Source organism: Kitasatospora sp. NPDC023118, assembly GCF_055560875.1.
Genome location: NZ_JBVHHW010000004.1, coordinates 67,657 through 125,327, shown reverse-complemented (window position 1 = coordinate 125,327; position 57,671 = coordinate 67,657). Strand labels below are relative to the sequence as shown.

Below are 57,671 nucleotides of genomic sequence, written 5' to 3'. Positions count from 1 at the left end.
GCTGCCCGCCCGGCTGGCCAACTACTGGTACCAGGCGCACGACCCGGCCCGAGCCCTGCCGACCGCCCTGGACGCCGCCCGCGCGGCCCGCCGCCGCAACGCCTTCGCCGAGCAGCTCGGCCTGCTGGAACGCGCCCTGGAACTGTGGGACATGGTCTCCGAGGAGGTGCTGGCGCACACCCTGCGCCCGTACGACTGGGCCGAGACCTACCCGCCCGGCTCCTGCGACCACAGCTCCGCCGACGCGGACTGCGACCGGATCCAGCTGGTCGACGTGCTGGCCGAGGCGGTGGTCGCGGCCCGGCGCTGCGGCGACCGCGAGCGCGGCCTGAGCCTGGCCAAGCGCGGGATCCGGCTGGTCGACGAGAACGAGCACCCGGTGCGCGCGGCCTGGTTCCGGATCAACCGGGCCCGGATGCTGGGCAACCTGCGCCGCTCCGGGGACGACGAGGAGATCGCCCGCGCGTACGCGCTGGTCGACCACCTGTCGCCGTCCGCCGTGCAGGCCGAGGTGTTCGCGCTGGCCGCCGGGACGGCGATGCTCAAGAAGGCCGGCCCCGAGCACATCGAGCTGGCCGAGCGGGCGATCCGGATCGCCCAGCAGGTCGGCGCGCACTCGGTCGAGGTGCACGCCCGGATGACCCTCGGCGGCCTGCGCCACGACGTGCAGGGCGACGCCGACGGCGGGCTGGCCGAGCTGGTCGGGGCGGTCGACGCGGCCCGCCGGCTGGGCGTGCCGGACCTGCTGCTGCGCGGCATCAACAACCTGGCCAGCGTGCAGCGCGGGCTGGGCCGGGCGGAGGAGGCCGTCCGGCTGGCCCGGGAGGGCCTGGACTTCGCGGACGGCAACGGCCTGCTGCGCAACATCGGCACCATCCTGACCGGCAACCTGGTCGAGGCGCTGCTCGACCTCGGGCGGGTGCAGGAGGCCGACGAGGTGCTCTCCGCCTGCGAGCTGAGCAGCCTGAGCGGCACCCACGCCGAGTTCCTGGACCGGATGCGCGGCGAACTCGCCCTGCTGGCGGGGGACCTGCCCACCGCGGCGACCATGCTGGCCCAGGCCCGGGCGGCCAACCGGGTCGGCCAGGTCCAGCACAGCGTGCCGATCAGCCGGTTGGCGGTGCGGGTCGCCGCGTACGGCGGGCGGCCGCTGGAGGCCCGGGCCGAACTGCTGGCCGCGCTCGCCGAGGGCGGGCGGATCGGCCACGAGTCCGACGTCTACCCGCTGCTGGTGGAGGCCGCCGGGGTGGAGGCGGACAGCCGCGGCCTGCCCGAGGCCGAGGCGGGCCGGGCCGAGGCGCTGGCCGCGATCGCCGCGGCCGCCGCCGAACTGCGCCCCCGGGCACCGCTGCACCAGGGCTGGGCCCGGCTGCTGGAGGCCGAACTGGACCGGGCCCGGGGGGCGGACACCCCCGGGCAGTGGGCCGAGGCGGTCACCGCGCTGCGGGCGGCCGCACTGCCGTACCCGCTGGCGCTCGCCCTGTTGCGCGGCGGCGAGGCCGAGGTGCAGGCCGGGCGGCGCGAGGCGGCGGCCGAACTGCTGCGCGAGGCGGCCGAACTGGCGGTCGCCCGGGGCGACCGGCTGCTGGGCTCGCAGATCACCGCGCTGGCCGAGCGGGCCGGACTGAACCTGGCCCCGGCCGGTCGCCCGGCCGCCGAGGCCGCGCCGACCGGCTCCCCGGGAGACTCCTTCGGCCTCACCCCCCGTGAGCGGGACGTGCTCCGGTTGCTCGCGCGCGGCTGGACCAACCGGCAGATCGCCGAGGAGCTGTACATCTCTCCGAAGACCGCGAGCGTGCACGTGTCCAACATCCTGGGCAAGCTCGGGGTCGGCGGTCGCGGCGAGGCGGCCGCGCTGGCCCACCGACTGCGCCTGTTCCCCGACGACCTGGCCCCCGCGGGCCGCTGAGGCCGCAGGAAGCCGACCGTGCCCGGACGGTCGGCGCGCGGCCCGGGCAGGGCGGGTGGGCGCCGCCGCGTGCTCCCGTGCGCGGCCGCGTGAGCCCCTGTCCGCGCGCCGCCGCCAACCGGGCCGATCCGTCGGAATCGGGTGCATCCACCCACCCCGCCACCATTACTCTAAGTTGAGTGTGCGTGTCATTGAGTGACGGAATTGGTGTAGGGTCCCGATCGGGAGCATCGGTGCGGTGCGGTGGCCGGAAGGCCGCCCACCCCCTGGGCCGCCGTCCTGACGGGGCGCCAGGTCACCGCGTACGGCCGAGAGGTGCGCGGCCGGTGGTCCGTGGCCGGGGCGCCAGGCCCCGGGCCGGAGGGGGAGAGGCCGAGTGAGCTCCACCGACACGGTGCTGCCCGGAGCCGGACGGCCGGGCGTACCGCCCACCGACACGTCCGCCGTCGACCTGCCGGCACCCACCCGACGCGGCCCGCTGCGCCGGCTCCTGGGGAGCCGCACGCTGGCCGGCCTCGCCCTCGGCGGGCTCTGCCTGGCCTACGCGCTGGGCGCGGCCGCTGGCTGGGGATCGTGCCAACTCTCCATCTTCATGGGCGACTTCGGCCTGGCCGCAGCGGCCCTCGCGGCCGCCCTGTCCTGCCTCGTGTACGGCTGCACGGTCGGCGGGCACGCCCGCCCGGCCTGGCTGCTGTTCGGCCTCTCCTCGCTCATGGTCGCCTTCGGCAACGGCACCTGGGGCTGGTACGAGCTGGTCGTGCGCACCCCGCTGCCGCAGGACTCGCTCGCCGAGTACGCCTTCCTGCTGTTCGCCCCGCTCGCCATCATCGGTGTCCTGGTGCTCGCCCAGCGCCCGCGCTCGGCGGCCGGCTGGCTCTGCCTGCTGCTCGACGGCTGGCTGATCGCCGGCTCGCTGTTCACCCTGAGCTGGAGCCTGGCGCTCGGCCGGATCGCGGCCGGCGAGGACGGCTCCCCGCTGCGCATCGCCCTCAGCCTGGCCTACCCGGTGCTGGACATCCTGCTGGTCAGCCTGGTGGTGGGCCTGCGCTTCAGCAGCCGGGACGGCAACCGGGCGGCCGTGCACACCGCGATGCTCGCGCTCGCCCTCACCGTGCTGTGCGACGCCCTGTTCACCTCCCCGGAGCTGCGCAGCAACTACCACTCCGGCGAACTGCTGGACGCCGGCTGGTTCTCCGGCAGTCTGCTGCTCGCCTGGGCGCCGTGGTCCCCGCGCTGGCGCCGTCCGCTGCGCGAGCACCCCTCGGCCGGCGGCCTGCCGCGCCGCCGGGTGGCCACCACCTTCAGCGCGCTCACCCCGTACGCGGCGGCCGCCGTGTGCATCGCCGGAATCCTCTACAACGCCCTCGGTGGGCGCCAGTTGGACCGGGTGGTGGCCGCGGCCGCCTGCACCGTCGGGCTGGCGCTGATCCTCAGGCAGGGCGTGATGCTGCTCGACAACCTGTCGCTGGCCCAGGAACTGGGCCACAAGGAGGCGCACTTCCGTTCCCTGGTGCAGGGGTCCAGCGACGTCATCATGATCGCCGGGGCCAACGGCGTGCTCTCGTACGTCTCCCCGGCCGCGCTCGGCGTCTACGGGCGGGACCCGGAGGAGCTGGTCGGCGGCAACCTGCTGGACCTGGTCCACCCCGAGGACGTGGACCGGGTGCTCTCCGAGGTCCGTCGCTACCTCGCGCGGGTGCGGCTCGCCGCCCACCGAACCCCGGGCACCGCCGAGCTTTCGGCCCGGGTGGAGTGCCGGATCAGCTCCGGCGCCGGCGAGTGGCTGCACGTCGAGTCGACGGTCAGCCGGCACCGCGACGGCCTGCTGCTCAACAGCCGGGACGTCACCGAACGCGTCATGCTCCAGGCCCAGTTGCAGCACAACGCCTTCCACGACCCGCTCACCGACCTGCCCAACCGGGCGCTGTTCACCCAGCGGCTGCGCGGCGCCCTCGGCGCCCGCGGCCAGCAGGGCGGGACGGGTGCCGGGATCGCGGTGCTCTTCCTCGACCTGGACGGCTTCAAGGCCGTCAACGACTCCGCCGGCCACCAGGTCGGCGACGAACTGCTGGTGCAGGCCGCCCGCCGGCTGCAGGCCGCGGTGCGCTGCGGGGACACCGTCGCCCGGTTCGGCGGCGACGAGTTCGCCGCGCTGGTCTGCGGCCCGCTCGGCCGGATGCAGGTCCAGGAGCTGGCCGAACGGCTGCGGGTCGCGCTCTCCGCGCCGTACTGGATCGGCGGCGCCGAACTCGGCGTCGCCGCCAGCATCGGCATCGCCTTCGGCACCCCCGAGCGGGGCTCGGCCGCCGACCCCAGAGCCGCGGCCGACGAGCTGATGCGCAACGCCGACCTCGCGATGTACCGGGCCAAGTCCGAGGGCAAGGGCCGGGTGGTGCTCTACGCCCCGGCGATGCGGGCCGACCTGGAGCGCCGCAGCGAGCTGGAGGAGCGGCTGCGGGTGGCCGTCCGGGAGGGCGGCCTCACCTTGCTCCACCAGCCCCTGGTCGACCTCGGCAGCGGCGCGGTGACCGGCGTCGAGGCGCAGGCCCGCTGGCGCTCGGCGGGCGGCCTGCTGCTCACCCCGGCCGAGTTCCTGCGCTCGGCCGAGCATGGCGACGCGGGCACCCGGTTCTCCCGCTGGCTGGTGCACGAGGCGGTCGCGGCCGCCGCCGACCGGCGCGCCCTGTCCGGCCGCGGCGACCCGGCGCCCGTCCCGGTGGCGGTGCGGCTCTCCGCCCAGCGGCTCTGCTCGCCCGGCCTGTACGAGACGGTGGCCGCGGCGCTGCGCGACAGCGGACTGCCGGCCGGCGAACTGGTGATCGAGGTGGCCCGGATGGGTCCGGACTCGCTCGCCGACGAACTCGGCCGGCGGCTGGCCGCGCTGCGCCGGCTCGGCGTCTCCACCTGGCTGGCCGGCTACGGCGCCGGAAGCGGCTCGCTGGGGGCGCTCGCCCGGCTGCCCTTCGACGGGCTCAAGCTGGACCGCACGCTGGTCCAGGGCCTCGGCGAGTCCGCGCTCAGCAGAACCCTGGCCGGGCACGCCCTGCGGCTCGGCCGCGACCTCGGGATGAGCACCGGTGCCGAGGGGGTGGACCTGCCCCGTCAGGTCGCCGCGCTGCAGGAGCTGGGCTGCCGCCAGGCCCAGGGTTCGGCCTTCGCCCCGCCGCTGGACGAGACCCGGCTGCGCCGGGCCCTGGCCCGCCGCGGCTACCCGCTGCCCAAGCCGCTCGGCTCGCTCTCCTCCCGTCGCGGGTGCCTTGCCGCGGACACCCGGACGGGTGGCTGTACGGACGCCCCGGCAGGTCGTGTCGTAGATCACCAAGCAGCTCCCCAGTCCGACCACGGGGCCTCCGACCTGCCCGAACGCCGTGCCGTCGCCGGTCCAGGGGTGGGTCCGCATGGCGAGACGGTGATCCCACCTGCTTGACACGCCACCCCGGTCAGGAGGAAGGTCGTTGCCATGCGCACCCGAATTCTCGTACTTGGCGGGCGCGTCGGCTGAGTGGGCTCGCACGCCCCGCTCGTGACAGACCGACGCGCCACCCCTCGCATGCCCTTGGGCACGAGGGGTTTTTTGTTGCACTGACGCTGTTCCACTCCCGCAAGACCCCTGGCCCGATCGCCCCGAGAAGTCCGATTCGTCGGATTTGAGCGGGACGATGGAGGCAGAGCCGGCGTTCGGCCCGGACCGGGACCCCACCCTCGCAGCACCGGGGCCCGCAGCACCGGACCGGCAAAACCCGAGAAGAGACAGGCAGATGACTGAGCACGCCGCATCCCCCCGCCGCGGGGACAACCCGGCCGCCCACGCTCCCGCTCCCCAGCACGTCGCCGAGACCATGACCGGAGCCCAGTCGCTCATCCGCTCGCTGGAGGCCGTAGGCGCGGACACCGTCTTCGGCATTCCGGGCGGGGCCATCCTTCCCGCGTACGACCCGCTGATGGACTCCATCAAGGTGCGCCACATCCTGGTCCGGCACGAGCAGGGCGCCGGCCACGCCGCCACCGGCTACGCCCAGGCCACCGGCAAGGTCGGGGTCTGCATGGCCACCTCCGGCCCCGGCGCGACCAACCTGGTCACCCCGATCGCCGACGCGTACATGGACTCCGTGCCGATCGTCGCGATCACCGGCCAGGTCGCCTCCAAGGCGATCGGCACCGACGCCTTCCAGGAGGCGGACATCTGCGGCATCACGATGCCGATCACCAAGCACAACTACCTGGTCACCGACCCGGCCGAGATCCCCCGGGTGATCGCCGAGGCCTTCCACATCGCCGCGACCGGCCGCCCCGGCCCGGTCCTGGTCGACATCGCCAAGGACGCCCTGCAGGCCACCACCACCTTCCGGTGGCCGGTCGAGACCGCGCTGCCGGGCTACCGCCCGGTCACCAAGCCGCACGCCAAGCAGATCCGCGAGGCCGCGAAGATGCTGGTCAGCGCCAAGCGCCCGGTGCTCTACGTCGGCGGCGGCGTGATCAAGGCCCAGGCCACCGCCGAGCTGCGGATCCTCGCCGAGCTGACCGGCGCCCCGGTCGTCACCACCCTGATGGCGCTCGGCGCCTTCCCGGACAGCCACCCGCAGCACCTGGGCATGCCCGGCATGCACGGCTCCGTCCCGGCGGTCACCGCGCTGCAGAAGTCCGACCTGCTGTTCACCCTCGGCGCCCGGTTCGACGACCGGGTCACCGGCAAGCTGGACGGCTTCGCCCCGTACGCCAAGGTCGTGCACGCCGACATCGACCCGGCCGAGATCGGCAAGAACCGCCCGGCGGACGTGCCGATCGTCGGCGACGCCCGCGAGGTGCTCGCCGACCTGATCGTCGCCGTCCAGGCCGAGTTCGACGCCGGCCACAAGGGCGACTACGCGGACTGGTGGGAGAAGCTCAACGAGTGGAAGAAGACCTACCCGCTGGGCTACGAGCCGGCCCCGAGCGGCCAGCTCTCCCCGCAGCAGGTCATCGAGCGGATCGGCCAACTCGTCGGCTCGGACGCCATCTACGCCGCGGGCGTGGGCCAGCACCAGATGTGGAGCTCGCAGTACATCCGCTTCGAGCGGCCCGGCACCTGGCTCAACTCCGGCGGCGCCGGCACCATGGGCTACGCCGTCCCGGCGGCGATGGGCGCCAAGGCCGGCCGCCCGGACAGCGCGGTCTGGGCCATCGACGGCGACGGCTGCTTCCAGATGACCAACCAGGAGCTGGTCACCTGCGCCCTGAACGGCATCCCGATCAAGGTCGCGGTCATCAACAACGGCTCGCTGGGCATGGTCCGGCAGTGGCAGACGCTGTTCTACAACCAGCGCTACTCCAACACCGTGCTGCACTCCGGCCCCGACCACGACGGCATCGAGCCGCCGGCCCAGGGCACCCGGATCCCCGACTTCGTCCTGCTGTCCGAGGCGATGGGCTGCGTCGGCCTGCGCTGCGAGCGCCCCGAGGACCTGGACGCGGTCATCAAGCAGGCGATGGAGATCAACGACCGCCCGGTCGTCATCGACTTCATCGTCCACCAGGACGCCATGGTCTGGCCGATGGTCGCGGCCGGCACCAGCAACGACGAGATCCAGTTCGCCAAGGGCGTCCGCCCCGACTTCGGCGACGATCTCGACTGACCGCCCCCTATCCAGAACGACTGAGGAACTTCATGTCCAAGCACACCCTCTCCGTCCTGGTCGAGAACAAGCCCGGCGTGCTCGCCCGCATCGCCGCGCTGTTCTCCCGTCGGGGCTTCAACATCGACTCCCTCGCCGTCGGCCCGACCGAGCACCCGGACGTGTCCCGGATGACGATCGTGGTCAACGTCGAGGACCTCCCGCTGGAACAGGTCACCAAGCAGCTCAACAAGCTCGTGAACGTGATAAAGATCGTCGAACTCGACCAGGCCGCTGCGATCCAGCGGGAACTGGTCCTGGTGAAGGTCCGCGCCGACAACGAGACCCGGTCGCAGATCGTCGAGATCGTCCAGCTGTTCCGGGCCAAGACGGTCGACGTGTCACCCGAAGCGGTGACCATCGAGGCCACTGGCAGCTCGGACAAGCTGGAGGCCATGCTCCGGATGCTGGAGCCTTACGGCATCAAGGAGTTGGTCCAGTCCGGCCTGGTCGCCATCGGCCGCGGCGCCCGTTCCATCACGGACCGGTCGCTGCGCGCCCTCGACCGCAGCGCCTGAGCGAGCGCCCTCCCGGGCGCGAGCGTCTCAGGCAAGGGCCGTCTCGCCCACCCGTCGCCCGCCACCACCCGCCCAACGGCGCGCCGGCGCGCGGCACCTTTCAGCAACGACCCCACACCCCCGCCGACTGTGCATACGGTAGGACCCGCGCACCCGGCACCAACACGCAAGGAGATGTGCCCCCGTGGCCGAGCTGTTCTACGAAGACGACGCCGACCTGTCCATCATCCAGGGCCGCAAGGTCGCGGTCATCGGCTACGGCAGCCAGGGCCACGCCCACGCGCTGTCCCTGCGCGACTCCGGCGCCGACGTCCGCGTGGGCCTGAAGCCGGAGTCCAAGTCGCGTGCCAAGGCCGAGGAGGCCGGCCTGCGCGTCGTCACCCCGGCCGAGGCGGCGGCCGAGGCCGACGTCATCATGATCCTGGTGCCGGACCCGATCCAGGCCGACGTCTACGAGGCCGACATCGCCCCGCACCTGAAGGCCGGCGACGCCCTGTTCTTCGGCCACGGCCTGAACATCCGCTTCGGCTTCATCAAGCCCCCGGCGGACGTCGACGTCTGCATGGTCGCCCCGAAGGGCCCGGGCCACCTGGTCCGCCGCCAGTACGAGGAGGGCCGCGGCGTCCCGGCGATCGTCGCCGTCGAGCAGAACGCCTCCGGCAAGGCCTTCGAGCTGGCCCTGTCGTACGCCAAGGGCCTGGGCGCCACCAAGGCCGGCGTCATCAAGACCACCTTCACCGAGGAGACCGAGACCGACCTGTTCGGTGAGCAGGCCGTCCTCTGCGGTGGCACCGCCGCCCTGGTGAAGGCCGGGTTCGAGACCCTGGTCGAGGCCGGCTACCAGCCGGAGATCGCCTACTTCGAGTGCCTGCACGAGCTGAAGCTCATCGTCGACCTGATGTACGAGGGCGGCCTGGAGAAGATGCGCTGGTCGGTCTCCGAGACCGCCGAGTGGGGCGACTACGTCACCGGCCCGCGCATCATCACCGACGCCACCAAGGCCGAGATGAAGAAGGTCCTCGCCGAGATCCAGGACGGCACCTTCGCCAACACCTGGATCGCCGAGTACAAGGCGGGTCTGCCCAAGTACAACGAGTACAAGACGGCCGACGAGAACCACCTGCTGGAGACCACCGGCAAGAAGCTGCGCTCGCTGATGAGCTGGGTCAACGAGAAGGCCTGAGCCTCTCGGGGCCGCTGATTTTGTAGCGCCCTTGTACAAGTAGGCTGCTCCCGTCCGGGTGATTTCGCCGGACGGGAGCAGCCTGGTACCAAGCCCGTCGATACACTTCCGAGTGCGCGTCAGGCCCACAGCGTCGTGCGTCTACCTACGCGGCATGCCACCTTCCCCCGCCCTCCACGCCACCCACGTGCGCCGGGGAACCGGACAGTTAAGGACACACTGTCGTGAGCACTGCGACCACTGTGAAATCTGGCGTCGTCCTGATCGCCGAAGAGCTTTCGCCCGCCACCGTCGACGCCCTCGGCCCGGACTTCGAGATCCGCCACTGCAACGGCGCCGACCGCACCGAGCTGCTCACCGCGATCGCCGACGTGGACGCGATCCTGATCCGCTCCGCCACCAAGGTCGACGCCGAGGCGCTGGCCGCCGCCCGCAAGCTCAAGGTCGTCGCCCGGGCCGGCGTCGGCCTGGACAACGTCGACGTCGCCGCCGCCACCAAGGCCGGCGTGATGGTCGTCAACGCGCCGACCTCCAACATCGTCACCGCCGCCGAGCTCGCCTGCGGCCTGCTGATCTCGGTCGCCCGCAACATCTCCCCGGCCAACGCCGCGCTCAAGGGCGGCGAGTGGAAGCGCAACAAGTACACCGGCGTCGAGCTGAGCGAGAAGACCCTCGGCGTGGTCGGCCTCGGCCGGATCGGCGTCCTGGTCGCCCAGCGGATGTCCGCCTTCGGGATGAAGATCGTCGCGTACGACCCCTACATCCAGGCCGCCCGCGCCGCGCAGATGGGCGTCAAGCTGGTCTCGCTGGAGGAGCTGCTGGAGATCTCGGACTTCATCACCGTCCACCTCCCCAAGACCCCGGAGACGATCGGCCTGATCGGCGACGAGGCGCTGCACAAGGTCAAGCCGACCGTGCGCATCGTCAACGCCGCCCGCGGCGGCATCGTGGACGAGGAGGCGCTCGCCGGCGCCCTGCGCGAGGGCCGGGTGGCCGGCGCGGGCCTGGACGTGTACGCCAAGGAGCCGTGCACCGACTCCCCGCTGTTCGCCTTCGACAACGTGGTCGCCACCCCGCACCTGGGCGCCTCCACCGACGAGGCGCAGGAGAAGGCCGGTATCGCGGTCGCCAGGTCGGTCCGCCTCGCGCTGGCCGGCGAGCTGGTACCGGACGCCGTCAACGTCCAGGGCGGCGTGATCGCCGAGGACGTGCGCCCCGGTCTGCCGCTGGCCGAGAAGCTCGGCCGGATCTTCACCGCGCTGGCCGGCGAGGTGGCCGTCCGCCTGGACGTCGAGGTCCGCGGCGAGATCACCCAGCACGACGTGAAGGTGCTCGAACTGTCCGCGCTGAAGGGCGTGTTCGAGGACGTGGTGGCGGAGACGGTGTCCTACGTCAACGCCCCGCTGTTCGCCCAGGAGCGCGGCGTCGAGGTCCGTCTGACCACCTCCAGCGAGAGCCCTGAGCACCGCAACGTGATCACCGTGCGCGGCACCCTCGCGAACGGCGAGGAGATCGCGATCTCCGGCACGCTGTCCGGCCCGAAGCAGATCCAGAAGATCGTCGGCGTGGACGCCTTCGACGTGGACGTGGCGCTCACCGACCACATGGCCTTCTTCAAGTACGAGGACCGCCCCGGCGTGGTCGGCGTGCTCGGCCGCCACCTGGGCGACGCGGGCGTCAACATCGCGGGCATGCAGGTCGCCCGGGACGGCGGCAGCGCCCTCGCCTCCATCACCGTGGACAGCGAGATCCCCCAGGACGTGCTGACGGCGATCGCCGCCGAGATCGGCGCCCGCTTCGCGCGCTCGGTCGACCTGGGCTGATCCTCCCGGCCTGAACAGGGCCCGGACCGCCGTTCGGACGGTGGTCCGGGCCCTGCTGCGTGCTCCCGGGTGGTTCCCGTCTCAGATACTAGGAAATCCAAGTATTCGTGCAGACACGGCCGGGGCGGGGGCCTTACCGTGGAAGAGCCATACGGTGTGCCGCCCCTGTAGCCAGGGTGCGCGGCCCGTGTGCGCGTGCGCCATCACGGGCAGGCGATCCCTGCTCCCGCGCGTACCGTCCCTCCCGTCGCCCGCCGCCACCCTTCTCGGGGCGCGCTGCGCGCGGCACCTTCCTCCTCGTGCTGCTTGTCCGCAGCGCCGCTTCCAAGGAGCCCGGTATGCCCTCCGCCGCTGACCGTCACGTCACCACCGCCCCCGCCGCCACCCCCGTCCGCGCCCCGCGCCGTCGCCGGGCCGCCGAGCGGAACCCCTTCGCGGCCGCCGCCCTGCAGCGCTCGCTCGACCGCCGTGACAACGGCGGCGTGACCGGCCACAACTGAGCGGTGCCGCCGGTGGCGTTCATCGGCCTACTAGGCCGGTCGGGCTGACGGAGGGTCACTCCGTAGGGTGCAACTCTGGTCCATCCGAGGGAAGTTGCTCGCCCTTCCCGGCGCGATCATCCTAATTTGGGGCCCCCGGAAGGGTGATCGACGTCCGCGCGGGCGGGCGTCAGCGACACGCTGTGCGGATCAGTCCCCCGGCCGGGGGAGAGGGCCCAGTGCGTCTGCCACCCGTTCGCCGACCGATCGCCCGGATCGGTCTCACTCTGGTCCTGCTGGCAGCTGTGTTCATTCCAAGCAGCGCCGCGCTCGCCGCCACCCCGGCGGCCGGCGGCCCGTCCAGCGCGGGACCCCCGGGCCGGGGCCGCACCGCTTCCGTCCTGCTGGAACTCACCACCGAGGCGGTCGGCCCCGCCTGGTGGCGGGCCGCCGAGACGGCCCGACGGGCCCAGCGCTCGCCGGATGCCGTCCGCCGGGAGGCCGCCCAGGCCGGAGCCGCCCAGCGCGGCCGGGCCGGGGACGCGCTCGACCGGCTCGCCGACGCCGTCCACCGGGCGGCGCCCGCCACCCGCGAGCTCTACCGCACCCGCACCCTGTTCACCGGCCTCGCGGTCAGCGCGCCCGCCGACCGGCTGCCCGCGCTGCGGGCGCTGCCCGGCGTCCAGGCCGTCCACCCGATCGTCAACAAGCGGCGCGACAACGCCTACTCCGTCCCGCTGACCGGCGCCCCGAAGGTCTGGGAGGGCGACTCGGCCCTCGCCGGGAACACCGGCCGGGGCATGCGGATCGGGATCATCGACAGCGGCATCGACTACACCCACGCCGACTTCGGCGGCCCCGGCACCGAGGACGCCTTCCGCTCGGTCGCGCGAGGCAAGCCAGCGCCGACCGCGCTGTTCCCCAACGCCAAGGTGGTCGGCGGCAAGGACCTGGTCGGCGACGACTACAACCCCGACCCGTCCTCCCCGCAGTACCAGCCCGTCCCGCACCCCAGCGACAACCCGATCGACTGCGTGCGCAACGGGCACGGCACCCACGTCGCCGGAACGGCGGCCGGGTACGGCGTCACCACCGACGGCCGTCCGTACACCGGCCCGTACCGGCCCGGGCTCGACCCGGCCTCGTTCAAGATCGGCCCTGGCGCCGCCCCCGGCGCGCAGCTCTACGGGATCCGGGTGTTCGGCTGCGACGGCGCCACCGACCGGCTCGCCCAGGCGCTCGACCTGGCCGCCGACCCGAACGGTGACGGCGACCTCGGCGACCGGCTCGACGTGGTCAACCTCTCGCTCGGCAGCCGCTTCGGCAGCCCCGACGACGCCGACTCCCTGGCCGTCGACCGGCTCGCCGCGCTCGGCACCGTGGTGATCGCGGCCGCCGGCAACGAGGGCGACGTGTACGGCATCGGCGGCAGCCCCGGCACCGCCGCCCGGGCCATCACCGTCGCCGCCTCCGTACACGGGCACGCCGACGTGGACGGCATCACCGTGCTCGACCCCGCCCCGCTGGCCGGGGTCGTCCCCGGGCACTGGAGCGAGCGCTACCAGGGCTGGTCCACCGCCGAGGTGAGCGGCGCGCTCGCCGTGCCCGTCGACCAGGCGGACGGCTGCACCGCCTTCAGCGAGGCCGACAAGCAGCGGCTCAAGGGCAGGATCGCGCTGCTCACCTGGCGCACCGGCGACGCCGACCGGGCCTGCAACTCCGGCCCGCGCGCCGACCACGCGGCCGACGCCGGGGCGATCGGCGCACTCTACGCCGCCGACAGCGACCACCTGGCCGAGATCTCGGGCGACGACCGGATCCCGGCCGTGCTGCTCGCCCACGCCGACGGCGAGCGGCTGCTGAAGGCCGCGGCCGCCGGGGACGTCCGGGTCCGGCTCGCCGCGCCCGGCAACCCGCTGCACGGCTCGGTCCCCCAGAACCAGCCGTCCAGGGTCGACACCCTCACCGACTTCACCTCCCGGGGCATCGGCGTGCCCGGTGTGGTCAAGCCCGACCTCGCGGCCCCCGGCGAGACCATCTGGTCGGCCCTGGTCGGCAGCGGCAGCGGCGGCCAGCGCGAGAACGGCACCTCGATGGCCGCCCCGCACGTCGCCGGGCTGGCCGCGCTGCTCCGCGCCGCGCACCCGGACTGGCCGGTCGAGCAGGTCAAGGCCGCACTGATGAACACCAGCACGGACACCTGGCTCGGCGACGACCACGGCGGGCCGGTCTACGGGCCCGAGCGCACCGGGGCCGGACGGGCCCGGGTCGACCAGGCAGTCCGCACGCCGGTGGTCGCCTACGCGGCGGGGGAGGGCGCCGAGGCGGGCAGCGTTGGGGTCTCCTTCGGTCCGGTCGCGATCGGCGGGCCGACGGCGCTCGGACGGGAGATCGAGCTGCGCAACTACGCGGGTTCGCCGCTGACCTACCGCACCGGCTATGCCGCCGCGACCGAACTCCCGGGCGCCTCCTACCAGGTGACGCCCGCCACGGTGGAGGTGCCGGCCGGCGGTAGCGCGCGGGTGAAGGTGACGCTGTCCGTACCGGGGGAGTTGGGGCGCACGCCGGACCCGACCATCGACACCCTGCAGGGCGGCAAGGCCCGCAGCTACCGGGGCGAGCTCTCCGGGCGGGTGCTGCTCAGCCCGGTCGACGGAGCGCTGCCGCAGCTGCGGGTGCCGGTGTTCGCCGCCCCGCGCCCGGCGAGCGACCTGACCGCGACGGCCTCCGCCCGGACCGCCCGGGACGGCACCCTGGTCACGCTCGGCGGCAGCGCGGCGCCCGGCGAGCGGCCCGGGCTGGTCAGCGCCCTCGCGCTCGGCGGCGAGGCCGCCCGCTGGCCCGACTGCCCGCCGGGCGGCGGCAAGGCCGTCGGCCCCGGCTCGGGCATCCGGCCCGCGGACGCGGCCGAGCCGGCCGGCCAGCCTCAGGACGTCTGCGTCGAGCACCCCGGCGACCGGGCCGCCAACCTGCGGGCGGCGGGGGCGGCGGCCGACGCCGACCAGCTGTACGTGGGCGTGTGGCTGTGGGCCCCGGCGGCGACGCCGGTCGGGCTGTACGGGGTGCGGGTGTCGCTGGACACCGACGGGGACGGCGTCACCGACGTGATCCTCAAGGCCGACCGGCTGCACGGCGGCGACGTCCTGGTCTCCCGCGCCGTGGACGCGCGCACCGGCGCCGAGCTCGACGTCCAGCCGCTCAACGCCCGCTGGGGCGACACCGACACCGAACTGCTGGACAGCGACGTCCTGGTCCTCCCGGTCCGGCTGAGCGCCCTGCCGGGCGTCAAGCCCGGCCACAGCACCGTCCGCTACGGCGTCTGGACCAGCGTCGCGAGCGCCGGCCGGCCCGATCCGGCCGACGCCTACTCCGCCATCGGGCTGCGCGACACCGGCCCGACCATCCCGCTGGACGTCCTGCACCCGGCTCTCGCCGTCCAGGCCGGCCTCACCGGCCCCGCCGCCGTGGTGGCCCCGGCCGGCCCGGGCACCGTCCTCGACGTGCACCGGACGGCGGGCGACAGCTCCCGGCTCCTGCTGCTGTACCACCTCAACCCGGCGGAGCGGCGGGCCCAGGTACTCACCCTGCCGTGACCACCGCGTAGCGGGGCGGCCCGCCGGGACTCCGGCGGGCCGCCCCTCGTCACGTCCCGTCGGGGCCCTGGGCGGCCAGGCGGCGGTCGCGGCGCGGGATCCGGGTCGGGCGGCGGGAGAGGCGGGCGAAGACGGCGACCAGGGCGAGGACCGCCGCGGTGGCGGAGGTGACGGTGAGGCCCTCGGTGAGGCCGGGCGGGCGGAAGGCGCAGGTGAGGCGGGAGGCACCGCCGCCCAGGGGGACGCCGATCATGCCGAGGACGGGAATGGGGGCGGCGGCAGGGCGGCCGTCGACGGCGCAGGTCCAGCCCTCGGTGGCGGGGACCGAGAGCAGCGCGGTGCCGGTCGAGCCCGCCGGGAGGGTCGCCGCGACGGTATGCCCGCCGGCCTCGACGCGGGTGGCGCCGGTGGCGGCGAGACGGGCGACGGCGGCCTCCAGGGCGCCGGCCCGCAGGCAACCGATCGGGCGGGCGGGGACCTGACTGACGACGTCCGAGCGCAGGGTCACCCGGACCACCCCGTCCGCCGGGACGGTCCCCAGCCGGTGGATCGCCACCGCCGTGGTGGGTTGCTCGCCGTCGCTGCGGTAGCTGGTGCCCAGGCCGCTGACCGTGCCGCGGTACCAGACCCCGTGGAAGTAGGCCGTCCCGCCGGGGGTGCAGCCGGCGGTGAACACCGTGCCCTCGCCGCCGCCCGGCACCGACCAGCCGCTGGTGCCGTGCAGGGCGGGCGCCGGGCCGCCGGCCGGGACGGGCAGCGGGGCGTCGTAGACCTGGCTGCCGAGCAGCGACTCCTGCCGGGACCAGACCGAGGAGGTGTCCGGCCGGGCCCCCGGCGGCAGCACGGTGACCAGCGGCGGCGCGGCCGCCCGTACGGGGGTGAAGCCGTCCGGGGGCGGTCCGTCGTCCAGGTGGGCGCGGACCGCGAACAGGGCCTGCCCGACCGGGTCGGTGACGCTGGCGGTCTGCCGCCCGCCGGCCGTCCAGCCCGCGCCGAGGTCGTGCAGCAGCAGGGCGGTGACGGTGGGCAGGTAGGCGCTGAAGTAGCCGCCGCCCTGGCCGTTCAGCAGCAGCGGGTCGTTGGTGCCGAAGGCGTGCGGGCCGGGGTCGCTGCGGCCGTCCGGCCAGTCGGCGGCCTCCCGCACGGCCGCGTACCCGGCCCGCACGGCGGCCGGGGAGGTGCTGTCGGCCGGGGCCGCGCCGAGCGCCGCGTACCCGGACCAGACGGCGTTGCCGAGCACCGCGCCGCCGAGCACCCAGGTGGCGAGGACGTTCGCCCGGCGGTCGGTGTGCCGGCGGTCCAGCACCAGGAGCGCGGCCAGCAGCACGACGCCGCCGACGCCCAGCAGCACCCAGGTGGAGGCGGGGACCGCGTGCCGGCTCGCCGCCAGCCCGGCGACCACCGCGGTGACGGCCGCGCCGCCCAGCAGGGTGAGCCAGTCCGGCCGGTGGGCCAGCGACACCCAGGCGGCCAGCACCAGCAACCCGCTGAGCACGAAGGCGGCCCGGTACGGCCCGCCGGCCGGGATCGCCAGGCCGTGCCAGACCAGCACGGTCGGGGTCCAGACGAAGCTGAGCACCACCAGCACCAGCGCCGCGCACCAGACCGCCCGCTCGCGGATCCGCACCCGGCGGTTGAACGCCAGCCCGCACACCAGCAGCAGCCCGAGCACCCCGATCGCCACGTCCGGCAGCGGCTGCCCGCCCTGGGCGGTGGGCAGCAGCCGGGCGAGGTGGCCGCCGAGCCCGCCCGGGCCGACCGGCTGCACCGGGGACTCGGGCTGAGCGCCGCGCGCGGCGCGGACGGCGACGAACAGGACGGGGGAGGCGAGCAGCACCCCGGCGGCGGTCACGGTGACGGCCCGCCCGGTGACCCGGACCCGGTGCCGGAACGGCCGCGGGGTGGCGAACAGGCGGACGGCGAACAGGAGTCCGGCGATCAGGGTGGCCAGCGCGGCGGTGTAGAGGTTGCCCGCCCAGGCGAGGGCCACGCACAGCGAGCCGGCCACCCAGCGCCGCTCGCGCAGGCACCAGTCCCCGACCAGGCCGAGCAGCGGCAGCGACACCAGGCCCCAGAGCCACATCGGTGCCGCCCCGCCCACGTCCAGCACCCAGGCGCAGAGCCCGTACCCGACGGCGGTGAGCGCCCGCAGCCAGCGGGGGCCGGGGTGCAGGCGGCCGAGCAGATGGGCCATCAGGGCGGTGGCGAGGCCGACGGTCGCCAGGGCGACCAGGAAGACGGCGAGTGGCCCCTGGTCGCGCGGGAGCAGCGCGGCCGGCCAGGAGAAGGGGTTCATCAGGTAGGCGAAGAAGTCCGGCAGGAAGGGGGCGCCGTAGCCGCTGTTCCAGTTGAACAGCAGGTCCCCGGCGGCCCGTCCGTGCAGCAGGTCCCACAGGTGGGCGTGGTACGGCACGGCGACGTCGCCCGCCCCGGTCGGCCACCGCCCGCGCAGCCCGGCGGCCAGCGCGTACCCGCCCGCCGCCAGCCCGGCCGCACCCGCGCAGGCCAGCACCTCCCGCCGCCGCTCGGTCCTCACGCACGCGCCCCGTTTCTGCCAGGAACCCGGACCACGCCACCCTAAGCGCGCCCCCGGCACAACACTGATCACCCGCGCTCCCTCGAAGGAGTGATGGCATCGCGTCAGTGCGGTTCGGCCTGAGATGGTGCTTCTGTGGGAGGAGACATCGAGCTTGTGATGCCGGAGTGGCTGAGGCCCCCGGCTGCCGGCTACACCGCCGAAGACCTGGACCGGCTTCCGGACCTCCCGCCTCACACGGAACTGCTGTTCGGGAGCCTGGTCTTCTCCGCTCGCCAGACGCTCTTCCACTCCCGAACGATCAGCAGGCTGGATCGGCAGCTGGTCGATCAGGTGCCGGACGACTGGGAGGTCTGGTGTCGGATGGGGCTGGTGCTCGATGCTCGCAATAGGCCGGAGCCCGACCTCATAGTGGTCGATTCCCGCGCAGACACCGGGCCGGATCAGACGTTCTGGGTCCCTGAGGACGTCGCGTTGGTGGTCGAGGTGGTCGAGGCGGGAGAGGCGGAGTGGGATCGTGAGGTCAAGCCACGAAAGTACGCCGCTGCCGGTATCCGCTACTTCTGGTGCATCGAGTTCGAGCAGGGGCGGCCGGTCGCCCACACCTTCGAGCTGGACGCCGCACTGGGCGCGTATGTACCGAGCGGAACCTTCCGAGAGCGCTTGACAGTTCGATACCCGTTTCCACTCACGGTCACCCTCGTACGTCCAGATGCTGGACGCAAGGTGTCAGTCCCTGGGACACCGGAGTAGGGTCCGAGCATGTCTCGCACCATTCGTCTCGCAGTTGTCCCGGGTGACGGCATCGGCCAGGAAGTGGTGGCCGAAGGTCTGAAGGTCCTGGAGGCCGTGCTTCCCTCCGACGTGAAGCTGGAGACCACCGAGTACGACCTCGGGGCCCGGCGCTACCACCGGACCGGCGAGACGCTGCCGGACAGCGTGCTGGCCGAGCTGAAGGCCTTCGACGCGATCCTGCTGGGCGCCATCGGCGACCCGAGCGTGCCGTCCGGAGTGCTGGAGCGGGGGCTGCTGCTCAAGCTGCGGTTCGCCTTCGACCACCACATCAACCTGCGGCCGGGCCGGCTCTTCCCCGGCGTGCAGTCCGCGCTGGCCGGACAGCCGCAGATCGACTTCGTGGTCGTCCGCGAGGGCACCGAGGGCCCGTACGTCGGCAACGGCGGTTCGCTGCGCACCGGCACGCCGCACGAGGTGGCCACCGAGGTCAGCCTGAACACCGCGTACGGCATCGAGCGCGTGGTGCGCGACGCCTTCCGCCGGGCCCAGGCGCGGCCGCGCAAGAAGCTCACCCTGGTGCACAAAAACAACGTGCTGGTGCACGCCGGGCACCTGTGGTCGCGGATCTTCGCGGAGGTCGGCCGGGAGTTCCCGGAGGTCACCACCGAGTACCTGCACGTCGACGCGGCCACCATCCACCTGGTCACCCAGCCGGAGCGCTTCGACGTCATCGTCACCGACAACCTGTTCGGCGACATCCTGACCGACCTGGCCGCCGCCGTGACCGGTGGCATCGGCCTCGCCGCGAGCGGCAACATCAACCCGAGCGGCGAGTACCCGGCCATGTTCGAGCCGGTGCACGGCTCGGCGCCGGACATCGCCGGCCAGGGCAAGGCCGACCCGACCGCCACCGTGCTGTCAGTCGCCATGCTGCTGGAGCACCTCGGCTTCGCCGCCGAGGCGGCCCAGGTGGAGGCCGCCGTCGCGGCGGACCTCGCCGAGCGCTCCGGCGTCCGCTCCACCTCCCAGGTCGGCGACGCGCTCGCCGCCCGAGTATCCGGCTAGCGGGCCGGATCCGAAGTGCGGGGTTCCGGCTAGCGGGCCGGATCCGAAGTGCGGGGTTCCGGCTAGCGGGCCGGATCCGAAGTGGGTTCCGGCTAGCGGCCGGATCGCGACAAGGTCCGGCCAGGTGGGTCGGACCGCATAACCGCAGCTTGCAGCTTCCCAAGAAGAGGGAAGCTGTTCGGCACGGCCCTCTGGATGCGAGTATCGACAGTGGGCCGTGCCGTTGTGCGTCCGTTCCGGCGTTGGATCGCCGTGACGTTCCTTCGGCGGGGCGGCCCGAACCAACCCCACGGTGAAGGAAACAGCCATGAGCACGCCCACCCAGGCGCCCATCACGTTCGACCTCAAGCCCTCCGCCCATCCGCTGTCCGCAGGGGAGCGCGAGGCCCGGCTGGCCAACCCCGGCTTCGGCCGTGTCTTCACCGACCACATGGTCACCATCCGCTGGACCGAGGGCCGCGGCTGGCACGACGCCCAGCTGGTCCCGTACGCGCCGGTGGAGATGGACCCGGCGAACATGACGCTGCACTACGGCCAGGCGATCTTCGAGGGCCTAAAGGCCTACCGCCAGACCGACGGGTCCATCGCGACCTTCCGCCCGGAGGCCAACGCCCTGCGCTTCCAGGCCTCGGCCCGCCGCCTGGCGATGCCGGAGCTGCCGGTCGAGACCTTCGTCGAGGCCGTCGAGCTGCTGGTCCGGCAGGAGCGGGAGTGGGTCCCGAACGAGCCGGAGCAGAGCCTCTACCTGCGTCCGTTCATGTTCGCCACCGAGGTCGGCCTGGGCGTCCGCCCGGCGAACTCCTACCTCTTCATGATCATCGCTTCCCCCGCCGGCGCCTACTTCCAGGGCGGCATCAAGCCGGTCTCGGTCTGGCTGTCCAAGGAGTACGTCCGGGCGGCGCCCGGCGGCACCGGCGCCGCCAAGTGCGCGGGCAACTACGCGGCCTCGCTGGTCGCCCAGGCCCAGGCCGCCGAGAAGGGCTGCGACCAGGTGGTCTGGCTCGACGCCGCCGAGCACCGGTGGGTCGAGGAGATGGGCGGCATGAACCTGTACTTCGTCTTCGGCGAGGGCAAGGACGCCAAGATCGTCACCCCCGAGCTGTCCGGCGCCCTGCTGCCCGGCATCACCCGTGACTCGCTGCTGCGCCTGGCCTCGGACCTCGGCTACGCGGTCGAGGAGCGGAAGATCTCCACCGACGAGTGGCAGCAGGCCAATGCCGACGGCACCCTCACCGAGGTCTTCGCCTGCGGCACCGCCGCCGTCATCACCCCGGTCGGCTCGGTCAAGTCCGCCGCCGCCGACTGGACCGTCGGCACCGGCGAGCCCGGGCCGATCACCATGGAGCTGCGTCGGGCCCTGCTGGCCATCCAGGGCGGCCAGTCGCCCGACACCCACGGCTGGCTGCACAAGATCGTCTGATGACGGTCTCCGGGCGCCCCGCGACACCGGGGCGCCCGGGTCGTAACCTCGAAGCGTTCCGCTCGCTGCCTCACGGGGACCGGAAGGAGGAGGGGCTGTGGCCGCGCTGATGCATGAGTCGGCTCCCACGGCGGACATCCCTCTGTACCTGCTGATTGACCGGGACGCGAACCGGGTGGTCCTGCACAGTGATCCGCGTGGTGACGACTACCACGAGAGCAGCTGGGTCACCATCGGCGACCCGCTCGACCTGCCCGAGCCGTTCGGCTTCACCCTCGACACCGCCGAGCTCGTCGAGTAGCCGTCCCGCATCGCGAGACGGGCGGGCCGGATCGCGGAACCTGTGTCAGACTGCGAGCGTGTCCTCGCTGTCGCTGATTATTAGCAGCAGGCGCGCCGGTCCGCAGTGACCGCTTCCGCAGGACCCGATGCGGAGCGACCACGAGCGTCCAGACCCGCGCGCAGACCTCTCGCACCCGCGAGGGGTTTTTTTGTTTCCCCGGACCGGCCGACGGCCCCCACGAGGGGCTCGGGGACACCGGGGCCGCCCGCGGGATCCTGGACAGTGGAGCCGGGACGAAGATCCGGCAGAGCAGTACGAACCTCCCCGAACGGAGAACCAGGGGCCATGACCGAGGCCAACCGTACCGACGACAGTTTCCACGTGTTCGACACCACCCTGCGCGACGGCGCGCAGCGGGAGGGCATCAACCTGACGGTGGCCGACAAGCTGGCCATCGCCCGGCACCTGGACGAGTTCGGCGTCGGCTTCATCGAGGGCGGCTGGCCCGGGGCCAATCCGCGGGACACCGAGTTCTTCGCCCGCGCCGCCGCCGAGCTGGAGCTGCGCAACGCCCGGCTGGTCGCCTTCGGCGCCACCCGCCGGGCCGGCGGCAAGGCGGCCGACGACCCGCAGCTGGCCGCGCTGGTCGCCTCCGGCGCGCCCGTGGTGACCCTGGTCGCCAAGGCGCACGACCGGCACGTGGAGCTGGCGCTGCGCACCACGCTGGACGAGAACCTGGAGATGATCCGGGACAGCGTCGAGTTCCTGCGCGCCCAGGGGCGGCGGGTGTTCATCGACTGCGAGCACTTCTTCGACGGCTACCGGGCCAACCGTGCCTACGCCCTCGCGGTGGTCCGCGCCGCGCACCAGGCCGGGGCGGACGTGGTGGTGCTGTGCGACACCAACGGCGGGATGCTGCCGGCGGGCGTGCGGGAGACGGTCGCCGACGTCCTCGCCGACTGCAACTCCTACAAGCCCGGCGCCCGGCTCGGCATCCACGCCCAGGACGACACCGGCTGCGCGGTGGCCAACACCCTGGCCGCGGTGGACGCCGGCGCGACCCACGTGCAGTGCACCGCCAACGGCTACGGCGAGCGGGTCGGCAACGCCAACCTGTTCCCGGTGGTCGGCGCACTGGAGCTCAAGTACGACCGGCGGGTGCTGCCCGCGGGCCGGCTGGCCGAGATGACCCGGATCTCGCACGCGATCGCCGAGTTGGTCAACCTGACCCCGTCCACCCACCAGCCGTACGTCGGCTTCTCGGCCTTCGCCCACAAGGCGGGCCTGCACGCCTCCGCGATCAAGGTCGACCCGGACCTGTACCAGCACATCGCCCCCGAGCTGGTCGGCAACACCATGCGGATGCTGGTCTCCGACATGGCCGGCCGGGCCTCGGTCGAGCTCAAGGGCAAGGAGCTCGGCTACGACCTCTCCGCCGACCGGGACCTGGCCGGCCGGGTGGTGGCCCGGGTGAAGGAGCAGGAGAACCTCGGCTACACCTACGAGTCCGCGGACGCCTCCTTCGAGTTGCTGCTGCGCGACGAGGTGCGCGGCAGCCGGGACCGCTTCTACACCCTGGAGTCCTGGCGGACCATCAGCGAGCAGGGCCCGAATGGGGTTTCCGGCAACGAGGCGACGGTCAAGCTGTGGGCCAAGGGCGAACGCCGGATCGCCATCGGCGAGGGCAACGGCCCGGTGAACGCGCTGGACCAGGCGCTGCGGACCGCCCTGGAGGGCATCTACCCGCCGCTGGCCACCTTCGAGTTGGTGGACTACAAGGTCCGCATCCTGGAGGGCCAGCACGGCACCGGCTCCAAGACCCGGGTCCTGATCGAGTCCACCGACGGAACCGCGGCCTGGTCCACGGTCGGTGTGGCCGACAACGTGATCGCCGCCTCCTGGCTGGCACTCGAGGACGCGTACACCTACGGCCTGATCCGGGCCGGGCTGGAGCCGACCGAGTAGCCGCCCCGAACATGCCTGTGGCCCACGGGACTTCACCGAGTTCCGTGGGCCACCACGGTTGCTCGCGCGCTTGCCTCCGGGGCGCTCCGGATCCGGCGCGCCCCTTCGGCTCGGCGCGGGCGTCACCGAAGTCGGGCGAGCAGGGCGTGTTCGACGAGGGTGATGAGGGCGCTCTTGGCGCTGTCGCGGCGACGGGCGTCGAGCGTGATGACGGGGGTGTTCTCGCCGAGTTGGAGCGCCTCGCGGACCTCTTCCGCGGTGTGCGGCTGGTGCCCGTCGAAGCCGTTGAGGGCGACGACGAAGGGCAGTCCGCTGTTCTCGAAGTAGTCGAGGGCGGGGAAGCAGTCCGCGAGACGGCGGGTGTCGACGAGGACGATGGCGCCGATGGCGCCGCGGACGAGGTCGTCCCACATGAACCAGAACCGGTCCTGTCCGGGGGTGCCGAACAGGTAGAGGATGAGGTCCTCGTCGAGGGTGATGCGGCCGAAGTCCATGGCGACGGTGGTGGTCGTCTTGCCGGAGACGTGGCTGATGTCGTCGATGCCGGCGGAGGCCGAGGTCATGACGGCTTCGGTGCGCAGGGGGTTGATCTCGGAGACGGCGCCGACGAGCGTGGTCTTGCCGACACCGAAGCCGCCCGCGATGACGATCTTCGCGGAGGTGGTGGCGCGGGTGGGGGCGGCCGCGTTAGAGCTTGCGAAGTCCACTGAGGACCCTTTCGAGCAGCGTGACGTCGGGCTGGTTTCCGGATTCGCCGCCGGAAGCGGGCTGGTGGATGGCGACGAGGCCGGCCTCGGCCAGGTCGGCCACGAGGATGCGGGCCACTCCCAGGGGAAGGGAGAGCAGCGCCGACACCTCCGCGACGGATTTGACCTCCGTGCACAGGGTGCAGATCCGCTGGTGCTCGGGGAGCAGGGTGGCCAGGCGCTGCGCGTCGACGTCGGCGGAGACCAGGGCCTCCAGCGCGAGTTCGTAGCGCGGCCGGGTGCGACCGCCGGTCATCGCGAACGGCCGGATCAGCGGGCCGGAGTCGGGCTCGTCCTCGAACTCCTCGACGTGCCCGGGCTCCTGGGCCGGCTGGTAGCCGGGCGCCTGGGCGGGTGCCGGGGCCGGCCAGCCGGTCGGTTGCGGGCCGGGCGGCGGGGTGTCGTAGGCGGGCTGCTGCCCGGCGTACGGATCGTACTGGCCGTACTGCTCCTCGGGCCGGGGGTACGGGTGCTGCTGGGGCTGCCCGTACTGGTGCCGGCCGTACTGCTGACCGTGGCCGACGCCGGGTGCTCCGAAGGCGTCATGGCCTGTGCCAGGGTACGGAACGCCGTACGGGCCGCTGCGGTCGTCGGGCGGTGTCACGGTTCCTCTCCTCACAGGGTGCGGCGGTGCGGTTCGAGCTTCGGTACGAGTCCGGAGCCGGTGGTGCGAAGGCCGTACAACGTCCGAACCCGAGCCCGCCGAAGCGGGCCCGGGAAGGACGCGGAGGTGCTTCGAATACCTGGACGGTATCCGACGAACCGTCAGTGCAGGAGACTGCCCTGGAGTTCCGCGCGAAGTGCGGGGGTGAGGACGGCGCCGGCTCGGTCGACGAGCAGGGCCATTTCGTAGCCGACGAGGCCGATGTCGGAGTCGGGGCTGGCCAGGACGGCGAGGGCGGAGCCGTCGCTGATGGCCATGAGGAACAGGAAGCCGCGCTCCATCTCGACGACGGTCTGGTTGACCTCGCCGCCTTCGAAGATCCGGCTGGCGCCGGAAGTGAGGGAGGTGAGGCCGGAGGCGACGGCGGCGAGCTGGTCGGCGCGGTCGCGCGGGAAGCCTTCCGACATGCACAGCAGGAGGCCGTCCGCGGAGACCACCACGGTGTGGGACACCCCGGGGGTGTTGTCCACGAAATTGGTGATCAGCCAGTTCAGGTTCTGTGCGGCCTGGCTCATCTGAGTCAACTCAACGCTCCTGGTGGTTCGAGCCGCCGAAGAGATCGGTGCTCCGGTTCTGTCCGTTGCCGGACTGGTCTACCTGATCGGGGTCGATCCGGAAGCTTCCGGTGTTGCCGGCGCTGCGGCCCTGCTCCACACCGCGGCGCAGGTTGGTGAGGCGGCCACGGACCTCCTCGGGGCTGCGGGAGACCTGCGGCCCTTCCTGCGGGGTGGGCTTGGCGTTGCCGGGCACCAGGTTCTGCTTCGGCACGCGCCGGGGCAGGCCGGCCCCGGTGGTGCCGGAGGACGAGGGCTCGCGCAGCTGTTCGGCGCGCTGCCAGTTGCCGTCGTTCGGCGACTGCCAGGCGGAGCTGGCGGTCGGGCCGGTCGGGCCGTAACCGCCGAGCGAGGACACGTCGTGGCCGCGCGACTCGGCGGACGACGAGGTGTCCTTGGCGCCGGCGAACCAGTTGGGGCTCTCGCCGGACGGGCTGCCGCCGGCCGGGGCGCCGCCCAGGCTGCCGCCCACCAGCTGCTGGCCGGGGCGGCGCTGGGGCAGCCCGGACGGCAGGGTGGAGGCGGGGTCGGCGGCGGGCAGGGCGGGCGGCTCCGGGGCGTACGGGTGGCCGGCCGGGGCCTCGTCGGCCCGGCGGCCGTAGCCGTCCTGGGCGTACTCGTCCTGGCGGTAGCCGCCCTGGTCGTTGCCGTACTGGCCGTACTGGTCGTCGGCGCTGTACCGGTCGTCCGCGTAGCCGCCCTGGTCGTAGCCCTGCTGCTGGTACTGGCCGTAGCCGTCCTGGGCGTACTCGTCCTGCTGGTAGCCGCCCTGGTCGTTGCCGTACTGGCCGTACTGGTCGTCGGCGCTGTACCGGTCGTCCGCGTAGGCACCCTGGTCGTAGCCCTGCGGGGCGTACTGGTCGTAGCCCTGCTCGTAGTCCTCCTCGACCTCGGCGTCCACCACCGGCGGCTGCGGGGCGCCCTCCAGGGCCGCGCGGCGGACCTGGTCGAGGCGCTGGGAGCGCTGGACGGCCTCCAGGGCCGGGCTGAAGCCGGAGGAGCCGGCGTGGCCGAGGCCGGTGAGGTGGTCGTCGAAGCCCAGCTCGGCGGCGCTGCGGGAGCGGTCCTCGGGGGCCCACTCGGCGGTCGGCTCCTGGTCGGCGAAGATCCGGGAGACGGTGAACTGCTCCTCCGGCTCCGGCGCGGGGCCGGACTTGGTGACGAACGGCGGGAGCATGACCAGCGAGGTGGTGCCGGCCGACTCGCCCGACGGGCGGAGCTGGACGCGGATGTCGTGCCGCTGGGAGAGCCGGCCGACCACGAAGAGGCCCATGCGGCGGGAGATGGTGGCGTCGACCGTGGGCGGCTCGGCCAGCTTCTCGTTGATCTCGGCGAAGTCGTCCGCGGTGAGGCCGATGCCCTTGTCGTGGATCTCGACCAGGACGCGGCCGTCCGGCAGACGGGTCGCGTTGACCAGCACCCGGGTCTGCGGGCTGGAGAACGAGGTGGCGTTCTCCAGCAGCTCGGCGAGCAGGTGGACGAGGTCGGTCACGGCGGCGCCGACGACCTCGACCTCCGGGATGCCGGACAGCTCGACGCGCTCGTACTGCTCCACCTCGGACGCGGCGGCGCGAAGGACGTCGACCAGCGGGACCGGGGTGTTCCAGCGGCGGCCGGCCTCCTCGCCCGCGAGGACGAGCAGGTTCTCACCGTTGCGGCGCATACGGGTGGCCAGGTGGTCCAGCTTGAAGAGGTTCTCCAGCTGGTCCGGGTCGGCCTCGTTGTTCTCCAGGTCGGTGATCAGCGCCAGCTGGCGCTGGATCAGGCCCTGGCTGCGACGCGACAGGTTGGTGAAGATCGCGTTGACGTTCCCTCGGAGCAGGGCCTGCTCGGCGGCGAGCGCCACGGCCTGCTGGTGGACCTGGTCGAAGGCCCGGGCGACTTCGCCGATCTCGTCCTTGCCGTGCAGCGGGATCGGGGTCACCGAGGTGTCGACCCGGTCGGGGTCGGTCTTGGAGAGCTTCTCGACCAGGTCCGGCAGACGGTGATCGGCGATCTCCAGGGCGGCGCTGCGCAGGGTGCGCATGCCGAGGATCATCGAGCGGGCGACGTAGCCGGTGAGCAGGCCGGCCAGGATCAGTGCGGCGACGACGATGACCGTGTTGAGGATGGCGTCGTAGAGCGCGTTGTCCTTGAGGTTGCGGGAGTCGGTGAGGACGTCGTCCAGCAGCGTGACTTCGGTGTTCCGCAGGGCCTGGATGTGGGTACCGGCGGCCTGGTTCCAGTTGTCCGGGGTCAGACCGGCGTTCTTGGCCTCGGCGAACGCGGCGTCGGCAGCGGCCTTGCCCTTCAGCTGGCCCGCGGCGGCGGCCTCGGCGTAGTTGCCGGCGAGCGCCAGCAGGCCCTGCATGGTGGGCACGCTGCCGTTGGGCATCTTGTACGCCGAGCGGTCCTGGGCGGTGGCCAGGGCGACCTGCGCGTCCGAGTACTTCTTGGCGTCCTCGGGGGCGCTACCGGTGGTGAACTCGTTGATCGAGACCTGCTCCAGCTTCTCGGAGACCAGGATCTGCTGGGTCATGTCCTGGTTCTCGTAGCGCGTGGTCGCGCCCTGCGAGATCCCGACCAGCAGGCTCAGCATCAGCGAGCGCTGGGTCGAGGCGGAGGCCTTGGCCAGCGACATCGCGTAGATCGCGCGGCCCTTGCTGGTGGCGTTGGCGGAGCCGTTGCCGACCGAGTTGTCGTAGGACAGCAGCGGCGCGAACATCGTCGAGTAGGCGTTCGCGGTGGCGCTGGCGAACAGCTCCTTGCCGTACGCGGCCTGTCGCAGGTGCGGCAGGTCGGCCACCAGGATCTCGAAGGCGTCATGGCGGCGCGGAAGCTCGCCGGACTTGTCCGAGGCCTGGTACGCGGCGTTGTAGGCCTTCAGCGCGGCGTCCGTGTCGGCGCGGCGCTTGGTGACCTCGTTGTTCGGGTCCTGCCCGGTGATCAGGGGTATCAGGGTCTTGTCGCGCTCGTTCTCCAGCGCCTCGGCGAGTTCGGTCGCCGCCTTGGCCAGCTCGGCCGTCTTCTCGGCGCGGGACGCCTTGATGTAGCCGTCGACCGAGGTGTTAACGCGCAGACCGCCGAAGACGAGACTGATGATCACGGGGATCAGCAGGATCGCGATCAGGCGGGTCGGCACGCGCCAGTTGCGCGGGCGGAGGAAGTCGTACCGGCTGGAGCCGCCGTCGGCGGGTGCACCGGCGCTGCCGCGCGGCTCCTTGGCCGATGTCGGGGGCTTGGGGGCCGGAGTGGCCGGGGCGCGCTCCTCGGTGGGAGTGAACGCGGAGAATCCGGCCTGGTCCGCGGCGGTACCGTTCGGCTCGCTCTGGCGGGGCTCGGAGCGCCGCTGCGGGGCGGGTTGCTGCTTACGCCTCACTCGACAACTACCTCTCGGCCGACTTGCCGGCCATGGATCAATCCAGCGCTACCCCCGGGGCCCTGGCCCGTCACCGGACGGGGCCGGCGCGGGATGTTCAGGGGTAGCTGGAATTTCAGCACGTGCAGGGATGGGGGACAAACAGCCCCGGTCCGGTACCCGCGTCGGCACAATCCGGACAATCAGCGACATGACGGAGCAAAACCGTGGTCATCTGGCGCTGAGTGACGCTGTTTCGCCACGCTGCGTCATTGTTGATCACAAAATGCCTACCGAACTGTTATCCGCTGCTTATACACGGGTCTTGCGCGGGGCCCTCGGAGGACACCGGCCGGTAAGCGTCACCGCCCCGGCGACCCGTCAGTGTGACGGGTCGCCGGGGCCGGTTGGTTCCCTCTCGGGCCGGTCCCGCCTCAGCGGAGCCGGGCGAGCAGGGCGTGTTCGACGAGGGTGATGAGGGCGCTCTTGGCACTGTCGCGGCGACGGGCGTCGAGCGCGATGACGGGGGTGTTCTCGCCGAGTTGGAGCGCCTCGCGGACCTCTTCCGCGGTGTGCGGCTGGTGCCCGTCGAAGCCGTTGAGGGCGACGACGAAGGGCAGCCCGCTGTTCTCGAAGTAGTCGAGGGCGGGGAAGCAGTCCGCGAGACGGCGGGTGTCGACCAGCACGACCGCGCCGATGGCGCCGCGGACGAGGTCGTCCCACATGAACCAGAACCGGTCCTGTCCGGGGGTGCCGAACAGGTAGAGGATGAGGTCCTCGTCGAGGGTGATGCGGCCGAAGTCCATGGCGACGGTGGTGGTCGTCTTGCCGGAGACGTGGCTGATGTCGTCGATGCCGGCGGAGGCCGAGGTCATGACGGCTTCGGTGCGCAGGGGGTTGATCTCGGAGACGGCGCCGACCAGCGTGGTCTTGCCGACACCGAAGCCGCCCGCGATGACGATCTTCGCGGAGGTGGTGGCGCGGGTGGAGGAGGCCGCGTTAGAGCTTGCGAAGTCCACTGAGGACCCTTTCGAGCAGCGTGACATCGGGCGTTCCGCCCGACTCGCCCGCGGCGGCGGGCTGGTGGATGGCGACGAGGCCGGCCTCGGCCAGGTCGGCCACGAGGATGCGGGCCACACCGAGCGGCACGCCGGCCAGTGCGGAGATCTCCGCGATGGACTTGACCTCACGGCAGAGGTTGACGATCCGGGCGTGCTCGGGCAGCAGCCCGCCGGTTCGCTCGGCCGAGCCCGTGGTCGAGATCAGGGCCTCGATCGCGAGCTGGTACCGCGGTCGGGTCCGGCCACCGGTCATCGCGTACGGGCGGACCAGCGGCTGCTGCTCGTAGCCGTCGGACTGCTGCCCGCCGTAGCCGCTGCCGTACCCGCTGCCGTACGGGCCGGCGGGTGTCGAGGGCGGGGTCATGGGTCCTCCTATGTGCTGCAGCCTTGGGCAGCCGGTTCCAGCTGGGGCGGTGCCAGCTGAGGCGGGATCAGCTGCCTGAGGGTAGCTGAGGGTGAGACACCGGGTCCGGTCGGGTCGGACCCGGTGCGGGTGGAACGGTGGGTGGATCCGCGCGGGTTCCGGTCAGTGCAGGAGACTGCCCTGGAGTTCCGCGCGAAGTGCGGGGGTGAGGACGGCGCCGGCTCGGTCGACGAGCAGGGCCATTTCGTAGCCGACGAGGCCGATGTCGGAGTCGGGGCTGGCCAGGACGGCGAGGGCGGAGCCGTCGCTGATGGCCATGAGGAACAGGAAGCCGCGCTCCATCTCGACGACGGTCTGGTTGACCTCGCCGCCTTCGAAGATCCGGCTGGCGCCGGAGGTGAGGGAGGTGAGGCCGGAGGCGACGGCGGCGAGCTGGTCGGCGCGGTCGCGCGGGAAGCCTTCCGACATGCACAGCAGGAGGCCGTCCGCGGAGACCACCACGGTGTGGGACACCCCGGGGGTGTTGTCCACGAAATTGGTGATCAGCCAGTTCAGGTTCTGTGCGGCCTGGCTCATCTGGTTCAACTCAACGCTCCTGGTGATCTGCGCCGTTGCCGTCGCTCCGGCCACCGAAACTATCGAATCCGGGCTGCTGGGCACCATGCTGGAAGCCCGCCTGGTTGGCGGACTGCTCGGCCCCGGCCCGCCGGCCCTGCTGGATGCCGCGGCGCAGGTTGGTCAGTCGGCCGCGGACCTCCTCGGGGGCCCGGGAGACCTGCGGACCGGTCAGCGGCGAGGCCTCGGCGGTGCCGGAGACCAGGTTGGCCTGCGGGGTCCGGCGGGGGAGGCCGGACATCGTGACACCGCTGGTCGAGGGCTCGCGGACCTGCTCGGCCCGGCGCCAGCGCTCGTCGTTCGCGGACGGGCGCCAGGGCGCGTCGCCGATGCCCGGCTGCGGGGGCTGCGGCTGCTGCTGGGCCTGCGCCTGCTGCTGGGCCTGCGCCTGCTGGGGCTGGGCCTGCTGCGGCTGCTGCTGCGGGGCCTGGGCCCGCGGGGCCCGGGCCTGCTGCGGTGCCTGCGACTGGAGGTCCGGCGCGGAGGTGCCGGGCCGACGCGGCTGGTACGGGCGCGGCCGGGACTCGCCCTGCTGCGGGTACCAGGGCTGCTCGCCGGTCGCCTCGGACGGGCCGGTCGGCAGCGCCATCGGCTCCTGCCGCTGCCGCTGCCGCTGCTGCTGCGGGGCCGGGGCCTGCTCCGGACGCGGCTGGGGCTGCGGCTGGGCCGGGTTCGGCACGTTCGGCAGCACCGGCTCCACCAGGCCGAGGCCCAGCGGGTCGCGCGGGTCGATCTGGCTGGCCTCGAAGCGCGGCCGGGCGAACTGCTGGGTGCTCTCCACCGGCGACGGCTCGGCCGACGGCAGCGGCTGGGCCGACGGCAGCGGCTGGGCCGGCTGCTGCGGGGGCAGCTGCGGCTGGCGGTCGCGGCGCGGCGCGTCCGGGCCGGGGCGCTGCGGACGGCGCTGGCCCTGCGGACCCTGGGGGCCCTGGGGGCCCTGCTGACCGGGGGCACCGGGGCCCTGGGGGCCCTGGGGGCCCGGGGCCCGCTGCGGCAGGCCGTCCTGCGGACGGTTGCCCGGACGGGCGCCCGGCTGCGGAGCACCGGGACCGCCCGGGCGGCCGTGCTGCGGCTGCTCGGCGGTCCGCGGCGCCGGAGCGCCGTCGAACTCGCCGCCGGTGTTCGGACGTTCCTGGCCGGAGCGGCCCTGGCCGCGGCGGGGCAGACCGTTCAGGCCGTTCTTCGGCGGGCCCTGACGGCCCGGGGCCCGCTGCGGCAGACCGCCCTGCGGCGACTGCTGCGGCTGCCCCTGGGGCGGCTGGCCCTGACCCTGCTGCGGGGCCTGACGCTGCTGACCCTGGGGCTGCTGACCGGGGGCCTGCTGGCCCTGGCCCTGCTGAGCGGGGACCGGGTTGTCGTGCAGCGACCGGCCGACCTGACGGGTCGGCAGCCCGCCGGCGCGGCCACCGGGCGCACCCGGGCCGGTCGGCGCGGCCGGAGCCGCCGGGCTGCCCTGGCCGAGCTGCGGACGGCCGCCCTGCGGGGCGCCGCCCGTCGGACCCTGGCCGAGGGCGGCCGGGCCGCCCTGGCGGCCGGGCTGGACCTGGCGCTGCTGGCGCGGCGTCGGGGCGACCCCGCGCTGCTGCTTGCCCTGGCCGGGGCCGGGGCGGCCGGGGCCGCGGCGCTCGGCGGAGTTGGTGACGTCGACCGGGAGCATGACCAGCGCAGTGGTGCCGCCGGAGTCGCTCGGGCGCAGCTGGATCCGGATGCCGTGTCGCAGGGACAGGCGGCCGACCACGAAGAGGCCCATGCGGCGGGAGACGGAGACGTCCACCGTCGGCGGGTTGGCGAGGCGCTCGTTGATCTCGGCGAGGTCGTCCGGGCTCAGGCCGATGCCGGTGTCGTGGATCTCGATCAGCACCCGGCCGTCCGGCAGCGCGTGGCCGGTGACCCGGACGCGGGTCTGCGGGCTGGAGAACGAGGTGGCGTTCTCCAGCAGCTCGGCGAGCAGGTGGACGAGGTCGTTGACGACGCGGCCGGCGACCTCGGCCGACGGGACGGCGGCGAGCTCGATGCGCTCGTACTGCTCCACCTCGGAGGCGGCGGCGCGGAGCACGTCGACGAGCGGAACGGGCCTGGTCCAGCGGCGGCCCGGGTCCTCACCGGCGAGGACGAGGAGGTTTTCACCGTTGCGTCGCATGCGGGTCGCGAGGTGGTCCAGCTTGAACAGGTTGGCCAGCTGGTCCGGATCGGCCTCGCGGCTCTCCAGCTCGGAGATCAGCGACAGCTGGCGCTGGATGAGGCCCTGGCTGCGGCGCGAGAGGTTGGTGAACATCGCGTTGATGTTGCCGCGCAGGAGGGCCTGCTCGGCGGCGAGGCGGACGGCCTCGCTGTGCACCATGTCGAAGGCGTGCGCCACGTGGCCGATCTCGTCGGTCGAGTCGACGGCGACCGGCTCGACCGTGGTGTCGACGTCGTGCGGGTCGCTCTCGGAGAGGGTCTTGACCAGCTCGGGCAGACGGCGCTCGGCGACGTCCTCGGCCGCGGCCTGCAGGCGGGTCAGCGAGCGCACCATCGAGCGGGCGATCAGACCGGCGCCACCGAGGGCGACGAGCAGGGTCAGGGCGACGGCGGCACCGATGATCAGGGCCTCGGTGTCGGCCTGGGACTGCAGGTCCTGGGCCTTTCCGTCGAGGTCCTCGATCAGCTTGGACTCGATCCGGCGCTCGGCGGTGATCTTGGCGCTGGCCTTCTCGTACCAGTCCTTGTACGAGACCGGCTCGGTCTGGTGGATACCGCTGGGCTGGAGGATCGAGCGCGAGTAGCGGTCGGCCTCGGCGACCACGTTGTTGTAGCTCAGCTGTCCGCGCAGGTTGTCCAGGTCGTGCGCGGTGTAGATGTTGTTGAAACTCGTCAGCGAGTTGTCGTACGAGGTGCGCAGGCGGATGCCGAAGGACTCGTCACTGGGGCTGAGGTCGGGACCCTTGGGGTTGGCGAGACCGGCGCTGATCAGCGCGCGCTGCTGCGAGGTGGCGTCCTTGGCCAGCGAGAACTGCTGCAGGGCGCGGGTGGCGACGAGCAGGTCCGTGTTGTTCGAGGCGAGCGCGATGTCCTGGGTGATGGACAGCAGGTCGCGGATGATCACGTCGTAGGCGGTGATCGTCGCCTGGATGTTCTGGTTGTTCTGGTACGGCGTGTTCCGGGCGTCCGCGATCGAGTTCAGGTCCTTGCGGATCTGGAACAGCAGGGCCTTGCCGCCGGAGAGCTCGAGGTTCTCGAACTTCTCGGAGGAGGCGGTGAAGGTGCGGCTGAGGTCGTCGGTGGACTTGCGGGCCGTGACGATGTCGTCGTCGAGCGGGTCGTTCGGACGGTTGGTGATGTAGCCGGCGCTGAGGTCGCGCTCGGTCTGCAGGGCGTCCGCGAGGTTGGTCGCCTTCTTGGCCAGGTCGGACAGGTTGGCCATCTGGGCGAGTTGCTGCGAGTTCTCCATCGAGGTCTGGATGCGCAGACCACCGAGGACCAGCGAGACCAGGACGGGGAGCGCGAGCAGGGCGATCAGGCGGGTGCGGATGCGCCAGTTGCGCATCGCGAGCCGGCTCAGACCGGTGGCGCGTCGCCTGGTCAGTGTGGTCCGGAGCTTGTCCCGGGTGGACTTGCGGTCCTGGCCGTCCTCCTCCGGACGGCCGGGGGACTCGGGCGTCACCGGGTCGGCCGGGCCGCCGGGAGCCGCCGCCTGCTGAGGGGCTGCCACAGGCTCGCGCGACTCCGGGTTACCCGCGGCGCCGCTACCCCTTTTGAAACGTCCCTGCACTGGCGTCGCAACCTCTGGACCGGGCGTCCCGCCGCGTCGCCACGGCCTGGACGGTGTCGAGTTTCCATCCGCACCCCGGCCGGTCCGGGAGAGCGGGTCACCGGGGTGGACTACTCCCTACCCACGGTCCGTGGCATTCCAGCACAGCCGGGGAATCCCAACAAGGGCCGCTGGAACCAGGCGCTCGGTACTACCGACCGCATGCGCTTTTTCACTGACTGTGCGGTAACCGGACCGGAATACCGCCTTTTTCGGACACTCGCCGGATACATGCCAACCCGGCCGTAGATCGAAAAGAGTCGCAGACCTGCCGGAATGCCCGTTATGAGCGGATTGCCGGGAAGTTCCGTTGCGGCGATATGTCGGATATCTGCGATTTGATTATTAATTTGTGAGCAAAATCACAGACTAATGTGTAGCTTTGGTCACGGTCTCTGTGGAATGAGATCTCGTAACCTGGCTGTCTCCGGAGCACGGCCCCGATCAGCCTGCCCAGATCCCCTCCGAATCAATCGGAACCACTCAGGCCGGTGCCGGTCCCCCGCGGATCCGCCCGGCCACGACCACGAGGTGCTCTCGATGTCCCTGGCGAAGAAGGCCACCAAGTCCACGCTGTCCTGCCGCTCCACGGCGAACCCGCGCCGGACCACGCTGGCCTCGGTCGAGGACTTCAGCAAGATCCCGGGCGCCCGCAAGGCCGAGGACGTCGTCACGTACGGCACCGAGCTGCCGGCCAGCACGGCCAACCCGCGCCGCACCCAGCTGATGGTCGCCCCCGTGGTCGTCGTCCAGGACTGACCCGGCAGGCGCTCCGCCGAGGGCGCCGTGGACCCCGCACCCGCGTGGTTCACGGCGCCCTCGGTTATTCGCCCGCTCGCCTCCGGGGCGCTCGGACCCGGTGCCGACGGTCGGCGCTCCCTCGCTCCTCCGTTGCTCCGTCGCTTCTCCCTTTCGGCACCGGCGCGCCCCTTCGGCTCGGGGCGGGGGCGCCCGCTCGCTGTGACTCGCCCGCTTGCCTCCGGGGCGCTCGGACCCGGTGCCGACGGTCGGCGCTCCCTCGCTCCTCCCGGCGCGCCCCTTCGGCTCGGGGCGATTCCCGCCCCAACCACGCTGAACAGGGGTAAAGCGGTCGGGAGGGGCCCCACGCGATAGCCTGGACGACGATTGACGGGGCCGCGCCCACGGAGGGCGGGGCGCCCAGCAGCGCCCGGGGGCGCCCCGGGCGGCCGACGAAGCGAGGGGTAGCCCAGCCGTGCGCATTGCCAGGTTTTCCGTCCGGGAAGGGAGCCCTGCCGCCGGCAGCGTCTCCTTCGGCGTGGTGGAGGGGGACCTTTCCCAGCCCGACTCGCTGGTCGTCCACGCGCTGGCCGGCCACCCGTTCGGCCAACCCCAGCCCACCGGCGAGAGCTACCGCTTCCAGGACGTCCGGCTGCTCAGCCCGATGCTCCCCAACAAGATCGTGGCGGTCGGCCGCAACTACGCGGCGCACGCGGCCGAGCTGGGCAACGACGTCCCGGACGCCCCGCTCACCTTCTTCAAGCCCTCCACCTCGGTGATCGGCCCGACCGAGAGCATCGCGTACCCGCCGTTCTCCTCGGACGTCCACCACGAGGCCGAACTCGCCGTGGTGATCGGCCGGATGTGCCGCGAGGTGCCGCTGGACCGGGTGCCCGAGGTGATCCTCGGCTACACCTGCGCCAACGACGTCACCGCCCGGGACGTCCAGCAGCGCGAGGGCCAGTGGGCGCGGGCCAAGGGCTTCGACACGGCCTGCCCGCTGGGCCCGTGGATCGAGACCGACCTCGACCCGGGCGACCTCGCGATCACCTGTACGGTCAACGGCGAGCTGCGCCAGACCGGCCGCACCTCCCTGATGGTCCGCTCGGTCGCCGAGCTGATCGTCCACATCTCCGAGGCCATGACGCTGCTGCCCGGCGACGTCATCCTCACCGGCACGCCCGCAGGGGTGGGCCCCCTCAACGTCGGCGACGAGGTCGCCGTCTCCATCGAAGGCATCGGCACTCTCACCAACAAGGTGATCAAGCGTGGCTAACACTGACCCGGCCGTCCGGGTTCGCTTCTGTCCCTCCCCGACCGGCAACCCCCACGTGGGCATGGTCCGCACCGCCCTCTTCAACTGGGCCTACGCCCGCCACACCGGCGGCACCATGGTCTTCCGGATCGAGGACACCGACTCCGCCCGCGACTCCGAGGAGTCGTACGACCAGCTGCTCGACGCCATGCGATGGCTCGGCCTCGACTGGGACGAGGGCCCGGAGGTCGGCGGCCCGCACGCGCCGTACCGCCAGTCGCAGCGGATGGACATCTACGCCGACGTCGCCCGCCGCCTGCACGAGGCCGGCCACGCCTACTACTGCTACTGCAGCACCGAGGAGCTGGACGCCCGCCGCGAGGCCGCCCGCGCGGCCGGCAAACCCTCCGGCTACGACGGCCACTGCCGGGACCTGACGGACGACCAGGTCGCCGTCTACAAGCTGGAGAAGCGCGAGCCGATCCTGCGCTTCCGGATGCCCGACGAGACCATCAGCTTCGACGACCTGGTCCGCGGCACGCTCACTTTCGAGCCGGAGAACGTGCCGGACTACGGCATCGTCCGGGCCAACGGCGCCCCGCTGTACACCCTGGTCAACCCGGTGGACGACGCCCTGATGGGCATCACCCACGTGCTGCGCGGCGAGGACCTGCTCTCCTCCACCCCGCGGCAGATCGCGCTGTACGCCGCGCTCGCCGAGATCGGCGTCGGCGCCGGTCTCACCCCGCGCTTCGGCCACCTGCCGTACGTGATGGGCGAGGGCAACAAGAAGCTCTCCAAGCGCGACCCGCAGTCCTCGCTCAACATGTACCGCGAGCGCGGCTTCATCCGCGAGGGCCTGCTCAACTACCTGTCCCTGCTGGGCTGGTCGCTGGCCGAGGACCGCGACCTGTTCGACATGGACGAGATGGTCGCCGCCTTCGACGTCGCCAAGGTGAACGCCAACCCGGCGCGCTTCGACCTGAAGAAGTGCGAGGCGATCAACGCCGAGCACGTCCGCAGGCTGGCCCCGGAGGACTTCGTCCGGCGCCTGGTGCCGTTCCTGCAGGCCCCCGGCCTGCTGCCGGCCGAGCCGACCGCCGAGCAGCTGGACCTGCTCGCCAAGGTCGCGCCGCTCACCCAGGAGCGGATGGTCGTGCTGAGCGAGATCGTCAACATGGCCGGCTTCCTGTTCGTCGACCCGGCCGACTTCACCGTCGACCCGGACGACGCCGCCAAGGTGCTCAACCCGGACGCCCGCCCGGTGCTGGAGGCCAGCGTCAAGGCGCTGGAGGAGCTCGCGGACTTCACCCCGGAGCCGATCCAGGCCGCGCTGCGCGAGGCGCTGGTGGAGGGCCTGGGCATCAAGCCCAAGTTCGCCTTCACGCCGCTGCGGGTGGCCGTCACCGGCCGCCGGGTCTCCCCGCCGCTGTTCGAGTCGATGGAGCTGCTCGGCCGCCCCGAGACGCTGCGCCGGCTGCGCTCCGCCCTGGACGCCCTGCCCGCCGCCTAGGGGGCTCTCCGGCGGATCCCCGCCGGGCAGGCCCGGACGGGCCGCTGAGCAGGCCGCGGGCCCGGCTTTCCGCCGGGCCCGCGGCGCACCCGGAGGTCACCGGACGGCCTCCCCGCCGCCGCCTGCGGTTATCGATTTTGGAGCCGGGGCCGACGTCGGGTAATGTTCTTTCTGCGCCGCCCGGGAGGGAACGGACGAGGGAGCGAAAGCCCCTCGGAAGGGACCGACCGAGAGGCGCAACGCCTGAGAAGGCCCCGCAGGGGTTCAACTCTGGTGGGGTATGGTGTAATTGGCAGCACGACTGATTCTGGTTCAGTTAGTCTAGGTTCGAGTCCTGGTACCCCAGCGCTGTACGATCGGTGACGATCGCACCGCAGGACAAATGAAGATCAAGCCCCCGTTGTGTAGCGGCCTAGCACGCTGCCCTCTCACGGCAGTAGCGCCGGTTCGAATCCGGTCGGGGGTACTGATCCCGCAAGGGATCGCCTGGAAAGCCCCCGTTGTGTAGCGGCCTAGCACGCTGCCCTCTCACGGCAGTAGCGCCGGTTCGAATCCGGTCGGGGGTACTGATCCCGCAAGGGATCGCCAGGAGCCCCCGTTGTGTAGCGGCCTAGCACGCTGCCCTCTCACGGCAGTAGCGCCGGTTCGAATCCGGTCGGGGGTACTTCAGAGCAGGAAGCCGATGGGCTCGCCCATCGGCCCTTGCTTTGTGTTGGGGTATGGTGTAATTGGCAGCACGAGTGATTCTGGTTCATTTAGTCTAGGTTCGAGTCCTGGTACCCCAGCCAGAAATTGGAAAGGCCCCGGTTCCGGGGTCTTTTTGTTTTGCACCGGAAATGCTTTTGAAGGGCCCCGCTCGACTCCGAGCGGGGCCCTTTCGTATTCGGTGGGGGAGGTGAGGGAGGGGGCGGGTGGGGGGAGTCGGCCGGGTCAGCTCCGGCGCAGCGCCTCGGTGAGCCGGTTCGCGGCCTCGATGATGGCCTGGGCGTGCAGGCGGCCCGGGTGGCGGGTCAGCCGCTCGATCGGGCCGGAGACGGAGACGGCGGCCACCACGCGGTTGGAGGGGCCGCGGACGGGCGCGGAGACGGACGCGACGCCCGGCTCCCGCTCGCCGATCGACTGGGCCCAGCCGCGTCGCCGGACGCCGCTCAGCGCGGTGGCGGTGAAGCGGGCGCCCTGGAGGCCGCGGTGGAGCCGCTCGGGCTCCTCCCAGGCCAGCAGGACCTGGGCGGCCGAGCCGGCCTTCATCGGCAGGGTGCTGCCGACCGGGACGGTGTCCCGCAGGCCGGAGAGCCGCTCGGCGGCGGCTACGCAGATCCGCATCTCGCCCTGGCGGCGGTAGAGCTGTGCGCTCTCGCCGGTGACGTCGCGCAGGTGGGTCAGGACCGGGCCCGCGGTGGCGAGCAGCCGGTCCTCGCCCGCCGCGGCGGAGAGTTCGGACAGCCGGGGGCCGAGGATGAATCGCCCCTGCATGTCTCTGGTGACCAGACGGTGGTGTTCGAGTGCGACGGCGAGTCTGTGGGCCGTGGGGCGCGCCAGGCCGGTGGCGGCGACCAGCCCCGCCAACGTGGCGGGGCCCGACTCCAGTGCGCTCAGCACCAGAGCGGCCTTGTCGAGAACGCCGACGCCGCTAGTGTTGTCCATGCCCTAAGACTGCAGTCTCATTCCGCGAGACGCAAGTTCAATCTTCCGGGAAAAGCGCCACTCTGGATGCAGCAGCCCGGGAGACATCCAGGATGGGGCCTCGTCAGAGTGTCCGCATCGTGGACAGCGATCCGGCGTGCAGGTTGCGCGAACGCGCCCCGCGGTGGGCGGCGCAAGCGTTTACCCGACGACACGAAAAGGCCGGCAACGCGGCCGGCTGGAGGGAATCCGATGGGACGGACACTCGCAGAGAAGGTCTGGGACGACCACGTCGTGCGGCGCGCGGAGGGCGAGCCCGACCTCCTGTTCATCGACCTGCACCTGCTCCACGAGGTGACCAGCCCGCAGGCCTTCGACGGGCTGCGCCTGGCCGGCCGCAAGGTCCGCCGCACCGACCTGACGATCGCCACCGAGGACCACAACACCCCGACCCTGGACATCGACAAGCCGATCGCCGACCCGGTCTCCCGCGTGCAGCTGGAGACCCTGCGCCGGAACGCGGCCGAGTTCGGCGTCCGGATCCACTCGCTCGGCGACGTCGAGCAGGGCGTGGTGCACGTGGTCGGCCCGCAGCTCGGCCTGACCCAGCCCGGCACCACCGTGGTCTGCGGCGACTCCCACACCTCCACCCACGGCGCCTTCGGCGCGCTGGCGTTCGGCATCGGCACCAGCCAGGTCGAGCACGTGCTGGCCACCCAGACCCTGCCGCTGGCGCCGTTCAAGACCATGGCGATCACCGTCGAGGGCGAACTGCCCGAGGGCGTCACGGCCAAGGACCTGATCCTGGCCGTCATCGCGAAGATCGGCACCGGCGGCGGCCAGGGCTACGTCCTGGAGTACCGCGGTTCGGCGATCCGGAGCCTGTCCATGGAGGCCCGGATGACCGTCTGCAACATGTCCATCGAGGCCGGCGCCCGGGCCGGCATGATTGCTCCGGACGAGACCACCTTCGCCTACCTCGAGGGCCGCCCGCACGCCCCGCAGGGCGAGGACTGGGACGCCGCCGTCGCGTACTGGAAGACCCTGGTCACCGACGAGGACGCGGTCTTCGACCACGAGATCTTCATCGACGCGAGCGAGCTGACCCCGTTCGTCACCTGGGGCACCAACCCGGGCCAGGGCGCCCCGCTGGGCTCCAGCGTCCCGAACCCCGCGGACTTCGCCGACCCGCAGGAGCGCCTGGCGGCCGAGAACGCCCTGGCGTACATGGGCCTTGAGGCCGGTACCCCGCTGCGCGAGGTCGCGGTCGACGCCGTCTTCGTCGGCTCCTGCACCAACGGCCGGATCGAGGACCTGCGGGCGGCCGCCGCCGTGCTGGAGGGCCGCAAGGTCGCCGACGGCGTACGGATGCTGGTCGTGCCGGGCTCGGTCCGGGTCGCCCTGCAGGCCGTCGAGGAGGGCTTGGACAAGGTGTTCACCGCCGCCGGGGCCGAATGGCGGCACGCCGGCTGCTCGATGTGCCTGGGCATGAACCCCGACCAGCTCGCCCCCGGGGAGCGCTGCGCCTCCACCTCGAACCGCAACTTCGAGGGCCGGCAGGGCAAGGGCGGCCGCACCCACCTGGTCTCCCCGCAGGTCGCCGCCGCGACCGCCGTCCTGGGCCGCCTCGCATCCCCGTCGGACCTTTCCGCCAACGTCACCGTGGAGGCCTGAGCCATGGAGAAGTTCACCACCCACACCGGCCGGGCCGTCCCGCTGCGCCGCAGCAACGTGGACACCGACCAGATCATTCCGGCCCATTGGCTCAAGAAGGTCACCCGATCCGGTTTCGAGGGCGGGTTGTTCGAGGCCTGGCGCAAGGACGAGTCGTTCATCCTCAACCGGCCCGAGCGCCAGGGCGCCACCGTCCTGGTGGCCGGCCCCGAGTTCGGCACCGGCTCCTCCCGGGAGCACGCCGTCTGGGCGCTGCAGAACTACGGTTTCCACGCGGTCATCTCCTCGCGCTTCGCCGACATCTTCCGCGGTAACTCCCTGAAGAACGGCCTGCTGACCGTCGTGCTGCCGCAGGAGACCGTGGAGCGCCTCTGGGCGCTCACCGAGAGTGACCCTTCGGCCGAGATCACCGTTGATCTGGAGAAGCGCGAAGTGCGCGCCGAAGGCGTCACCGCGAGCTTCGAACTGGACGACAACGTGCGGTGGAGGCTGCTCAACGGGCTGGATGACATCAGCATCACGCTGCAGAACGAGGCCGACATCGCGGCCTACGAGGCGACCCGCCCGGCGTTCAAGCCCCGTACTCTGCCGGTCTCCTGAGTTGCCTTCAGAACAAGCATTCTGACGATCCACCGGATGGCCCGCGCTCCCCTCGGGGGGGCCGGGCCATCCGGCGTTCCGGAGCACGAGTTAGCGCCGAGGCCCGCCCCGGATTGCCCATTTGGCTTTGCGGAAGAGGGCCCCGCGCAAGTACAACTGCGGGTAGATGGCACAATCAGTACATGCACCGGCACCATGAACCTCCGTACGCGGGCGGCGAACCCGCGTCCGAGGAGTCCACGGGCCGGGGATCCGAACGCCGAATTGACGATCGGCCGGACGTCACCTCCGCACCAGCTGAGGGGCCGGACGACCAGGAAGTCGCAGCGCTCTACGCGCTTGTGGCCGAGCGGTTGAAGCAAGCTCACGCCCGCGTGCATGCGCTGAACGTGTCTGCCGATGCAAAGACCGCTCTCACCCGTCAACTGCTCATCGTCACGGAGACCGCCAAGCGCGATCTTCCCGAGGCGGCACGGCGGTTGAGTCGCTTTGTACATGACCTCGACGAGGGGCGCCCGCCGCTCGACTGAGGTCGCGGACGCGCAAATCCATTGCGACACTAGGGTGATTCGCGCGTTTGGTAATTGAAAGTCCGCAGATACATACCTAACGTGCGAAAAGAACGGATGGAATCATCCGGCGCCCGTTTCCGAAGGGGAAGACGTGAACAAGGCTCAGCTTGTCGAAGCGGTGGCCGAGCAGCTGGGCGGTCGCAAGGCTGCCGCAGAGGCCGTCGACGCAGTGCTCGACACCATGGTCCGTGCCGTTGTGGCCGGTGACCGGGTTTCGGTCACCGGTTTCGGCACCTTCGAGAAGGTGGAGCGCTCCGCGCGCTTCGCCCGCAACCCGCAGACCGGCGAGCGGGTCAAGGTCAAGAAGACCTCGGTCCCCCGCTTCCGTCCGGGCCAGGGCTTCAAGGACCTGGTCAGCGGCAGCAAGAAGCTGCCGAAGGAAGGCCCCTCGGTGAAGAAGGCCCCCAAGGGCTCCCTCACCCCGGGCAAGGCCGGCGTCGCCGCCACCCCGGCCGCCAAGCGTGCCGCCACCAAGCGCGCCGCCGCTGCCGCCGCCCCGGCCGTGACCAAGAAGGCCGCCGCCAAGAAGACGGCCACCACGGCTGCCGCCAAGAAGACCACGGCCACCGCCGCGAAGAAGGCGACCGCCGCGAAGAAGGCGACCACCACCGCCGCCGCCAAGAAGACCACGGCGACCGCGACCAAGAAGACGGCCGCCGCGAAGAAGGCGACCACCACCGCCGCCGCCAAGAAGACCACGGCCACCGCCAAGAAGGCGACCGCCACGGCCAAGAAGACGGCTCCGGCGAAGAAGACCGCCACCCGCAAGACCACCGCGCGCAAGACCACTGCCAAGTAAGTCCCGCGCGACTGTCCTCGGACGGCCTTCGGCTCAGAGCCGCGGCACCCCTTCCGCGAATTGCGGGGACCGGGTGGCCGCGGCTCTTTCGTTTTCCGGGCGCTCAGTCAGGATTCGGCGGCGGTCGGTGCCCGAGGCGCGGAAAGCACGGGCGGCGCGGTCCGAAGCCCGGCCCGGTCAGCGCTCGCCGGCCGGGTCGGGGAAGGTCTGCAGGGTCACGAAGACCACCCGGCGGGCCTCGCCGGTGCCCTCGGTGCGGATCCGCACCCGCTGGCCGGGCCGCAGCAGCCGCAGGCCGCCAGCGTCGAAGGCGGCCGCGTCGAACGGCACCGGGGTCCCGTCGTCGAGCAGCACGGATCCGGCCCGGGTGGCGGGGTCGAAGGTGAACGCGGTGGCCTGCATGCCAGCAGCATAGCGAGCGGGTCCGACAGGCCCCCGGGCCAGGACCCTCGGTCGGGACTGCGGTCAGGTCTGCGGGCGGGACCGGGGTCGGGACTGCGGTCAGGTCTGTCGGCGGGACCGGCCCAGACGGGCGAACAGGGCACTGGTGTGCGGGCCGAGGCCGAGCCTCGCGGCCTCGCCGAGGTCGCTGCCGGTGTCGACGTCCCGGCGCACCGACTCCACGTCCGCCAGGCGCAGTTCGAGCGCCCCTCCGGCCGCGTGCCGGGCCCGTGAGCCGTCCCCGAAGGCGGGGGAGAGCGGGTGGCCGGGGGTGCTGGCGAGCAGGGTGGTGCCGAGGCCGGGGGAGTCCGGCAGGAAGGCCCGGCCGTCCGGCGGCACCGCGCCCAGCACCCGGGCCAGTTCGGCCGGGCGCAGGGCGGGCAGGTCGGCCGAGAGGGCGGCCAGCGGTGCCCGCGGGGCGAGCGCCAGCGCGGCCGAGGCGCCGTGTGCCAGCGCCTGGTTGAGACCCCCGCCCGGCTCGTCGGCGACGACCAGGGCGCCCAGCGCCGCCAACCGGGCGCCGGCGACGGCGTCCCTGGTGACCACCAGGACCCGGGCCACGCCTGGCGTGGCGAGTGCCGCGGTGACGGTGTCGAGCGCGAAGGACAGGGCCAGGTCCGGCCGGTGCGGCCCGGCGTACGGGGCCAGTCTGCTCTTCGCCAGGGTGAGCGGCTTGAGCGGCAGCACCAGCGACCAGGCGGCGGTGGGTGCGGCGGGCGCGGCGGGCCCGCTGGGGCGTACGGTGTCCTGGGTCATCGGCGTCATTGTGACGCCGGTCCCGGAGCCCTCGCCAGGTCGTCCGAGCTGTGTGGACGTGCGTTTGATCACGACCGTCGGGCGGGTTGGCGCGGTCGCTCGACAGCCGGTGAGCGAGCGGGCGACACTGTTCCGCGCCCGTGGACCGGGCACCGGGCAGGCCGGTGCGCGGCACCGGGACGCACTGACCGCGGCACCCCACGTGCCGCATGTGATGAGAAGGAGCTGGGGTGGCCCGCCGCTCGTACGCCAAGTTCGGCAATGCCGACTACGGCATCTGGTACCGCTTCGCGGCCGTGCTGGTGAAGCCGGTGACGACCGCCCTGGTGAAGCCCGACTGGCGGGGCTGGGAGCACATTCCGAAGGAAGGCGGCTTCATCGCCGCGGTGAACCACAATTCGATCATCGATCCGGTGGTCTACGCGCACTGGCAGTACAACAGCGGCCGTCCGCCGCGGATTCTCGGCAAATCCTCGCTGTTCTCGATTCCTTTCATCGGATTCATGCTGCGCAAGACCGGCCAGATTCCGGTGTTCCGCGAGTCCACCGACGCCGCGCAGGCCTTCCGGGCCGCGATCGACGCCGTCAACGGCGGGCAGTGCGTGCAGTTCTACCCGGAGGGAACGCTCACCCGGGACCCGGACCTGTGGCCGATGACCGGCAAGAACGGCGTCGCCCGGGTCGCGCTGATGACGGGTGCGCCGGTCATCCCGGTCGCGCACTGGGGCGCCCACGAGATCATCCCGCCGTACGGCCGGCCCGGTTACGGCAAGGGCAAGTTCAACCTCTTCCCGCGCCACAAGGTCACCGTCGCGGCCGGGCCCGCGGTGGACCTCAGCAAGTACCAGGGCCAGGAGCTGACCGCCCAGGTGCTCTCCGACGCGACCGAGGACATCATGACGGCGATCACCGCCGTGCTGGCCGGAATCCGCGGCGAGGAGCCGCCGGCCGAGCGCTACGACATGCGCAAGGCCGCCCGCGAGCGGGCCGCCGCCGCGCTGTCCGAGCGCCGCCGGGCCAAGGGCGCCAGGAACGACAACGACGGTGAGGGGACGGGCCGGTGACCCGCTGCGCAGTGATGGGGACCGGGTCCTGGGGCACCGCCTTCGCGATGGTGCTGGCGGACGCGGGCTGCGAGGTCGTGCTGTGGGCGCGCCGCCAGGAGCTGGTGGACGCCGTCAACACCACCCACGAGAACCCGGACTACCTGCCGGGCGTCCGGCTGCCCGACACCGTCCGGGCCACCACCGACGCCGCCGAGGCGCTGGCCGGCGCCGACTTCGCGGTGCTGGTGGTGCCCTCGCAGACGCTTCGTGACAACCTGGCCGCCTGGGCGCCGCTGATCGAGCCGCAGACCGTGCTGGTGAGCCTGATGAAGGGCATCGAACTCGGCACCGCCAAGCGGATGAGCGAGGTGATCGACGAGGTCACCAAGGTCGGCCCGGAGCGCGTCGCGGTGGTCAGCGGACCCAACCTGGCCAAGGAGATCGCCAACCGGCAGCCCGCCGCCAGTGTGGTCGCCTGCGCCGACGAGGCGGTCGCCAAGCGGCTCCAGGCGGCCTGCCACACGCCGTACTTCCGGCCGTACACCAACACCGACGTGGTCGGCTGCGAACTCGGCGGCGCCGTCAAGAACGTGATCGGCCTGGCCGTCGGCATGGCGGCCGGCATGGGGCTCGGCGACAACACCAAGGCGACCCTGATCACCCGCGGGCTGGCCGAGACCACCCGGCTCGGCGAGGTGCTGGGCGCCGACCCGCACACCTTCGCGGGGCTCGCCGGGATGGGCGACCTGGTCGCCACCTGCTCCTCGCCGCTGTCGCGAAACAACACCTTCGGCATGAACCTGGGCCGCGGCATGTCGCTGGCCGAGACGATCGCGGCCACCCGGCAGACCGCGGAGGGCGTCAAGTCCTGCGAGTCGGTGCTGGACCTGGCCCGGCGCAGCGGGGTCGACATGCCGATCGTCGAGGCCGTGGTGGACGTGGTGCACAACGGGCGGCCCACCCAGGAGGCGCTGCAGACGCTGATGTCCCGCTCGGCCAAGGCGGAACGGCGCTGAGGCTCGGGACTCCCCGGGCTGGCGCTCCGGGGCCCGCCGGGCGACCGTTGACTTCCCGGAAACACCTCGCACGGTAGTCTCAAACCCGATATGAGCATCGAACAGTCCTCCCCGAACCCGTCCGCCCGCAAGCCGCGCGTCGCGCTGGTCTTCGGCGGCCGCAGCTCCGAGCACGCGATCTCGGTCTCCACCGCGGGCAGTGTGCTCAGGGCGATCGACCGCGACAAGTACGACGTGCTGCCGATCGGCATCACGCACGAGGGCCGCTGGGCGCTGACCAGCGACGAGCCGGCCCGGATGGCCATCACCGACGGCAGGCTGCCGGACGTGGCGCACGTCGCCGAGTCCGTCGACGGGCAGGTCGCGCTGCCCGCCGCCCCGGGCAACCGGGAAGTGGTCCTCAGCGAGCCGGGAAGCGCCCCCAAGGCCCTCGGCGAGGTCGACGTGGTGTTCCCGCTGCTGCACGGCCCGTGGGGCGAGGACGGCACCCTGCAGGGCCTGCTGGAGCTCTCCGGCGTCCCGTACGTGGGCAACGGCGTGCTGGCCAGCGCGGCCGGCATGGACAAGGAGTTCGCCAAGCGGATCCTGGCCTCGCACGGCCTGAACGTCGGCAGCTACACCATCGTGCGGCCGCGGGACTGGGAGACCGAGCAGGGCCGCGCGGCCGTGCGCGAGCGCGCCGCCGGGCTCGGCCTGCCGCTGTTCGTGAAGCCCTGCCGGGCCGGCTCCAGCATCGGCATCACCAAGGTCGGCGACCTCGCCGAGCTGGACGCCGCGATCGAGGAGGCCCGCCGGCACGACCCCAAGCTGATCATCGAGGCCGGTGTCTCCGGCCGCGAGATCGAGTGCGGCGTGCTGGAGTTCGAGGACGGCCCGCGGGCCAGCGTCCCGGCCGAGGTGCTGGTCGGTGAGGGCTTCGACTTCTACGACTTCGAGGCCAAGTACATCGACTCCTCCGAGGTGCAGATCCCGGCGCGGCTGACCGCCGAGGAGACCGCCGAGATCCAGCGCCAGGCCGTGGTCGCGTTCGAGGCCTTCGGCTGCGAGGGCCTGGCCCGGGTGGACTTCTTCCTGCTGGAGGACGGCACCTGGATGATCAACGAGATCAACACCATGCCGGGCTTCACCCCGATCTCCGCCTACCCGAAGATGTGGGAGGCCAGCGGGGTCGCGTACGCGGAGCTGATCGACCGGCTGCTGGCGTCGGCGCTGCGCCGCTCGACCGGGCTGCGGTAGTCGTACGGACGGGGCGAGGGCGGGCCGGGAAGCTCCCGGCCCGCCCTCTGTTATTCGCTCGCTCGCCTCCGGGGCTGTTATTCGCCCGCTCGCCTCCGGGGCGCTCTGGATCCGGTGCCGACGGTCGGCGCTCCGGCGCTCGTGCCTCGCTGGTCGCTTCTCCCTTTCGGCACCGGCGCGCCCCTTCGGCTCGGGGCTGTTATTCGCCCGCTCGCCTGCGGGGCGCTCTGGGTCCGGTGTCGACGGTCGGCGCTCCGGCGCGCCCCTTCGGCTCGGGGCGGGATAGCGTGCTCGGGGCGGGGGCTCAGCCCGGGATCTCGGCCTTCACCAGGTCGCTCAGGGCGGCCGCCGGGTCGAAGGGGTTCTGCGCGGCGCCGGCCGGGACGGTCACCTCGACGTAGGCGGCGCGCATGGTCGTCACGAAGCGGTAGCCGCCGTCGCCGAGCTTCTGCGACCACCAGGTGACGTCGTCGGCGGTCGGGGACCAGTCCGTCGCGTGGTCGCCGTCCAGTTCCTCGGGCCGGTCGATGCCGCAGCGCAGCACCGTCCGGGGCGAGCTGCCCCAGGCCGCCGTGTACGGGGACGCGGGCGACGGGTCCTTGCGGGCGTGCCCGAGCAGCTCCTGCGGCAGCGCGGCGGAGAGCGCGCGGCAGTAGTCCGCGGCCTTCCCGCTCGGCCGCGGAACCTCGACCCGGGGGTCGGCCGAACTCCAGCTGCCGATCAGCACCACGACCGTGCAGGTCAGTGCGACCGGCGCGGCCAGCCAACGGACCGGCGCCGGAAGCGCGGTCAGCGCCCTGGGGATGCGGAGTTCTCTGGCCACCCGCCGATGGTAGCGGGGGCTACAGGTGCACCACCGGACAGGTGAGGGTGCGGGTGATGCCCTCGACCTTCTGGACGTTGGCGACGACCATGCGGCCCAGGTCGTCCACGGTGTCGGCCTCGGCCTTGACGATCACGTCGTACGGGCCGGTGACGTCCTCGGCGGTGAGCACTCCGGGGATCTCGCCGATCGTGTCGGCCACGGCGCTGGCCTTTCCGACCTCGGTCTGGATCAGGATGTATGCCTGTACCACGGGGGCCTCCCGGCGGCCGGTTACGGGGGTCGCCGCCGTGATCGCCCGGTCGGGCACAGGGGTGGGAACGGGTTCACCGGCAGACTGATCACCACGCTACCGTGCAGCGGGCCGGGGAGGGGAGACTTCCGCACCCTCGAAGGGCGTACGCTGCGCGCGGGGGAGCCACACCGGGATGGAAACGCGAGAGGACGGCAGATGCAGGGGACCGTGGGCGAGCTGGGCGAGTTCGGCCTCATCAAGGAGCTGACCGCCCGGGTACCGCTCACCGACGCGGTCGACCTCGGTCCCGGGGACGACGCCGCGGTGGTGAAGGCTCCGGACGGCCGGGTGGTGGCCACCACGGACGTCCTGATCGAGAACCGGCACTTCCGCCGGGACTGGTCCACCGCCTACGACGTGGGCCGCAAGGCCGCCGCCCAGAACCTCGCCGACGTGGCCGCGATGGGCGCGGTGCCGACCGCGATACTGCTCGGCCTGGTCGCCCCCGCGGACCTGCCGACCACCTGGGCCACCGAGCTGATGGACGGGCTGCGCGACGAGTGCCAGGTGGCCGGGGCGACGGTGGTCGGCGGCGACGTGGTGCGCGGCGACACCGTCACGCTGGCCATCACGGCGCTCGGCGACCTCCAGGGGCGCGCGGCGGTGACGCGCTCCGGCGCCCAGGTCGGCGACGTGGTCGCGGTGACCGGCTGGCTCGGCTGGTCGGCCGCCGGACTGACCGTGCTGCAGCGCGGCTTCCGCTCGCCGCGCGCTTTCGTCGAGGCGCACCGCCGGCCCGAGCCGCCTTACCACGCGGGCCCGGCCGCCGCCGAGTTGGGCGCGACCTCGATGATCGACGTGAGCGACGGGCTGGTCGCCGACCTCGGCCACGTGGCCCGGGCCAGCGACGTGGACATCGACCTCAAGGCCGCCGACTTCGACGTCCCGGCGCAGATGGCCGACATCGGCCAGGCAGTCGGGGTGGACCCGCTGGTCTGGGTGCTGTCCGGCGGCGAGGACCACGCGATCGTGGCCACCTTCCCGCGCGGGGTCCAACTCCCGGCCCGCTGGCGGGTGGTGGGTGAGGTGACCGGTCGTCCGCGGGGCTCACGCAGCGGCCGGGTGACGGTGGACGGCGCGCCCTGGGACCGGGTCGGCGGCTGGGACCACTTCGCCGAGTGACTGTGACTCGCCCGCTTGCCTCCGGGGTGCTCGGGTCCGGTGTCGACGGTCGGCGCTCCGGCGCTCGTGCCTCGCTGGTCGCTTCTCCCTTTCGGCACCGGCGCGCCCCTTCGGCTCGGGGCGGTGACTCGCCCGCTCGCTTCCGGGACGCTCGGGTCCGGTGTCGACGGTCGGCGCTCCGGCGCTCGTGCCTCGCTGGTCGCTTCTCCCTTTCGGCACCGGCGCGCCCCTTCGGCTCGGGGCGGTGACTCGCCCGCTCGCCTCCGGGGCGCTCTGGGCCCGGTGCCGACTGACGTACGGAGTACGGCCGATGGGCGCTGGACACCGGTACGGCACGTGACGCTCCGGGCGTGCGGCGGACGGGCTTCGGGGGTGCGTTTTGCGTAGGCTTGCGGCATCCGAGCCCGCCCGCCGTCCCTCGCGGGTGGTCTGAACCACTGCGAGCGGGAGCACACCACACATGCGCATCGGTGTACTGACCAGCGGCGGCGACTGCCCCGGCCTCAACGCGGTGATCAGATCGGTGGTGCACCGGGGAACGGACGTCCACGGGGACGAGATCATCGGCATCGAGGACGGCTTCCTCGGCCTGATCGAGGGCCGCACCCGGCCGGTCTCGCACGACGACGTCACCGGCCTGCTCACCCTCGGCGGCACCATCCTGGGCTCGGCCCGGGTGCGGCGGGAGCGGATCGCCTGGGCGGTGGAGAACGCGCGGACGCTGGCCCGGGACATCGGCATCGACGCGCTGATCGCGATCGGCGGCGAGGGGACGCTCACCGCGGCCAAGCTGTTCAGCGACGCCGGGCTGCCGGTGGTCGCGGTGCCGAAGACCATCGACAACGACATCGAGGCCACCGACGTCACCTTCGGCTTCGACACCGCGGTGCACGTCGCGACCGAGGCGATCGACCGGCTGAAGACCACCGCCGAGTCCCACCAGCGCGTCATGGTGGTCGAGTTGATGGGCCGGCACACCGGCTGGATCACCCTGACCGCGGGCATGGCCGGCGGTGCGCACGGCATCCTGATCCCGGAGAAGCCCTTCGACATCGAGGCGGTGGCCCGGATGGTCGACGACCGCTTCGCCCGAGGCAAGAAGTTCGCCATCATCGCCGTCGCCGAGGGCGCGGCCCCGCAGCCCGGCACCATGCGCTTCGACCACGGCGAGGTCGACCAGTTCGGGCACCGCACCTTCGGCGGGATCGGCAACCGGCTCGCCCACGAGCTGGAGAACCTGCTCGGCAAGGAGGCCCGCCAGGTCATCCTCGGCCACGTCCAGCGCGGCGGTACCCCGACCGCCCGGGACCGGGTGCTCGCCTCGCGCTTCGGCTGGCACGCGGTGGAGGCCGTCCACCAGGGCGCCTTCGGGCACTTCACCGCGCTGCGCCGGACCGACATCGAGCTGGTGCCGATCGGCGACGCGGTGGCCCGGCTGAAGACGGTGCCGGAGGACCGCTGGGCGGAGTCCGAGGCGGTGCTCTGAACCTTCAGGGGTAGGTTGACCTCATGGTTTCGACAGTGCCACCCCGCGTCCTCACGATCGCCGGCTCCGACTCCGGCGGCGGCGCCGGCATCCAGGCCGACCTCAAGGCGATGCTCGCCCTCGGCGTCCACGGCATGAGCGTGATCACCGCCGTCACCGCGCAGAACTCGCTCGGCGTCCAGGGCTACTGGGAGCTGCCGGCCGAGGCCGTGCGGGCGCAGTTCCGCAGCGTGGTGGACGACATCGGGGTGCAGGCCGTGAAGACCGGCATGCTCGCCTCGATCGAACTGGTCGAGACCGTTTCCGAGCTGCTGTCCGGGGTGGCCGCCCCGGTGGTGGTCGACCCGGTCGGCGTCTCCAAGCACGGGGACGCGCTGCTGGCCGCCGAGGCGGTGGCCACCGTCCGGGAGAAGCTGCTGCCGGTCGCCACCGTGGTCACCCCCAACCTGCACGAGGTGACCCAGCTCACCGGCCGGACGGTCGAGGACGAGTCGCAGATGCTGGACGCCGCCCGGGCGCTGGTCGACCTCGGGCCGCGCTGGGCGCTGGTCAAGGGCGGCCACCTGGAGGGCGAGGCCGCCGACCTGCTGTACGGCGGGCCGGACGAGGTGCACTGGTACCGCGCGCCGCGCTACGACAACCGGCACACCCACGGCACCGGCTGCACCCTGGCCAGCTCGATCGCGGCCGGCCTGGCCAAGGGCGAGTCGCTGCCCGAGGCGGTGGGCTCGGCCAAGGAGTACATCACCGGCGCGATCGCCGGGGGCTTCGCGCTGGGCGCCGGGATCGGCCCGGTCGACCACGCCTGGCGCTGGCGCTAGCCGTCAGCCGGAGAGCAGTGTCGGAAAGCAGTGGTGGGCCGACCCCCAAGGGAGCCAGCCCACCACGGTTGCGTCCGGAAAGCCTGACCGGTCCCGGAAACAGCGAAGCCGGCCCATCCGAGGATGAACCGGCTCACTGGAGGACCGGCATGCCGGTCTGCGCGTCAGCGCGAGACCTTACCGGCCTTGATGCACGAGGTGCAGACGTTGAGCCGCTTCGGCGTCCGCCCAATCACAGCGCGCACCGTCTGGATGTTGGGGTTCCAACGACGGGGGGTACGGCGGTGAGAGTGGGAGATGCTGTTGCCGAAGCCCGGCCCCTTGCCGCAGACGTCGCAGTTGGCAGCCACAGGAGTCACTCCAAGACTTCAGATCAGTTACTTTCGAAAACCCCGCCCACCCACCGGAGCACTCACGTGAACCAGACCGGACAAGGGGGTGAGCCTGGACGGTTCCAGGCAACCGGAAGAGCATACAACGCTTGCTTCCGTCCCACGAAACTACCATGACCGGCTGAGTGATCGCTCCGGTCGCCGGTCCGGGCGGCCCCGCCCGGCCCCCGATAACCTGCCGGTATCACCCCCTGCCACTGCCCGTCAGGCCATATCGGCGTCCCATCCGGAGGAGACCTGGTGCTGCACACGCTCGACGCCCCGGCCGTGCGCACCTGGTGCCAGCTCGCCCTTCGCGCGCTCGGCCAGGCCCGCGAGGAGATCGACGCGCTCAACGTCTATCCCGTCCCGGACGGTGACACCGGCACCAACCTCTACCTGACCGTCGAGTCCGCCGCCGCCGAGGTGGAGAGCCGCTTCGCCGACCCCGCCGCCGGCCCGGCCCCCGGACTGGCCGACGCGGTCCGGGCGATGGCCCGCGGTGCCCTGGTCGGCGCCCGCGGCAACTCCGGGGTGATCCTCGCCCAGTGGCTGCGCGGCACCGCCGAGACGCTCGCCGACGGCGGCGGCGCCGAACAGCTGCGGGCCGCCCTCCAGCGGGCCGCCGACTCCGCCTACCAGGCCGTCGCCGAGCCCGTCGAGGGCACCCTGCTGACCGTCGCCCGGGTCGCCGCCCGGGAGGCCGTCCGGGCCGGGGACGGGCTCGCGCAGGTCGCCGACACCGCCTACCGGGCCGCCCGGGACGCGCTGCGGCACACCCCCGAGCAGCTCGCCGTACTGGCCGAGAACGGGGTGGTGGACGCCGGCGGGCGCGGCCTGGTGGCCGTGCTCGGCGCGCTCGCCGACGCCGTCGCCGGGCAGCAGCCGATGGGGCCGGTCGCGTTGCGCGGGGACGTCCGGGCCGTCGAGAGCTGCGAGGTCCACCTGCGGCCGCCCGGCCCGGGCCACCCCGCCTTCGAGGTCATCTACCTGCTGGACGCCCCCGACCAGGCGCTGCCCGCGCTGCGCGAGCGGCTCGGCGCGCTCGGCGACTCCCTGGTGATCGGCGGCGGCGACGGCCTGTGGAACGTGCACGTCCACGTGGACGACGCGGGCGCCGCCGTGGAGGCCGGGGTCCGGGCCGGGCGCCCGCACCAGATCCGGATCACCCACTTCGCCGAGGCCGCCGCCCGGGCCGGCAGCACCGCCGCCGAGCGCGGCGAGCGCGAGGAGCGGGCCCGCGCGGTGCTCTGCGTGGTCTCCGGCGAGGGCCTGGCCGAACTGTGCGAGCAGTCCGGCGCCGTCGCCCTGCACACCGACCCGGACCGCCGCCCGGCCAGCGCCGAACTCGCCGCCGCGGTCCGCCGCTCGGCCGCCCGCGAGGTGGTGCTGCTGCTCAACGACCCCGAACTGCGCGCCGCCGCCGGTGCCGCCGCCGACCAGCTGCGCGAGGAGGGTGTGCGGATCGCCGTCCTGCCCACCCGCTCGCCGGTCCAGGGGCTCGCGGCGCTCGCGGTGCACGAGGGCGGCCGCCGCTTCGACGAGGACGTGGTCGCCATGACCTCCGCCGCCGGGGCCACCCGGTACGCCGAACTCGCCGTCGCCGAGGGGGAGTCCTGGACCATGGCCGGGGTCTGCCAGGCCGGGGACGTGCTCGGCCTGATCGACGGCGACGTCGCGGTGATCGGCGGCGCACTGGCCGAGGTCGGCGAGAGCGTGCTGGACCGGATGCTCGGTGCCGGCGGCGAACTCGTCACCCTGATCCTCGGCGAGGGCGCCGACCGGACGCTCGCCGACCGGCTGGTGGCGCACGTGCGCCACCAGCGGCCGGAGGTGGACGCGGTGGTCTTCCACGGCGGGCAGGAGTCCACGCCCCTGCTCATCGGCGTGGAGTGAAGCGGCCCCGAGCCGAAGGGGCGCGCCGGTGTCGAAAGGGAGAAGCGACCAGCGAGGGACGAGCGCCGGAGCGCCGACCGTCGACACCGGGTCCGAGCGCCCCGGAGGCGAGCGGGCGAGTAGCAGCCCGGTTCGTCGGTCCCGTGGTGTAAACAGGGGCCTGATGGGCGCTCTCGATGAACCACTGACCAAGCTCGTCGGCGACCGTACCGCGAAGGTGCTCGCCGACAGCCTCAAGCTGCGCACGGTCGGGGACCTGCTGCACCACTATCCGCGCCGCTACGTCGAACGCGGCCAGCTCACCAGCCTGGACGAGCTGGAGATCGACGAACACGTCACCGTGCTGGCCCGGATCGAGAAGGTCACCCTGATCCCGTTCCGCGGCCGCAAGGGCGACCGCCTGGAGGTCGTCGTCACCGACGGCCGCAGCCGGCTCTCCCTGGTCTTCTTCAACCAGGGCTGGCGGCAGAAGGAGCTCAAGGCCGGCGCCCAGGGCCTGTTCGCGGGCAAGGTCGGCGTCTTCAACCGCACCCGCCAACTGGTCTCGCCCGACTACCAACTGCTCGACGAGGACGCCGGGTCCGACGCCGCCCGGCAGTTCGCCGGCCGGCTCATCCCGGTCTACGGCGCCAGCGCGCAGATGCCCAGCTGGAAGCTGTCGATCTGCATCGAGACCGCGCTCACCAAGCACCTCGGCGACGTCGGCGAACCGCTGCCCGCCCAACTGCGCGAGCGGCACGACCTGATCCCGCTGCCCGAGGCGCTGGAGCTGATCCACCGCCCGCGCAGCCAGGCCGACCGCGAGCGCGCCCAGAGCCGGCTGCGCTGGGACGAGGCCTTCGTGCTGCAGGTCGCCCTCGCCCAGCGCCGCGCCGCCGACTCCGCCCTGCCCGCCAAGCCGCGCAAGGCCCGCGAGGGCGGCCTGTTGGACGCCTTCGACGCCCGGCTGCCGTTCACCCTCACCGAGGGCCAGCAGAAGGTGTCCGGCGAGATCGCCGCCGACCTGGCGACCGAGCACCCGATGCACCGCCTCCTCCAGGGCGAGGTGGGCTCGGGGAAGACCTTGGTCGCGCTGCGCGCGATGCTCGCCGTGGTGGACGCGGGCGGCCAGGCCGTCCTGCTCGCGCCCACCGAGGTGCTGGCCCAGCAGCACCACCGCTCGATCGTCGAGATGATGGGGGACCTGGCCGAGGGCGGAATGCTCGGCGGCTCCGACCTCGGCACCCGGGTGGTGCTGCTGACCGGCTCGATGGGCGTCCCCGCCCGCCGGCAGGCGCTGCTCGACATGGCCTGCGGGGACGCCGGGATCGCCATCGGCACCCACGCGCTGATCGAGGACAAGGTCCAGTTCCAGGACCTCGGCCTGGTCGTGGTGGACGAGCAGCACCGCTTCGGCGTCGAGCAGCGGGACGCGCTGCGGGCCAAGGGCGAGCAGCCGCCGCACCTGCTGGTGATGACCGCCACCCCGATCCCGCGCACCGTCGCGATGACCGTCTTCGGCGATCTGGAGACCTCCGTCCTGGACCAGCTCCCGGCCGGGCGCTCGCCGATCTCCACCCACGTCGTCCCCGCACTGGAGAAGCCCAACTTCCTCGCCCGGGCCTGGGAACGGGTCCGCGAGGAGGTCGCCAAGGGCCACCAGGCGTACGTGGTCTGCCCCCGGATCGGGGACGAGGAGCCCGCGGCCGCCACGAAGGGCGAGTCGAAGAAGAAGCGCAAGGTGGCCGAGGAGGACTTCGAGGAGGTCGCCGACATCGGCACCGCCAGCGACGAACGGCGGCCGCCGCTCTCGGTGGTGGAAACCGCCGAGAAGCTCGTCAAGGGCCCGCTGAGCGGCCTGCGGGTGGAGATCCTGCACGGCCGGCTCGCCCCGGAGGCCAAGGACGAGGTGATGCGCCGGTTCGCGGCCGGGGAGGTGGACGTGCTGGTCGCCACCACGGTCATCGAGGTCGGCGTCAACGTCCCCAACGCCACCGTGATGGTCATCATGGACGCCGACCGCTTCGGCGTCTCCCAGCTCCACCAGCTGCGCGGCCGGGTCGGCCGCGGCAGCGCGGCGGGCCTTTGCCTGCTGGTCAGCGACATGCCCGGGGGCAGCGCCGCCCGGGCCCGGCTGGACGCGGTGGCCGGCACCCTGGACGGCTTCGAGCTGTCCCGGATCGACCTCGAACAGCGCCGCGAGGGCGACGTGCTGGGCCAGGCGCAGTCCGGGGTGAAGTCCTCGCTCAAGGTGCTCTCGGTGCTGGAGGACGAGGAGGTCATCCTCACCGCCCGGACCGAGGCCACCCGGCTGGTCGCCGAGGACCCGGACCTCGCCGCCCACCCGGAGCTGCGCACCGCGCTGGAGAGCCTGCTCGACGAGGACCGCGCGGCCTACATGGAGAAGGGCTGAGCGGGCCCTCGGGGAGGCCGGACTGTCAGACCCCCGCGAGAGAATGAAGGTGTTCAGGACGCACCCTCAAGGTGCGTACCTGGCGCGACACTTGGGGGTCCTGCCATGGCATTCCGTCATCTCAACGAGCTCCCGCTCGGCGACAAGGTCTTCCGGATCGAACTCGCCAGCGACGACGACCGCGAGGTCACCCTCACCCTGACCGGCTGGCGCGAGGGGGCGGCCGCCGTGCCGCTCGCCTCGGGCAAGCTCCGCCTGCCGGTCGAGGACGTCGCCTCGCTGCGGATCGCGCTCAACCGCGCGCTGCGGGCGCTGGCGATCGTCGCCGACGTCTCCGAGCCCATCCCCGACCGCGACGTGCTGCGCGAGCTGTACCCGGGCCACGGCGCCCCCTGGGTGCCGCAGCACGAGGAGGAGCTGGTCCGGCGCTTCCACGACGGCGAGACCGTCGCCCGGATCGCCGCCCGCTTCGGCCGTACGCCCGACTCCGTCCGGACCAAGCTGCGCGAGCTCGGGCACGACCCGCGCCGCCCCGAGTTCTGCCCGCCCGACGGCTGCCTGTCCTGGTCCCGCTACGCCTCGCCGGCCCTGCTCGGCGCGGCGATGCCGGCCCAGCCGGCGGGCTCCGAGGCGAGCTGACGCGCTGACCTTCGGGGCCCCACCGGCGCGTCGGTGGGGCCCTGTGACCCGCCCGCTCGCCTCCGGGGCGCTCTGGGCCCGGTGCCGACGGTCGGCGCTCCGGCGCTCGTGCCTCGCTGGTCGCTTCTCCCTTTCGGCACCGGCGCGCCCCTTCGGCTCGGGGCTGTGACTCGCCCGCTCGCCTCCGGGGCGCTCTGGGCCCGGTGCCGACGGTCGGCGCTCCGGCGCTCGTGCCTCGCTGGTCGCTTCTCCCTTTCGGCACCGGC

Annotated in this window: 44 protein-coding genes and 5 tRNA genes (1 of these 49 running past the window's edge); 34 read left to right on the top strand and 15 right to left on the bottom strand. The window is 72.7% G+C overall.

Annotated elements, in window-relative coordinates:
• The 8 genes from ACZ3UD_RS06865 to ACZ3UD_RS06830 form a co-directional block, all read left to right on the top strand.
• A protein-coding gene (locus tag ACZ3UD_RS06865; protein ID WP_465583074.1) for a helix-turn-helix transcriptional regulator crosses the window boundary here: on the top strand, window positions 1-1,909 show its 3' portion. It extends 1,139 nt beyond the left edge of the window; only the last 1,909 of its 3,048 coding nucleotides appear in the window; its start codon lies off the left edge, out of view; its stop codon occupies window positions 1,907-1,909.
• 451 nt (window positions 1,910-2,360) lie between these two features.
• Window positions 2,361-5,336 carry a putative bifunctional diguanylate cyclase/phosphodiesterase gene (locus ACZ3UD_RS06860; protein WP_465583639.1) on the top strand — a complete coding sequence of 992 codons (2,976 nt, stop codon included), beginning with the start codon at window positions 2,361-2,363 and terminating at the stop codon, window positions 5,334-5,336.
• A 331-nt stretch (window positions 5,337-5,667) separates the two neighbouring features.
• Window positions 5,668-7,521, top strand: a complete 1,854-nt coding sequence (locus ACZ3UD_RS06855; protein WP_465583071.1) for an acetolactate synthase large subunit — start codon at window positions 5,668-5,670, stop codon at window positions 7,519-7,521.
• 32 nt (window positions 7,522-7,553) lie between these two features.
• A complete protein-coding gene (gene ilvN / locus ACZ3UD_RS06850; protein WP_097236150.1) occupies window positions 7,554-8,078 on the top strand; it encodes an acetolactate synthase small subunit in 525 nt (174 codons plus the stop codon).
• Between the two features lie 184 nt (window positions 8,079-8,262).
• The gene (gene ilvC / locus ACZ3UD_RS06845) at window positions 8,263-9,261 is read left to right on the top strand and encodes a ketol-acid reductoisomerase (RefSeq protein WP_465583067.1); all 999 of its coding nucleotides are present in this window, start codon (window positions 8,263-8,265) and stop codon (window positions 9,259-9,261) included.
• Window positions 9,262-9,503: 242 nt separating this feature from the next.
• Entirely contained in the window at window positions 9,504-11,084 is a 1,581-nt protein-coding gene (serA, locus tag ACZ3UD_RS06840; protein WP_465583636.1) for a phosphoglycerate dehydrogenase, read from the top strand.
• A gap of 338 nt (window positions 11,085-11,422) precedes the next feature.
• A complete protein-coding gene (locus tag ACZ3UD_RS06835; protein WP_465583065.1) occupies window positions 11,423-11,584 on the top strand; it encodes a hypothetical protein in 162 nt (53 codons plus the stop codon).
• 284 nt (window positions 11,585-11,868) lie between these two features.
• Window positions 11,869-15,156, top strand: coding sequence for a S8 family peptidase (locus tag ACZ3UD_RS06830; RefSeq protein ID WP_465583062.1), 3,288 nt, complete (start codon window positions 11,869-11,871; stop codon window positions 15,154-15,156).
• Window positions 15,157-15,205: 49 nt separating this feature from the next.
• Here the strand turns inward: ACZ3UD_RS06830 and ACZ3UD_RS06825 are convergent, their stop codons facing one another.
• Complete coding sequence (locus ACZ3UD_RS06825) at window positions 15,206-17,692, bottom strand: YfhO family protein (RefSeq protein WP_465583059.1); 2,487 nt, start codon at window positions 17,690-17,692, stop codon at window positions 15,206-15,208.
• Between the two features lie 135 nt (window positions 17,693-17,827).
• On the opposite strand from ACZ3UD_RS06825, the gene ACZ3UD_RS06820 reads away from it, so the two are divergent.
• The 5 genes from ACZ3UD_RS06820 to cimA all read left to right on the top strand — a co-directional run bounded on the left by ACZ3UD_RS06820 (window position 17,828) and on the right by cimA (window position 23,160).
• A complete protein-coding gene (locus ACZ3UD_RS06820) occupies window positions 17,828-18,445 on the top strand; it encodes a Uma2 family endonuclease (RefSeq protein WP_465583056.1) in 618 nt (205 codons plus the stop codon).
• A gap of 9 nt (window positions 18,446-18,454) precedes the next feature.
• Window positions 18,455-19,492: a 3-isopropylmalate dehydrogenase gene (locus ACZ3UD_RS06815; protein WP_393029402.1), complete on the top strand. Its 1,038-nt coding sequence runs from the start codon at window positions 18,455-18,457 to the stop codon at window positions 19,490-19,492.
• 307 nt (window positions 19,493-19,799) lie between these two features.
• A complete protein-coding gene (locus tag ACZ3UD_RS06810) occupies window positions 19,800-20,912 on the top strand; it encodes a branched-chain amino acid aminotransferase (protein WP_465583052.1) in 1,113 nt (370 codons plus the stop codon).
• Between the two features lie 97 nt (window positions 20,913-21,009).
• Window positions 21,010-21,213 (top strand): hypothetical protein, encoded by a 204-nt coding sequence (locus ACZ3UD_RS06805; protein WP_465583049.1) that lies wholly within the window; start codon window positions 21,010-21,012, stop codon window positions 21,211-21,213.
• Window positions 21,214-21,540: 327 nt separating this feature from the next.
• Complete coding sequence (gene cimA / locus ACZ3UD_RS06800) at window positions 21,541-23,160, top strand: citramalate synthase (protein WP_465583046.1); 1,620 nt, start codon at window positions 21,541-21,543, stop codon at window positions 23,158-23,160.
• A 122-nt stretch (window positions 23,161-23,282) separates the two neighbouring features.
• On the opposite strand, the gene ACZ3UD_RS06795 is transcribed toward cimA, so the two are convergent.
• The 8 genes from ACZ3UD_RS06795 to ACZ3UD_RS06760 form a co-directional block, all read right to left on the bottom strand.
• A complete protein-coding gene (locus ACZ3UD_RS06795; protein ID WP_380612411.1) occupies window positions 23,283-23,867 on the bottom strand; it encodes a GTP-binding protein in 585 nt (194 codons plus the stop codon).
• Window positions 23,848-24,510, bottom strand: coding sequence for a DUF742 domain-containing protein (locus ACZ3UD_RS06790; RefSeq protein WP_465583042.1), 663 nt, complete (start codon window positions 24,508-24,510; stop codon window positions 23,848-23,850). The genes ACZ3UD_RS06795 and ACZ3UD_RS06790 overlap by 20 nt, the downstream gene beginning before the upstream one ends.
• 161 nt (window positions 24,511-24,671) lie before the next feature.
• Window positions 24,672-25,085, bottom strand: a complete 414-nt coding sequence (locus tag ACZ3UD_RS06785; protein WP_097236138.1) for a roadblock/LC7 domain-containing protein — start codon at window positions 25,083-25,085, stop codon at window positions 24,672-24,674.
• Window positions 25,086-25,095: 10 nt separating this feature from the next.
• Window positions 25,096-28,482: a sensor histidine kinase gene (locus tag ACZ3UD_RS06780; protein ID WP_465583039.1), complete on the bottom strand. Its 3,387-nt coding sequence runs from the start codon at window positions 28,480-28,482 to the stop codon at window positions 25,096-25,098.
• Window positions 28,483-28,895: 413 nt separating this feature from the next.
• Entirely contained in the window at window positions 28,896-29,480 is a 585-nt protein-coding gene (locus ACZ3UD_RS06775; RefSeq protein WP_465583037.1) for a GTP-binding protein, read from the bottom strand.
• Window positions 29,461-29,886, bottom strand: a complete 426-nt coding sequence (locus ACZ3UD_RS06770; RefSeq protein WP_030248215.1) for a DUF742 domain-containing protein — start codon at window positions 29,884-29,886, stop codon at window positions 29,461-29,463. The genes ACZ3UD_RS06775 and ACZ3UD_RS06770 overlap by 20 nt, the downstream gene beginning before the upstream one ends.
• A 162-nt stretch (window positions 29,887-30,048) precedes the next feature.
• Entirely contained in the window at window positions 30,049-30,462 is a 414-nt protein-coding gene (locus ACZ3UD_RS06765) for a roadblock/LC7 domain-containing protein (RefSeq protein ID WP_097236138.1), read from the bottom strand.
• A gap of 10 nt (window positions 30,463-30,472) precedes the next feature.
• Window positions 30,473-34,192 carry a sensor histidine kinase gene (locus ACZ3UD_RS06760; RefSeq protein ID WP_465583034.1) on the bottom strand — a complete coding sequence of 1,240 codons (3,720 nt, stop codon included), beginning with the start codon at window positions 34,190-34,192 and terminating at the stop codon, window positions 30,473-30,475.
• Window positions 34,193-34,831: 639 nt separating this feature from the next.
• Between ACZ3UD_RS06760 and ACZ3UD_RS06755 the strand changes: the two genes are divergently transcribed.
• From ACZ3UD_RS06755 to ACZ3UD_RS06720, 8 genes are all read left to right on the top strand, one after another.
• On the top strand, window positions 34,832-35,050 hold the full coding sequence (locus ACZ3UD_RS06755) for a hypothetical protein (RefSeq protein ID WP_465583031.1): 219 nt from the start codon (window positions 34,832-34,834) through the stop codon (window positions 35,048-35,050).
• A 454-nt stretch (window positions 35,051-35,504) separates the two neighbouring features.
• Window positions 35,505-36,305, top strand: coding sequence for a fumarylacetoacetate hydrolase family protein (locus ACZ3UD_RS06750; protein WP_465583028.1), 801 nt, complete (start codon window positions 35,505-35,507; stop codon window positions 36,303-36,305).
• Window positions 36,298-37,797, top strand: a complete 1,500-nt coding sequence (gltX, locus tag ACZ3UD_RS06745; protein ID WP_465583026.1) for a glutamate--tRNA ligase — start codon at window positions 36,298-36,300, stop codon at window positions 37,795-37,797. The genes ACZ3UD_RS06750 and gltX overlap by 8 nt, the downstream gene beginning before the upstream one ends.
• Before the next feature lie 274 nt (window positions 37,798-38,071).
• Window positions 38,072-38,143 (top strand) — tRNA-Gln (locus ACZ3UD_RS06740).
• A gap of 47 nt (window positions 38,144-38,190) precedes the next feature.
• Window positions 38,191-38,263, top strand: a tRNA-Glu gene (locus tag ACZ3UD_RS06735).
• 27 nt (window positions 38,264-38,290) lie between these two features.
• Window positions 38,291-38,363 (top strand) — tRNA-Glu (locus tag ACZ3UD_RS06730).
• A gap of 25 nt (window positions 38,364-38,388) precedes the next feature.
• Window positions 38,389-38,461, top strand: a tRNA-Glu gene (locus ACZ3UD_RS06725).
• A 49-nt stretch (window positions 38,462-38,510) separates the two neighbouring features.
• Window positions 38,511-38,585, top strand: a tRNA-Gln gene (locus tag ACZ3UD_RS06720).
• Between the two features lie 142 nt (window positions 38,586-38,727).
• Here the strand turns inward: ACZ3UD_RS06720 and ACZ3UD_RS06715 are convergent.
• Window positions 38,728-39,441: an IclR family transcriptional regulator gene (locus tag ACZ3UD_RS06715; RefSeq protein ID WP_030246527.1), complete on the bottom strand. Its 714-nt coding sequence runs from the start codon at window positions 39,439-39,441 to the stop codon at window positions 38,728-38,730.
• Between the two features lie 231 nt (window positions 39,442-39,672).
• Here ACZ3UD_RS06715 and leuC point away from each other — a divergent pair, with 231 nt between their 5' ends.
• The 4 genes from leuC (at window position 39,673) to ACZ3UD_RS06695 (ending at window position 43,065) form a co-directional block, all read left to right on the top strand.
• On the top strand, window positions 39,673-41,094 hold the full coding sequence (leuC, locus tag ACZ3UD_RS06710; protein ID WP_465583022.1) for a 3-isopropylmalate dehydratase large subunit: 1,422 nt from the start codon (window positions 39,673-39,675) through the stop codon (window positions 41,092-41,094).
• A gap of 3 nt (window positions 41,095-41,097) precedes the next feature.
• Entirely contained in the window at window positions 41,098-41,694 is a 597-nt protein-coding gene (gene leuD, locus ACZ3UD_RS06705; RefSeq protein ID WP_465583019.1) for a 3-isopropylmalate dehydratase small subunit, read from the top strand.
• A 182-nt stretch (window positions 41,695-41,876) separates the two neighbouring features.
• Window positions 41,877-42,224: an SCO5555 family protein gene (locus ACZ3UD_RS06700; RefSeq protein WP_380612653.1), complete on the top strand. Its 348-nt coding sequence runs from the start codon at window positions 41,877-41,879 to the stop codon at window positions 42,222-42,224.
• A 133-nt stretch (window positions 42,225-42,357) separates the two neighbouring features.
• Complete coding sequence (locus tag ACZ3UD_RS06695) at window positions 42,358-43,065, top strand: HU family DNA-binding protein (protein WP_465583016.1); 708 nt, start codon at window positions 42,358-42,360, stop codon at window positions 43,063-43,065.
• Window positions 43,066-43,242: 177 nt separating this feature from the next.
• Here the strand turns inward: ACZ3UD_RS06695 and ACZ3UD_RS06690 are convergent, their stop codons facing one another.
• Together ACZ3UD_RS06690 and cofC are read right to left on the bottom strand one after the other, a co-directional pair.
• Window positions 43,243-43,467, bottom strand: coding sequence for a hypothetical protein (locus tag ACZ3UD_RS06690; protein WP_465583013.1), 225 nt, complete (start codon window positions 43,465-43,467; stop codon window positions 43,243-43,245).
• Between the two features lie 99 nt (window positions 43,468-43,566).
• Window positions 43,567-44,262, bottom strand: a complete 696-nt coding sequence (cofC, locus tag ACZ3UD_RS06685) for a 2-phospho-L-lactate guanylyltransferase (protein WP_465583011.1) — start codon at window positions 44,260-44,262, stop codon at window positions 43,567-43,569.
• 230 nt (window positions 44,263-44,492) lie between these two features.
• Between cofC and ACZ3UD_RS06680 the strand changes: the two genes are divergently transcribed.
• From ACZ3UD_RS06680 to ACZ3UD_RS06670, 3 genes are all read left to right on the top strand, one after another.
• Window positions 44,493-45,326 (top strand): lysophospholipid acyltransferase family protein, encoded by an 834-nt coding sequence (locus tag ACZ3UD_RS06680; protein WP_465583008.1) that lies wholly within the window; start codon window positions 44,493-44,495, stop codon window positions 45,324-45,326.
• A 14-nt stretch (window positions 45,327-45,340) separates the two neighbouring features.
• Window positions 45,341-46,324 carry an NAD(P)H-dependent glycerol-3-phosphate dehydrogenase gene (locus ACZ3UD_RS06675; RefSeq protein ID WP_465583633.1) on the top strand — a complete coding sequence of 328 codons (984 nt, stop codon included), beginning with the start codon at window positions 45,341-45,343 and terminating at the stop codon, window positions 46,322-46,324.
• 90 nt (window positions 46,325-46,414) lie between these two features.
• Window positions 46,415-47,560, top strand: coding sequence for a D-alanine--D-alanine ligase family protein (locus tag ACZ3UD_RS06670; RefSeq protein WP_465583006.1), 1,146 nt, complete (start codon window positions 46,415-46,417; stop codon window positions 47,558-47,560).
• A gap of 304 nt (window positions 47,561-47,864) precedes the next feature.
• Here the strand turns inward: ACZ3UD_RS06670 and ACZ3UD_RS06665 are convergent, their stop codons facing one another.
• Both ACZ3UD_RS06665 and ACZ3UD_RS06660 read right to left on the bottom strand, forming a co-directional pair.
• On the bottom strand, window positions 47,865-48,383 hold the full coding sequence (locus tag ACZ3UD_RS06665; RefSeq protein WP_465583003.1) for a DUF3515 domain-containing protein: 519 nt from the start codon (window positions 48,381-48,383) through the stop codon (window positions 47,865-47,867).
• Between the two features lie 19 nt (window positions 48,384-48,402).
• Complete coding sequence (locus ACZ3UD_RS06660) at window positions 48,403-48,636, bottom strand: Lrp/AsnC family transcriptional regulator (protein ID WP_380612660.1); 234 nt, start codon at window positions 48,634-48,636, stop codon at window positions 48,403-48,405.
• A gap of 198 nt (window positions 48,637-48,834) precedes the next feature.
• Here ACZ3UD_RS06660 and ACZ3UD_RS06655 point away from each other — a divergent pair, with 198 nt between their 5' ends.
• The 3 genes from ACZ3UD_RS06655 (at window position 48,835) to thiD (ending at window position 52,107) form a co-directional block, all read left to right on the top strand.
• Window positions 48,835-49,800, top strand: a complete 966-nt coding sequence (locus tag ACZ3UD_RS06655; RefSeq protein WP_465582999.1) for a thiamine-phosphate kinase — start codon at window positions 48,835-48,837, stop codon at window positions 49,798-49,800.
• A gap of 460 nt (window positions 49,801-50,260) precedes the next feature.
• A complete protein-coding gene (locus ACZ3UD_RS06650) occupies window positions 50,261-51,286 on the top strand; it encodes a 6-phosphofructokinase (protein WP_465582997.1) in 1,026 nt (341 codons plus the stop codon).
• A 23-nt stretch (window positions 51,287-51,309) separates the two neighbouring features.
• Entirely contained in the window at window positions 51,310-52,107 is a 798-nt protein-coding gene (gene thiD, locus ACZ3UD_RS06645) for a bifunctional hydroxymethylpyrimidine kinase/phosphomethylpyrimidine kinase (protein WP_465582994.1), read from the top strand.
• Between the two features lie 164 nt (window positions 52,108-52,271).
• Here thiD and rpmB read toward each other — a convergent pair whose 3' ends face one another.
• Window positions 52,272-52,457 carry a 50S ribosomal protein L28 gene (rpmB, locus tag ACZ3UD_RS06640; RefSeq protein ID WP_014138233.1) on the bottom strand — a complete coding sequence of 62 codons (186 nt, stop codon included), beginning with the start codon at window positions 52,455-52,457 and terminating at the stop codon, window positions 52,272-52,274.
• Window positions 52,458-52,739: 282 nt separating this feature from the next.
• On the opposite strand from rpmB, the gene ACZ3UD_RS06635 reads away from it, so the two are divergent.
• From ACZ3UD_RS06635 to ACZ3UD_RS06625, 3 genes are all read left to right on the top strand, one after another.
• Window positions 52,740-54,374, top strand: coding sequence for a DAK2 domain-containing protein (locus ACZ3UD_RS06635; RefSeq protein WP_465582992.1), 1,635 nt, complete (start codon window positions 52,740-52,742; stop codon window positions 54,372-54,374).
• Between the two features lie 163 nt (window positions 54,375-54,537).
• Window positions 54,538-56,766 (top strand): ATP-dependent DNA helicase RecG, encoded by a 2,229-nt coding sequence (recG, locus tag ACZ3UD_RS06630; protein WP_465582989.1) that lies wholly within the window; start codon window positions 54,538-54,540, stop codon window positions 56,764-56,766.
• Window positions 56,767-56,871: 105 nt separating this feature from the next.
• Entirely contained in the window at window positions 56,872-57,405 is a 534-nt protein-coding gene (locus ACZ3UD_RS06625; protein ID WP_465582986.1) for a hypothetical protein, read from the top strand.
• Window positions 57,406-57,671 lie beyond the last annotated feature (266 nt).

Coding starts and splice junctions, on each gene's coding strand:
- ACZ3UD_RS06855 (WP_465583071.1), top strand. CDS start 5,668: ATGACTGAGCACGCCGCATCCCCCCGCCGCGGGGACAACCCGGCCGCC.
- ilvN (WP_097236150.1), top strand. CDS start 7,554: ATGTCCAAGCACACCCTCTCCGTCCTGGTCGAGAACAAGCCCGGCGTG.
- ACZ3UD_RS06835 (WP_465583065.1), top strand. CDS start 11,423: ATGCCCTCCGCCGCTGACCGTCACGTCACCACCGCCCCCGCCGCCACC.
- ACZ3UD_RS06815 (WP_393029402.1), top strand. CDS start 18,455: ATGTCTCGCACCATTCGTCTCGCAGTTGTCCCGGGTGACGGCATCGGC.
- ACZ3UD_RS06810 (WP_465583052.1), top strand. CDS start 19,800: ATGAGCACGCCCACCCAGGCGCCCATCACGTTCGACCTCAAGCCCTCC.
- cimA (WP_465583046.1), top strand. CDS start 21,541: ATGACCGAGGCCAACCGTACCGACGACAGTTTCCACGTGTTCGACACC.
- ACZ3UD_RS06785 (WP_097236138.1), bottom strand. CDS start 25,085: ATGAGCCAGGCCGCACAGAACCTGAACTGGCTGATCACCAATTTCGTG.
- ACZ3UD_RS06770 (WP_030248215.1), bottom strand. CDS start 29,886: ATGACCCCGCCCTCGACACCCGCCGGCCCGTACGGCAGCGGGTACGGC.
- ACZ3UD_RS06765 (WP_097236138.1), bottom strand. CDS start 30,462: ATGAGCCAGGCCGCACAGAACCTGAACTGGCTGATCACCAATTTCGTG.
- ACZ3UD_RS06755 (WP_465583031.1), top strand. CDS start 34,832: ATGTCCCTGGCGAAGAAGGCCACCAAGTCCACGCTGTCCTGCCGCTCC.
- ACZ3UD_RS06715 (WP_030246527.1), bottom strand. CDS start 39,441: ATGGACAACACTAGCGGCGTCGGCGTTCTCGACAAGGCCGCTCTGGTG.
- leuC (WP_465583022.1), top strand. CDS start 39,673: ATGGGACGGACACTCGCAGAGAAGGTCTGGGACGACCACGTCGTGCGG.
- leuD (WP_465583019.1), top strand. CDS start 41,098: ATGGAGAAGTTCACCACCCACACCGGCCGGGCCGTCCCGCTGCGCCGC.
- ACZ3UD_RS06700 (WP_380612653.1), top strand. CDS start 41,877: ATGCACCGGCACCATGAACCTCCGTACGCGGGCGGCGAACCCGCGTCC.
- ACZ3UD_RS06690 (WP_465583013.1), bottom strand. CDS start 43,467: ATGCAGGCCACCGCGTTCACCTTCGACCCCGCCACCCGGGCCGGATCC.
- cofC (WP_465583011.1), bottom strand. CDS start 44,262: ATGACCCAGGACACCGTACGCCCCAGCGGGCCCGCCGCGCCCGCCGCA.
- ACZ3UD_RS06675 (WP_465583633.1), top strand. CDS start 45,341: ATGGGGACCGGGTCCTGGGGCACCGCCTTCGCGATGGTGCTGGCGGAC.
- ACZ3UD_RS06670 (WP_465583006.1), top strand. CDS start 46,415: ATGAGCATCGAACAGTCCTCCCCGAACCCGTCCGCCCGCAAGCCGCGC.
- ACZ3UD_RS06655 (WP_465582999.1), top strand. CDS start 48,835: ATGCAGGGGACCGTGGGCGAGCTGGGCGAGTTCGGCCTCATCAAGGAG.
- ACZ3UD_RS06650 (WP_465582997.1), top strand. CDS start 50,261: ATGCGCATCGGTGTACTGACCAGCGGCGGCGACTGCCCCGGCCTCAAC.
- thiD (WP_465582994.1), top strand. CDS start 51,310: ATGGTTTCGACAGTGCCACCCCGCGTCCTCACGATCGCCGGCTCCGAC.
- recG (WP_465582989.1), top strand. CDS start 54,538: ATGGGCGCTCTCGATGAACCACTGACCAAGCTCGTCGGCGACCGTACC.
- ACZ3UD_RS06625 (WP_465582986.1), top strand. CDS start 56,872: ATGGCATTCCGTCATCTCAACGAGCTCCCGCTCGGCGACAAGGTCTTC.